This is a genomic window from Desulfobulbus rhabdoformis, from assembly GCF_016919065.1.
GTDB lineage: Bacteria > Desulfobacterota > Desulfobulbia > Desulfobulbales > Desulfobulbaceae > Desulfobulbus > Desulfobulbus rhabdoformis.
On sequence record NZ_JAFFQA010000013.1, the window covers coordinates 57,672 to 115,342 of the forward strand.

Annotated in this window: 50 protein-coding genes (2 of these 50 cut by a window edge); 49 read left to right on the plus strand and 1 reads right to left on the minus strand. The window is 49.3% G+C overall.

Annotated elements, in window-relative coordinates:
- From JWJ90_RS08990 to JWJ90_RS09035, 10 genes are all read left to right on the plus strand, one after another.
- On the plus strand, positions 1–352 hold the 3' portion of the coding sequence (locus JWJ90_RS08990) for a prepilin-type N-terminal cleavage/methylation domain-containing protein (RefSeq protein ID WP_205226885.1). 326 nt of this gene lie to the left of the window's left edge; 352 of the gene's 678 nt are visible here — the last part of the coding sequence; the start codon falls outside the window, past its left edge; it ends in the stop codon at positions 350–352.
- A 12-nt stretch (positions 353–364) separates the two neighbouring features.
- Positions 365–757: a type IV pilus modification PilV family protein gene (locus JWJ90_RS08995; RefSeq protein WP_275889085.1), complete on the plus strand. Its 393-nt coding sequence runs from the start codon at positions 365–367 to the stop codon at positions 755–757.
- Between the two features lie 34 nt (positions 758–791).
- On the plus strand, positions 792–1,397 hold the full coding sequence (locus tag JWJ90_RS09000; protein WP_205226887.1) for a hypothetical protein: 606 nt from the start codon (positions 792–794) through the stop codon (positions 1,395–1,397).
- Between the two features lie 28 nt (positions 1,398–1,425).
- Positions 1,426–11,058, plus strand: a complete 9,633-nt coding sequence (locus JWJ90_RS09005; protein ID WP_205226888.1) for a PilC/PilY family type IV pilus protein — start codon at positions 1,426–1,428, stop codon at positions 11,056–11,058.
- Between the two features lie 30 nt (positions 11,059–11,088).
- Positions 11,089–11,511: a hypothetical protein gene (locus tag JWJ90_RS09010; RefSeq protein WP_205226889.1), complete on the plus strand. Its 423-nt coding sequence runs from the start codon at positions 11,089–11,091 to the stop codon at positions 11,509–11,511.
- A gap of 595 nt (positions 11,512–12,106) precedes the next feature.
- Positions 12,107–12,445: a P-II family nitrogen regulator gene (locus JWJ90_RS09015; protein WP_205226890.1), complete on the plus strand. Its 339-nt coding sequence runs from the start codon at positions 12,107–12,109 to the stop codon at positions 12,443–12,445.
- A 14-nt stretch (positions 12,446–12,459) separates the two neighbouring features.
- A complete protein-coding gene (locus tag JWJ90_RS09020) occupies positions 12,460–13,848 on the plus strand; it encodes an ammonium transporter (RefSeq protein WP_338032308.1) in 1,389 nt (462 codons plus the stop codon).
- A 750-nt stretch (positions 13,849–14,598) separates the two neighbouring features.
- A complete protein-coding gene (locus JWJ90_RS09025; RefSeq protein WP_205226891.1) occupies positions 14,599–14,937 on the plus strand; it encodes a P-II family nitrogen regulator in 339 nt (112 codons plus the stop codon).
- A gap of 40 nt (positions 14,938–14,977) precedes the next feature.
- Entirely contained in the window at positions 14,978–16,306 is a 1,329-nt protein-coding gene (locus JWJ90_RS09030) for an ammonium transporter (RefSeq protein WP_275889086.1), read from the plus strand.
- Between the two features lie 191 nt (positions 16,307–16,497).
- Positions 16,498–16,923 carry a single-stranded DNA-binding protein gene (locus tag JWJ90_RS09035; protein WP_205226892.1) on the plus strand — a complete coding sequence of 142 codons (426 nt, stop codon included), beginning with the start codon at positions 16,498–16,500 and terminating at the stop codon, positions 16,921–16,923.
- Between the two features lie 115 nt (positions 16,924–17,038).
- Here JWJ90_RS09035 and JWJ90_RS09040 read toward each other — a convergent pair whose 3' ends face one another.
- Positions 17,039–18,838, minus strand: coding sequence for a BCCT family transporter (locus JWJ90_RS09040; RefSeq protein ID WP_205226893.1), 1,800 nt, complete (start codon positions 18,836–18,838; stop codon positions 17,039–17,041).
- A gap of 729 nt (positions 18,839–19,567) precedes the next feature.
- Between JWJ90_RS09040 and ppnP the strand changes: the two genes are divergently transcribed.
- The 39 genes from ppnP to JWJ90_RS09235 form a co-directional block, all read left to right on the plus strand.
- Positions 19,568–19,894 (plus strand): pyrimidine/purine nucleoside phosphorylase, encoded by a 327-nt coding sequence (ppnP, locus tag JWJ90_RS09045; RefSeq protein WP_205226894.1) that lies wholly within the window; start codon positions 19,568–19,570, stop codon positions 19,892–19,894.
- 383 nt (positions 19,895–20,277) lie between these two features.
- Positions 20,278–20,637: an NADH-quinone oxidoreductase subunit A gene (locus JWJ90_RS09050; protein ID WP_205226895.1), complete on the plus strand. Its 360-nt coding sequence runs from the start codon at positions 20,278–20,280 to the stop codon at positions 20,635–20,637.
- Complete coding sequence (locus tag JWJ90_RS09055; RefSeq protein ID WP_205226896.1) at positions 20,628–21,140, plus strand: NADH-quinone oxidoreductase subunit B; 513 nt, start codon at positions 20,628–20,630, stop codon at positions 21,138–21,140. Before JWJ90_RS09050 ends, JWJ90_RS09055 begins: the two co-directional genes overlap by 10 nt.
- A 1-nt stretch (position 21,141) precedes the next feature.
- Positions 21,142–22,857: an NADH-quinone oxidoreductase subunit D gene (locus JWJ90_RS09060; protein WP_205226897.1), complete on the plus strand. Its 1,716-nt coding sequence runs from the start codon at positions 21,142–21,144 to the stop codon at positions 22,855–22,857.
- Positions 22,854–23,360: an NADH-quinone oxidoreductase subunit NuoE family protein gene (locus JWJ90_RS09065; RefSeq protein WP_205226898.1), complete on the plus strand. Its 507-nt coding sequence runs from the start codon at positions 22,854–22,856 to the stop codon at positions 23,358–23,360. The genes JWJ90_RS09060 and JWJ90_RS09065 overlap by 4 nt, the downstream gene beginning before the upstream one ends.
- A 14-nt stretch (positions 23,361–23,374) precedes the next feature.
- Positions 23,375–24,646, plus strand: a complete 1,272-nt coding sequence (gene nuoF, locus JWJ90_RS09070) for an NADH-quinone oxidoreductase subunit NuoF (protein ID WP_205226899.1) — start codon at positions 23,375–23,377, stop codon at positions 24,644–24,646.
- A gap of 17 nt (positions 24,647–24,663) precedes the next feature.
- Positions 24,664–26,226 carry an NADH-quinone oxidoreductase subunit G gene (locus JWJ90_RS09075; RefSeq protein WP_205226900.1) on the plus strand — a complete coding sequence of 521 codons (1,563 nt, stop codon included), beginning with the start codon at positions 24,664–24,666 and terminating at the stop codon, positions 26,224–26,226.
- Entirely contained in the window at positions 26,213–27,499 is a 1,287-nt protein-coding gene (locus tag JWJ90_RS09080) for a complex I subunit 1/NuoH family protein (protein ID WP_205226901.1), read from the plus strand. Before JWJ90_RS09075 ends, JWJ90_RS09080 begins: the two co-directional genes overlap by 14 nt.
- A gap of 13 nt (positions 27,500–27,512) precedes the next feature.
- On the plus strand, positions 27,513–28,037 hold the full coding sequence (locus JWJ90_RS09085) for a NuoI/complex I 23 kDa subunit family protein (protein ID WP_205226902.1): 525 nt from the start codon (positions 27,513–27,515) through the stop codon (positions 28,035–28,037).
- A 25-nt stretch (positions 28,038–28,062) separates the two neighbouring features.
- Complete coding sequence (locus tag JWJ90_RS09090) at positions 28,063–28,554, plus strand: NADH-quinone oxidoreductase subunit J family protein (protein ID WP_205226903.1); 492 nt, start codon at positions 28,063–28,065, stop codon at positions 28,552–28,554.
- On the plus strand, positions 28,551–28,847 hold the full coding sequence (gene nuoK / locus JWJ90_RS09095) for an NADH-quinone oxidoreductase subunit NuoK (RefSeq protein WP_205226904.1): 297 nt from the start codon (positions 28,551–28,553) through the stop codon (positions 28,845–28,847). Before JWJ90_RS09090 ends, nuoK begins: the two co-directional genes overlap by 4 nt.
- Before the next feature lie 4 nt (positions 28,848–28,851).
- Entirely contained in the window at positions 28,852–30,765 is a 1,914-nt protein-coding gene (nuoL, locus tag JWJ90_RS09100) for an NADH-quinone oxidoreductase subunit L (RefSeq protein WP_205226905.1), read from the plus strand.
- A 12-nt stretch (positions 30,766–30,777) separates the two neighbouring features.
- Positions 30,778–32,301 (plus strand): complex I subunit 4 family protein, encoded by a 1,524-nt coding sequence (locus JWJ90_RS09105; protein WP_205226906.1) that lies wholly within the window; start codon positions 30,778–30,780, stop codon positions 32,299–32,301.
- A 15-nt stretch (positions 32,302–32,316) separates the two neighbouring features.
- Complete coding sequence (locus JWJ90_RS09110; RefSeq protein WP_205226907.1) at positions 32,317–33,735, plus strand: NADH-quinone oxidoreductase subunit N; 1,419 nt, start codon at positions 32,317–32,319, stop codon at positions 33,733–33,735.
- A 651-nt stretch (positions 33,736–34,386) separates the two neighbouring features.
- Positions 34,387–37,008: an ATP-binding protein gene (locus JWJ90_RS09115; protein WP_205226908.1), complete on the plus strand. Its 2,622-nt coding sequence runs from the start codon at positions 34,387–34,389 to the stop codon at positions 37,006–37,008.
- A 54-nt stretch (positions 37,009–37,062) separates the two neighbouring features.
- The gene (locus JWJ90_RS09120) at positions 37,063–38,688 is read left to right on the plus strand and encodes a hypothetical protein (RefSeq protein ID WP_205226909.1); all 1,626 of its coding nucleotides are present in this window, start codon (positions 37,063–37,065) and stop codon (positions 38,686–38,688) included.
- A 103-nt stretch (positions 38,689–38,791) separates the two neighbouring features.
- Positions 38,792–39,169, plus strand: a complete 378-nt coding sequence (locus JWJ90_RS09125) for a hypothetical protein (protein WP_205226910.1) — start codon at positions 38,792–38,794, stop codon at positions 39,167–39,169.
- Positions 39,166–39,438, plus strand: a complete 273-nt coding sequence (locus JWJ90_RS09130) for an HPr family phosphocarrier protein (RefSeq protein ID WP_205226911.1) — start codon at positions 39,166–39,168, stop codon at positions 39,436–39,438. Before JWJ90_RS09125 ends, JWJ90_RS09130 begins: the two co-directional genes overlap by 4 nt.
- Entirely contained in the window at positions 39,435–41,240 is a 1,806-nt protein-coding gene (ptsP, locus tag JWJ90_RS09135) for a phosphoenolpyruvate--protein phosphotransferase (protein ID WP_205226912.1), read from the plus strand. Before JWJ90_RS09130 ends, ptsP begins: the two co-directional genes overlap by 4 nt.
- The gene (gene thiL, locus JWJ90_RS09140; RefSeq protein ID WP_205226913.1) at positions 41,233–42,258 is read left to right on the plus strand and encodes a thiamine-phosphate kinase; all 1,026 of its coding nucleotides are present in this window, start codon (positions 41,233–41,235) and stop codon (positions 42,256–42,258) included. Before ptsP ends, thiL begins: the two co-directional genes overlap by 8 nt.
- A 60-nt stretch (positions 42,259–42,318) precedes the next feature.
- Complete coding sequence (locus JWJ90_RS09145; RefSeq protein ID WP_205226914.1) at positions 42,319–43,737, plus strand: sigma-54-dependent transcriptional regulator; 1,419 nt, start codon at positions 42,319–42,321, stop codon at positions 43,735–43,737.
- Positions 43,734–44,138 (plus strand): YkgJ family cysteine cluster protein, encoded by a 405-nt coding sequence (locus JWJ90_RS09150; RefSeq protein WP_205226915.1) that lies wholly within the window; start codon positions 43,734–43,736, stop codon positions 44,136–44,138. Before JWJ90_RS09145 ends, JWJ90_RS09150 begins: the two co-directional genes overlap by 4 nt.
- Before the next feature lie 69 nt (positions 44,139–44,207).
- Entirely contained in the window at positions 44,208–44,672 is a 465-nt protein-coding gene (locus tag JWJ90_RS09155) for a hypothetical protein (RefSeq protein WP_240194844.1), read from the plus strand.
- Positions 44,669–46,234: a two-component system sensor histidine kinase NtrB gene (locus JWJ90_RS09160; protein ID WP_205226916.1), complete on the plus strand. Its 1,566-nt coding sequence runs from the start codon at positions 44,669–44,671 to the stop codon at positions 46,232–46,234. The genes JWJ90_RS09155 and JWJ90_RS09160 overlap by 4 nt, the downstream gene beginning before the upstream one ends.
- A 71-nt stretch (positions 46,235–46,305) precedes the next feature.
- Positions 46,306–46,665: a response regulator gene (locus tag JWJ90_RS09165; protein WP_205226917.1), complete on the plus strand. Its 360-nt coding sequence runs from the start codon at positions 46,306–46,308 to the stop codon at positions 46,663–46,665.
- A 73-nt stretch (positions 46,666–46,738) separates the two neighbouring features.
- A complete protein-coding gene (locus JWJ90_RS09170) occupies positions 46,739–48,397 on the plus strand; it encodes a GAF domain-containing protein (RefSeq protein WP_205226918.1) in 1,659 nt (552 codons plus the stop codon).
- A gap of 300 nt (positions 48,398–48,697) precedes the next feature.
- Entirely contained in the window at positions 48,698–49,108 is a 411-nt protein-coding gene (locus tag JWJ90_RS09175) for a PilZ domain-containing protein (RefSeq protein ID WP_205226919.1), read from the plus strand.
- A gap of 118 nt (positions 49,109–49,226) precedes the next feature.
- Positions 49,227–50,021: an MlaE family ABC transporter permease gene (locus JWJ90_RS09180; protein ID WP_240194845.1), complete on the plus strand. Its 795-nt coding sequence runs from the start codon at positions 49,227–49,229 to the stop codon at positions 50,019–50,021.
- A complete protein-coding gene (locus JWJ90_RS09185) occupies positions 50,018–50,803 on the plus strand; it encodes an ABC transporter ATP-binding protein (RefSeq protein WP_205226921.1) in 786 nt (261 codons plus the stop codon). The genes JWJ90_RS09180 and JWJ90_RS09185 overlap by 4 nt, the downstream gene beginning before the upstream one ends.
- Positions 50,804–50,881: 78 nt before the next feature.
- On the plus strand, positions 50,882–51,334 hold the full coding sequence (gene mlaD, locus JWJ90_RS09190) for an outer membrane lipid asymmetry maintenance protein MlaD (RefSeq protein WP_205226922.1): 453 nt from the start codon (positions 50,882–50,884) through the stop codon (positions 51,332–51,334).
- A gap of 62 nt (positions 51,335–51,396) precedes the next feature.
- Entirely contained in the window at positions 51,397–52,122 is a 726-nt protein-coding gene (locus tag JWJ90_RS09195) for an MlaA family lipoprotein (protein WP_205226923.1), read from the plus strand.
- 156 nt (positions 52,123–52,278) lie between these two features.
- Positions 52,279–52,914, plus strand: a complete 636-nt coding sequence (locus JWJ90_RS09200; RefSeq protein ID WP_205226924.1) for an MlaC/ttg2D family ABC transporter substrate-binding protein — start codon at positions 52,279–52,281, stop codon at positions 52,912–52,914.
- A gap of 249 nt (positions 52,915–53,163) precedes the next feature.
- The gene (locus JWJ90_RS09205; RefSeq protein ID WP_205226925.1) at positions 53,164–53,676 is read left to right on the plus strand and encodes a YceD family protein; all 513 of its coding nucleotides are present in this window, start codon (positions 53,164–53,166) and stop codon (positions 53,674–53,676) included.
- A gap of 81 nt (positions 53,677–53,757) precedes the next feature.
- Positions 53,758–53,946 (plus strand): 50S ribosomal protein L32, encoded by a 189-nt coding sequence (rpmF, locus tag JWJ90_RS09210; protein WP_205226926.1) that lies wholly within the window; start codon positions 53,758–53,760, stop codon positions 53,944–53,946.
- A 12-nt stretch (positions 53,947–53,958) separates the two neighbouring features.
- Positions 53,959–54,987 carry a phosphate acyltransferase PlsX gene (plsX, locus tag JWJ90_RS09215; RefSeq protein WP_205226927.1) on the plus strand — a complete coding sequence of 343 codons (1,029 nt, stop codon included), beginning with the start codon at positions 53,959–53,961 and terminating at the stop codon, positions 54,985–54,987.
- 174 nt (positions 54,988–55,161) lie between these two features.
- The gene (locus tag JWJ90_RS09220; RefSeq protein WP_205226928.1) at positions 55,162–55,302 is read left to right on the plus strand and encodes a hypothetical protein; all 141 of its coding nucleotides are present in this window, start codon (positions 55,162–55,164) and stop codon (positions 55,300–55,302) included.
- The gene (locus tag JWJ90_RS09225) at positions 55,295–56,272 is read left to right on the plus strand and encodes a beta-ketoacyl-ACP synthase III (RefSeq protein WP_205226929.1); all 978 of its coding nucleotides are present in this window, start codon (positions 55,295–55,297) and stop codon (positions 56,270–56,272) included. The genes JWJ90_RS09220 and JWJ90_RS09225 overlap by 8 nt, the downstream gene beginning before the upstream one ends.
- Positions 56,273–56,292: 20 nt before the next feature.
- Positions 56,293–57,441 (plus strand): acyl-CoA dehydrogenase family protein, encoded by a 1,149-nt coding sequence (locus tag JWJ90_RS09230; protein WP_338032309.1) that lies wholly within the window; start codon positions 56,293–56,295, stop codon positions 57,439–57,441.
- Between the two features lie 13 nt (positions 57,442–57,454).
- Positions 57,455–57,671, plus strand: partial view of an electron transfer flavoprotein subunit beta/FixA family protein gene (locus tag JWJ90_RS09235; protein ID WP_205226930.1) — the beginning only. 563 nt of this gene lie beyond the right edge of the window; only the first 217 of its 780 coding nucleotides appear in the window; the start codon lies at positions 57,455–57,457; its stop codon lies beyond the right edge, outside the window.

Sequence of the window (57,671 nt, forward strand, 5' to 3'; positions counted from 1 at the left end):
TGGAGATGCCAATGATCCCCGTGAAGATATCAGCTATTACCGAACAAATGATGATTGTGAAGGAGCGGTTGGTGGTGTGATGGCTTCGGGCACGACAACTCCCGGGTGCCTGAGGCGTGATGTTGGGGCAGGGGGGCAGCCACTCATGGCTGGAGTCACAGGTTTTCGCCTTCGTTATTACGATATTAACGGTACGGAGTTGACAGGGGCAGATCTGGCTACGCTTGGTAAACTTGAAAAGATCGATACGGTCCGGGTGATAATTAACGCACAGGTTGAGGAACCTACAAAGGTCAGTGCAGATGCCCAAGAACAACAGTTGGATTTTCGTGTGTTGATAAGAAATGGCTAAAGAGAGGGCATCATGAGGCAATCCAGAAATAAGGTTCAGGGGGAGAAGGGGTTTACTTTAATAGAGGTAACCATGGCCATGGTTATTCTCGGTATTGGTATTATGTCAATTGTGGCGCTGCAGACCCGCGACATGGCGTACAACAACAGTTCGCGAAGACAAACAGAAGCGTATACCTGGGCGATGGATCGTGTGGAACGTTTGCGAGCGATCTCGTATACAGACGCTGATTTGATAGTTAGCGGGACTGCAAAAACCGATAATGAAGGTCCGTACACTGTTCGTTGGTTGGTGAGCGATAACTCTGCAAAGGTTCCAGACACCAAGAAGGTAGATGTGACTGTTTTATGGAATAATAGAACAGTCTCGACGATAGTTATTACCCGCACATTATCATCGATGTAATAGTTTCTTTTTTTGAAGGATGAAGAGGCCGGATATGACAAGATTACTTAATGAAGAGCAAGGGACCGCGATCGTTGCCGCACTGCTCATTCTCCTGTTGCTTACCTTTGTTGCCATTTCGGCTACAGATACGACCATCAATGAAAAGGCCATGCTTCGTAGCGAGGCCCTTTTTGAGCAAAACTTTTCCTTGGCCGAATCCGCAGCGCTGGAAGGGCTACAAAAATTGGCGAGTAAAGATAATGATGATATCGATGATTTAAATCCTAACCTCATATCTTCTACTTCAACCAACAAGGATTTGGTGGTTGGAATAGATAGCGAAGAGATGGCAGATATAGTCGATCTCTTGGATGAAAGTGGGGATGGCGTAATTGACAAAAATGATTTTTATACGGATTCAAATGGGAATGGCAAATTTGACGCAACTGAAAAGCTTGCCAACCCTTCTTTTGAAAAATCTGATATCGGCTCAGAGACCTACCGTTCTGCTATTATGCTCCCTATTGCTGAACAGGAATCCTTAGGCATTACGCAAACAAAGAGTCGTCTTTATCGATTTGATGCCATCGGTCTTTCAGAGGACAACGACGGGAAGTCAGTGATCCTTATTGGCTATAAACGAAGAATTGAGCACTGATATTCTCTCATACATTTCGAGGCCGCTCATGAAGAAATTCCCCACTTTTTATCGTTATCTCGTGTGTGCACTGCTTGCCGCAGGCGTTCAATGTTCTGTTGCTCATGCAGAAATTTACACGATTTCTGTTTCAGATGGGGCTTCGGGAACCACCGTAGCTGAAGGCACCACCTCGCAGGTGGTGACCGTTACTATTTCTCCAGCCGTTATAGCTGGGGATGAGGTCCAGATTTCGTATAAGACAATAGATTCAACAGCAAGAGCAGCCAATGGCGACTATACTGAAATAACCAATGGCAGTCTTACATTTGGTTCGGCTCATGCCAGTGCTCAAGAGATTGATCTGACCACACATGCAGACGGTCTTGTTGAAAACGATGAAAAATTGACAATCAGTGTCTTCAACCCGGTCATTACGTCAGGAACCAGTACCGTTTCTCTGGGGACAGGCGGAGATACAGATATAACAGTGACCAGTAATGACACGGCTGAGGTGACCCTCAATGGCGTCACCACCAGTGGCAATGAAGGGGCTACGCTTTCTTATGAAGTAACACTTAGCTCTCCAGTGGATTCCGATGTAACAGTAAGCTACTCGTTTGCAGGGAGTGGATCAGAAAGCGCTGAAGTGGCTGATCTTCCCAGTGGTGGTTCGGTAATCATTCCTGCCCATATGACAAGCTACCAGATTCCTGTCGTTCTTCCCGATGACGCTATCGTTGAGACATCAGAAGAATTTACAATGCAACTCGATTCTGTCAATTCGACAACATCGGGTGTTTCTCTTGGCAGTCCCCTGAGTGCTACCGGTACTATTCAGGACAACGACACTACTGTTCTTTCCGTTGGTGATGAAAGCGTTGCTGAAGATGGTACAAAACTCGTTTTTTCTGTTACGTCAACCCTTCCGGTCGAATCCCCTGCTAGTGTATCGTTTACGTATGCGACGATGAACGGCACGGCTGTGTCGGGAGATGATTATACCGGTATAGGCGGTACTGGAATAATCTCTGGTGGAATGGTTTGTCTTCTTGAAGTGCCCATCACTGATGACAATATCGTTGAAAAGGAGGAAACACTATCTCTACAACTAAGCAGCCCGAGTAGTAACGCAACCTTTTCCAATAATGTAGCTGTTGGCTCGATTACCGATAACGATTCAGCCGTGGTTGATCTTGTTGGTGTGACCACCAGCGCAGTGGAAGGATCAAACCTCGAATACCGTGTAGATCTGGACCATGAGGCATCCGAAGACGTCACCGTAACGTATACGATAGCAGGAAGCGGCAGTGATGTAGCTGAACCCTCTGATTATAGCAGCAGCGGGAGTGTGACCATAAGTGCAGGCACGCAGAGTGGTGCCCTGTTGATTGGGGTAGTTGACGATGCCATAGTTGAAAATAGCGAGGAACTGACGGTCACGCTGAATGGTGTGAGCAGTGGAGTCAGTGCAGTGAGTCTTGGAACGGGAATCTCCGCCGCTGGCACGCTTGTTGATAACGATGCCGCGGTGGTCGACCTTGTTGGAATGACCACCAGCGCAGTGGAAGGATCAAACCTCGAATACCGTGTAGATCTGGACCATGAGGCATCCGAAGACGTCACCGTAACGTATACGATAGCAGGAAGCGGCAGTGATGTAGCTGAACCCTCTGATTATAGCAGCAGCGGGAGTGTGACCATAAGTGCAGGCACGCAGAGTGGTGCCCTGTTGATTGGGGTAGTTGACGATGCCATAGTTGAAAATAGCGAGGAACTGACGGTCACGCTGAATGGCGTGAGCAGTGGAGTCAGTGCAGTGAGTCTTGGAACGGGAATCTCCGCCGCTGGCACGCTTGTTGATAACGATGCCGCGGTGGTCGACCTTGTTGGAATGACCACCAGCGCAGTGGAAGGATCAAACCTCGAATACCGTGTAGATCTGGACCATGAGGCATCCGAAGACGTCACCGTAACGTATACGATAGCAGGAAGCGGCAGTGATGTAGCTGAACCCTCTGATTATAGCAGCAGCGGGAGTGTGCTTATAAGTGCAGGCACGCAGAGTGGTGCCCTGTTGATTGGGGTAGTTGACGATGCCATAGTTGAAAATAGCGAGGAACTGACGGTCACGCTGAATGGCGTGAGCAGTGGAGTCAGTGCAGTGAGTCTTGGAACGGGAATCTCCGCCGCTGGCACGCTTGTTGATAACGATGCCGCGGTGGTCGACCTTGTCGGAGTGACTACCAGCGCGGTGGAAGGGGCGAGCCTTGAGTACCGTGTAGATCTGGACCATGAGGCATCCGAAGACGTCACCGTAACGTATACGATAGCAGGAAGCGGCAGTGATATAGCCGAGTCCTCCGATTATAACAGTAGCGGCAGTGTGGCCATAGCCGCGGGGGCTACGAGTGCCCCCCTGTTGGTTGGCGTAGTCGACGATGCCATAGTCGAAAACAGTGAAGAGCTGACGGTCACGCTGAATGGCGTGAGTAGTGGAGTCAGTGCAGTGAGTCTTGGCACCGCACTCTCTGCCACTGGCACGATTATCGATAACGATGCCGCCGTAGTCGACCTTGTAGGAGTGACCACCAGTGCGGTGGAAGGATCGAACCTTGAGTACCGTGTAGATCTGGACTACGAGACCTCGGAAGACGTCACCGTAACGTATACGATAGCGGGCAGCGGCAGTGATATAGCCGAACCCTCTGATTATAGCAGCAGCGGGAGTGTGCTCATAAGTGCGGGCACGCAGAGTGGCACCCTGTTGATTGGGGTAGTTGATGATGCCATAGTCGAAAACAGTGAAGAGCTGACGGTCACGCTGAATGGCGTGAGTAGTGGAGTCAGTGCAGTGAGTCTTGGCACCGCACTCTCTGCCACTGGCACGATTATCGATAACGATGCCGCCGTAGTCGACCTTGTAGGAGTGACCACCAGTGCGGTGGAAGGATCGAACCTTGAGTACCGTGTAGATCTGGACTACGAGACCTCGGAAGACGTCACCGTAACGTATACGATAGCGGGCAGCGGCAGTGATATAGCCGAGTCCTCCGATTATAACAGTAGCGGCAGTGTGACCATAGCCGCGGGGGCTACGAGTGCCCCCCTGTTGATTGGGGTAGTCGACGATGCTATAGTTGAAAATAGCGAGGAACTGACGGTCACGCTGAATGGCGTGAGCAGTGGAGTCAGTGCAGTGAGCCTTGGCACGGGAATCTCCGCCACTGGCATGCTTGTGGATAACGATTCGGCAGAAGTTGCTCTCTTCCTCGTTCATGGGAGTGAGGTGGAGGGGAGTGGAGCCGACCTCGAATATCGAATTGATTTAAGCCATGAGGTGTCTGAAGATATTATCGTTACGTATACCATAGCAGGGTATGGCGCCGATGGGGCAGAGCCAGCGGATTATATAAGTAATGGAAGTGTGACCATAAGTGCTGGAGATTTGAGTGCACCTCTGGTCGTCGCTGTAGTTGATGATCCTATCGCTGAGAATACTGAAGGGCTTGTCGTTAAATTAAGTGGAGTAGTTAGCGGACTACCCGTGAATCTTGGCACTTCTATCGGTGCTTACGGTTCAATTGGGGATAACGACTCCTCCGAAGTCACGTTGACCGGTGTCAGTACCAGTGATGTTGAAGGAGCACTCCTGCAATATCAAGTTGTTCTTACCAACGAAGTGTCTGAAGATGTCGTCTTGAATTTTACTCTAGATGGTAGTGGTGCGGATGAAGCCGAGGCAAGTGATTATATAGGGATTAGCAGTGTGACCATCAGCGCAGGTTCCATGAGTAAGTCCTTTCCTGTCAGTCTTGTCCCTGATGCGATTGTTGAGAATACGGAGGAGTTTACAGTAAGGCTTAGCAGTATGAACCCGGTTGGCCCCGCGGTTAGCATTGGGGCAGCGGACTCGGCGGTAGGGACCATTTTGGATGATGATATCGCCGAATTGTCAATAAACGATGTCATCGTCTATGAGGCTGATGGAACCGCCGTCTTTACAGTGAGCTCGGCGAAAGTTGTCTCTCCTACAGCAACGGTTACCTTTGATTACCAGACATCAGATGGTACGGCGACTGCTGGTACCGATTATACCGCGACAATGGGAACGACAGGCATTCATGATGGAAGTTCTATAACCATTACTGTACCTATTCTTGCAGACAACGACACGGTAGAGGCGAACGAAACCTATAATCTGGAGCTCTTGAATCTCTCTGGAGTTCACGCAAGTTTTGTCAAAGACATCGGCGTTGGCACGATTCTGAACGATGATTTTCTCATTACTTTTACTGAGGTCTCGCCCTTTGGCACACTGGTGGAAACAACAAGTCTTGGTGTGATTCCAAGTTCTGGTGATACAAATGCCTTTGTGTACCCCCTCAACAGCAGCCCTGAGTTTCTCGTCACCTCAGCGAATCCCTGTCCGAATGGGTTACCTCATAACGGTAAGGTGCATAGAATTTCCGATGTCCTGATTGACGGAGTCACCGAAGCAGGGGCACCGTTGCAGACAACATATCCCTTTACGATTGCCAATATAACAACAGATCACACGATTGAAGCCCTTTTCACTTCACTGGTGGATTTTACAGTCAATCCCAACGGTCATGTTGAAACGGCCTCGGGAAACGTCCTCGCGGGAACGCCGGATTCGATCGCGATAAAAAGTGGGGGCAGCCTTGAAGTTAAAGCCGTTCCTGATACTGGTTTTCACATATCTCAAGTTTTGGTTGATGGGGTGAATGTCGGTACTCCAGAGACCTATTTATTTGAAAATTGGGTTGATGCCGACGCGACTTATGAAGTGTCCTTTGCGCTTAACTCTTTTGTCCTCAAACCAGTATCAACCTACGAGACAATTTTTAACGACGCTGCGGAGAGTATAGTCGCAACCGAAAAGACAGTTGGTCACGGCCAAAATGGTTCGTTTTATGTCAATCTCAATGATTCTTCCTATGCGATACATGGTGTCTTGGTTGATAATATTTCCTACCCCGTGCCAGCATCGGGAGTGACGGTCAACTATACCGGCTTCAGCTTTATCAACGTTGGAGATGACTACCTTGAAGTCAGGTTTGTCAGCGTGAATGCGAACCACCGCCTGGAAGTGCAGGATTATGACACCAGTCCTATTTCCAATACGCCGCTTGATGCCAAGCTTCGGCCTAAACCTGCATCTCTCATGTTTATACTGGATGATTCAGGCAGTATGGACTGGGAGGTCATCACCGCTGGAAGTAATGGCCTATTTAATGGAGATTACTACGTTTATTCTTATCCCAGTACCGATAGGGCCCGGGTGTATTCCAATAACAGTCTTGAGTATCACAATGATCACGATGAGTGGCGGTCTCAGTTTTTTGGTGTGAATAAGATGTTCTATAACCCGACTGTCAACTATGTTCCCTGGCCGACCTTTACCGGTTCGCCAACCTCTCAACTCCCTGCTGTTGCCAGTGATGGCCTGGCTCATGCCAATATCTACAGGCCGCGCTTACATCCTTGGCACAGTCAGGATTGTACGGATGCAATCAATCTGGCCAACGGGGTGGCATCCGCAAACCTGAACAATTGCGATAACTCCACCCAGGATACCCATACCTTCCCCATGGATGATGTCTTCCTTGAATATGAGGACAATAGTAACGCAATCATTGTTGATAACACGGATAGCGGATTTTCTGGAAATGGAGACTGGGGATCGGCGACTAATGGGGATATGTATGGTTCCAACTATTATTACACCAAAAATGATGGTCAGCCCCATTCTGCTAGCTGGACCTTTACCCCTACTCTGACCCAAACCTATGAACTATTTGTTCGCTGGGTAGACACTGACGCCAGAGAGCATATTCCATATTATATCCATTCAACTAATTTTACTGGCTTAGCTGATACGCTCAATCAGAAGTACAGTGGAGGTCAGTGGAACAGTCTCGGAGATTTTGATTTCATAGCAGGTGAGTCTGTCGTTGTTGAGCTTGTTGATAACTATATTCATAGATCTTCAAGTTGTGCTGATGCTGTTAAAATCGTCCCTGAAGGTGATGGTATACGAATAATTAATGCTCATTATTTTACCTGGGATGATGCTGATAGTGACGGTGAGGTGAGCTACACAGACAGTGATGCAGATGGTCAATTGGATCAATCTGAGACTATATCAGAAGATATTTACCTGGTAAATTTGACGAATCCTATCGAATATTACAAGGTGTTGAACAATGCGCAACCTGTGAGTAGCAGTAACTTACAAATGGTGCCGGCTGCCTCTTTACCCTCTACAGTACAAACTTATGCCAGTCCAACAGCTGCAGATGCCTGGGAGTTGGAGCGACAAAACTGGGCGGACTGGTTCTCCTATTATCGAAAACGTACTCTAGCCGCCACGGGTGCCGTTGCCCATGTAATCGATCAGATGGAGGATGTTGAAGTCGGGATTCGCACAATCAATTACTCCAGCTCGTATGGTATCAGTCAGTCGGTACTGCCGGTTAATGTTGCTGGTGAGGTTGATCAGACAAACGTGCTGCTGGAAAAATTGTATAGTTTTCAGGTTGACAGTTACGGGACTCCTCTGAGAAGAGGGTTAGAATCTGTCGGCAAGTACTATGACGACACCGACTCTGACAATGGAGGGATCGGCACTTCACCATTTCATGCTCAAGAAGATGGTGATGAGTGCAAGCAGGTCTTTGCCGTTCTCATGACAGATGGCTACTGGAATGGTTCCAGCCCAAGTGTGGGCAATGCTGATGGCGATAATGGAATCCCCTATGCGGATAGCTATTACCCAACGCTAGCGGATGTGGCGATGCATTATTTCGAGAAAGATCTGTCGAGTATGGATGATCTCGTGCCCGATGGTATTTTCAACCATCAGCATATGATAACCTACACCGTTTCTTTTGGTGTGTATGGTACACTTAATCCCGCAGATTTTGATCTCATTAAAGGGCCGTATCCCACCTGGCCTAACCCAGGGTGGGGGGATCGTCAGAAGATTGATGATATGTGGCATGCGGCAGTGAATGGTCGTGGTAAATATATGAGCGCATCCAGGCCTGATGAGTTGGTCGATTCACTGCTCGAGATTATGAATGATATCGGTTCTCGGGTGGGGTCAGGTGCCTCGGTCTCAGTGAATGGCGATGAAATGTATGAATCTATCAGTGGCCAGACACGTATGTTCCAGACCACGTACAGTAGTGGTGGTTGGTATGGGGATGTTAAATCCTACAAAGTGGACACAACCACCGGCGAGGTCGTATCCAGTTCCCCGGTCTGGTCCGCAGAAGATCAACTGGCCACTAAACTAACAGCAACTGGTGCCGGTCATGTAAACAGGGTTATTGCGACCTATTCCGGTGCAGCTGGAACTCCGTTTAGGTGGGGTAATTTGACAACCCTGCAGCAGGATCAGCTCTTCCCGTATTTCATAGCATCCACCTCCACCTCATTGACCGGAGAAAATGTGGTCGATTACCTGCGTGGTGACAAAACCTCTGAGACAACAAGCGTCAATGGTGAGTTTCGGGCAAGGGATGCGGGCCACCCCATAGGTGATGTCATCAACTCGCTTGCTCGATTTGAAGATGATGTGTTGTATGTGGGGGCCAATGACGGAATGCTGCATGCCTTTTTGGCGACGGACACCGGTCTTGGAGAAGAAATTTTTGCCTATGTGCCCAACCTTGTTTTTGCTGGCCTGCGAGAGCTGGCTGATCCTGCATACGAGCATTTCTTTTATGTGGATAGTACACCTGATACTCAGAAAATGAGGAACAAAACCTATCTTGTGGCAGGATTGGGTAAAGGTGGCAAGGGCTATTACTGCTTGGATATAACAGGTGTCCTAACCACCGGTACCATCAGGACTTCAACCGTAACAACTGAAACTGATTTGGCCTCAAGGGTGAAATGGGAATATCCAGCAGTACCTGCAACCCTCCTGTCTGGTACGACCTTTACCTTTTCAAACGGTACAGGCTCCGGTGGCAACGATATAATAGCCGATAGTGCCAGTGGTTTTAGCTCGACTCTTTTTAGTGTGGGGCAAACTATTTCCATCGTTGGAGCAAATTATGCCGATGGCCTGAACTGTGGGACCAATGATGGTGAGTATATAATTAAGTACGTGGATCCAGCCGGGGGCTATATCGAAATTGAGGCAGACAGTCTCATTACCGGGTATGGAAATGGTAAGGTTGTAACGATCACGCAGGCGATGAGTGATCCCCATCTTGGTTACTCATTTAGTAAGGCGTATTTCGTTAGAACCAATGATACGACTATTGGCAGTGGTGATTTGCGGGGATGGGCCATAATTTTCGGTAACGGATACGGTTCAGAAAAAGGGACCGCCAGTCTGTATATCGTGAACCCGGAAACGGGAGCGATTATTAAGCGTATTGAGACAGGTGTTGGTCCCTTCAATGGTCTGTCAACGCCCACCGCCACTGATGTTAATAATGACCTTAAGGCAGATTATGTGTACGCCGGTGATCTCCTGGGCAATATGTGGAAATTCGATCTGACGTCGTCTGATTCCAGCCAATGGCAGGTCGCATACTGTGAGGGAGGAAGTTCTACTGACCACTGTAGGGATACGGTGTCAGGTATGATTCCCAAGCCACTCTTTGCAGGATTGACTAATCAGCCAATTACAGGTGCACCTGATATCAAGCGCCATCAGAGCAGGCAGGGGTACATGGTCATCTTTGGCACAGGCAAATATATAGGTGAACCGGATCTTTCCACCATTTATCCGCAGGCCTTGTATGGCATTTGGGACTGGGCTCCAGACTCGCTGGATACGGGGTATAACGGTGTCCGTATTGATGTAGGTGCTTCAGTACCAAAGACGGCAACCTTGTCTAATTGGCCCGAAACGGATGCGCTTGGGAACGAGACGCATACGCTGCTGCGACAAACGGTTCTCACGGAAGGGGCCCTCGATACGGATGGCGATGGTGTGGCGGATAGTTCAGAATATTATCGCGTTATTTCCAATAATCTGGGGAATTGGGCGTTTGACAAGACCAATGCCTTGCCGGCCACCCATAGGTTTTACAATAAAGATATCAATGAAGACGGAAGTATAAATGATGAGGATCTTATTCCAACTGCAAACGTTGGGTGGGTGTTCGATCTGCCTGGTATATTTGATTTACTCGGTGATGGCGTTGATAACGATAAGGATGGCAGTACCGATGAGTCCGGTGAGCGAATTCTTGGCGAACGGGTGGTGAACGACACGCTGATTCGAGACGGAAGGTCGATTATGGTGAGCTTTGGCGTCACCGGGACTCGTTGTAATGCAGGTGCGTATTCTTTTCTTAATGAGCGAGATGCCAACACAGGGGGGATGACCGCATATTCCATATATGACCTGAACGGTGACGGAGAAATCGATGCCGATGATGGTGTAGAATTGCAGGTTAGTTATGATGTCGACGGTGATGGTGATGTCGACGCTGACGATGTTATTACCGCATATCCCTCCGATATCGCCTACGATGGACGCTTGTATAACCCGGCGATTCTTCGGGAAAGTGATGATGCTGACAGAGATCCGGAAGAAAAGAAATATTTCAGCACCTCCCAAAAGAAGATTATCGAGCTAGATGAAAGAGGAGAGCGCCGTGGATTTACCTACTGGCAGCAGGTTGAATAGAGCTGGCAAAATTTTCCATGAGGGGGATGTATGACAGGAGCTTTGAGCCGTTTGTTACTGGTCGCACTCGTTTTCTTGCAAGTATCTGTGTTTCTATCTGAGAAAGTGCATGCTCAGGAGGAAAAAGGGGAGGAGGCCTCGGCCCGAATCTACAATATGTCTCGAGGGTGGGTTGATTCGATAGATAAGAACGCTGTGGTCATAGACGATATGGTGACACCGGTCTCTAAGGTAGAGTTTTTTGATTCAAAGGGGTATTTGAAAAATATTTCCTTACTCAAACAAGGAGAGTATGTCGCTTTTGAGTGGTCTGATACACTCCTGCGCATCTATCAGCTTGAAATGGAGGGTGAACGTCCAGAATCAAGCGTCAAGCGCGATGAGCAAGTTCCGCCGGTGACAGACCCTGGGAAAACAGTCATTCGTCAAGTGGATGGCGTGTGGAAAAATTAGAAGGACATTTGCTGTGCTACGGTACAAACTTGATTCGTATAATTTTTGTGTAAATTTCGAGTTTGCTGGGCATCATTCTTCCCTGAGTCCGTAAGCTTTCAGTTGTTGTCACGGATTCAGGGGACAATTAACAGCCGTTATGTTTTGGGTTTCAGCCCGGACATAACGGCTTTTTTTTTGAGTGCCTGATTCGATAGCATGGGGCCTGAATTGAATTTCCAGTTCATTAATTTGTCATTTTTTTTGATTTTTCATTACAAATATGTTTTATGGGCAGGTGGGGGAGGAGGAGGCTGGCCTTTCCTTTTTGATGTAAATGCTGTGAGATCGGACTGATGGGTGTTTTGGGTTTAGTTGGCATGAGAATTGATAAATCTTGGGTTCAGTGGTTGCAAAAATGTAGAACTTTCTGTCAAATTGGTAAGGCAAGGGGGAGTGGGGCATGATAAGTAACACTTTATAGGCATGGCTGTTTAGTGCCGATGGCAATGCGAGAATTGTGTTCACCGCGTTTGTTGAATTCTGTGAGCCGTGCTGGTGCGAGGCAAGGGGGATGTGGTGAATGGGGAGGATTTTCCGAAATAAGGAGCCATAAATGAAATTTGTAAGTGCGATAATTAAGCCGTTTAAGCTTAATGAGGTTAGAGAGGCGTTAACTGCGCTTGGGGTTAAAGGTGTGACCGTCACGGAGGTGAAGGGGTTTGGGCGCCAGAAGGGGCACACAGAGATGTATCGTGGTGCTGAGTATGTTATCGAGTTTTTGCCTAAACTGAAAATTGAAGTCGCTATTGACGATGATCGTGTCGATGAAGTCGTCGAGGGGATAAAGAAGGCGGCAAATACGGGCAAGATTGGTGATGGTAAAATTTTTGTCTTTGATCTGGAGCATGTGATGCGCATTCGCACGGGCGAGGCTGGCCCGGAAGCGCTTTAATTGGGAGGATTACGGTGAAAAATAAATGTACTCTGGTATTTCTTCTTGTTCTGCTTGGGCTGGCTTTTGCGGTACCGGCCTTTGCTGCTGATCCGGTTCCGGCAAAAGGTGATACCGCCTGGATGATTGTGGCGACTTTGCTGGTCACCTTGATGACGATCCCCGGGTTGGCTCTTTTTTATGGTGGGTTGGTTCGCTCTAAAAATATGCTTTCTGTTCTTATGCAGGTGTTTACTGTTTTTTGCCTGTGCGTCGTTTTGTGGGTACTCTATGGGTATTCCGTTGCCTTTACAGAGGGAAATGCATTTTTTGGGGGATTTTCCAAGATCCTCTTGAAGGGTGTTGGGGTGGAATCTGTTGCAGGTACCTTTAGCAAGGGGGTTGTTATTCCCGAACTGATCTATGTCTTTTTTCAGGCCACCTTTGCCGCTATTACCCCCGCACTGATTGTTGGTGCATTTGCTGAACGCATGAAATTCTCAGCGGTTCTTGCCTTTATTGTTCTTTGGTTCTCGTTTGCCTATCTCCCGGTTGCGCATATGGTATGGTTCTGGGCTGGGCCTGATGCATATACCAGCGCTGCTGCAGCAGAAAAAATGAATGCAACTGCTGGTTTTCTCTTTCAGAAGGGGGCTATCGATTTTGCCGGTGGTACAGTTGTTCACATTAACGCTGCCATTGCCGGTTTGATAGGCGCGTACATGGTTGGTAAACGTGTGGGGTATGGTCGCGAATCCATGGCGCCGCACAGTTTGACCATGACCATGATTGGCGCATGTCTCCTCTGGGTTGGCTGGTTTGGTTTTAACGCTGGCTCCAACCTGGAATCAACCGGGCTTGCCTGTCTTGCTTTTGGTAACACCATGTTGGCGACAGCGGCAGCGGCGCTTTCCTGGACTTTCACCGAGTGGATGTTGAAAGGGAAACCCTCCATGCTGGGCGCGGCATCCGGAGCGGTAGCCGGGCTTGTTGCCGTAACCCCTGCCTGTGGTTGGGTTGGCATTGGTGGCGCCCTTGTCATTGGCCTGGCAGCTGGTGTTGTTTGTCTGTGGGGCGTCAATGGGCTGAAACGGATGCTTGGCGCCGATGATGCGCTTGATGTTTTTGGTGTCCATGGTGTTGGCGGTATTCTTGGCGCGCTGTTGACTGGCATTTTTGCTGATCCCAAACTCGGCGGTGTTGGAATTTGGGATTACGTTACCGATTCTGTCGCTGAATATTCAATTTCCGGTCAGATGATGAGTCAGATTTGGGGAATTGGCACCACTATTATTTGGTCTGCAGTGGTCTCGATAGTTGCCTATAAATTGGTCGATATGACCATTGGTTTGCGAGTCACTGAAGAAGAAGAGAGGGAAGGGTTGGATACGATCAGTCACGGCGAGTCTGCCTATAATAGCTGATACATAGCTGATACGTTAATCTGACTCTGCGTTTGGAGTGTTGGGCCTTTGGGGTGTTCCTCAGAGGCCCTTTTTTATGTCCTGAATCCGTGACGGCAGGTGTACGTTGAACAACGTATTCTGGTAATAAGTCTTTAACAAATTCATGTATTGTCCAGCTTTACCCGCCGCCCTTTGGGGCCTTCATTAGCACGTTACCTCTATGGCCATACAACATGCCGCTAAAGTGAAATTTAAACTACATGTCACATGCAATAAAACTGACGCACGGATGAACGCTCGCGGGTTCAGGTGTACACGTAATCCGTGATGGTCGGGTTGGGGGAAGCTTTGTCTGGATGTTGAGGGGGTATTGAGGGGGCTTCAATTTTGTCGAGAAAGAACAAATATGTCCATTTCCCGGGATTTATTTTGCTGGCTGTATCCGGTTGGCGACAGGTTGAGAGAGGGGGGATTGTTGATTTTGAAGTGGAAGGTTGGTCTATCTTCCTGTTTTGATGGATAAAAAATGTAATTATTAAGAATACTTCAAAAATGTAATAATAAATTATAAATGGTTGCAAAATTGAGTGTATAATTTCAAATTTTACGGACTGCTTGTAATTGCTTGAAACAGCTTTTATCGTAACTAACTAGAATTATAGTGTTTTGTTCGATTGGGTAAATGTTGGCACGCGGAATGCTCTATAAGGCCATTGTCTATGAGTGTTGTCTACGTGCTCTGCACATAATGAATCTGGAGGAAGAAAGATGAAAAAAGTTGAGGCAGTTATCAAGCCGTTCAAGCTTGAAGCTCTCAAGGAGGGCTTGGCGGACTTGGGTATCACTGGCATGACAGTCAGTGAGGTTAAAGGGTTTGGTCGGCAGAAAGGACACACGGAAATTTACCGTGGTGCAGAGTATGTTGTCGAGTTTATCCCTAAAATTAAAGTTGAAATCGTCATTTCCGCAGACCTTGTAGATCAGGTCGTGACTAAGATTATGGAAAGTGTGAAAACCGGCAAGATTGGGGATGGGAAAATTTTCGTTACATCCGTTGACAACATCTATCGTATTCGCACCGGCGAGATTGATAAAGAAGCCATTTGATTATCTTGTACAGAGTTTAAATAATATTGGGGGTAGATCAATGAAAATGAGAAGTGCAATTATTGCGTTACTGGTGCTTGCCTTGCCTGTGGTGGGCTTGGGGGCTGAAGAGGCTGCTCCGACAGTGGCTGGGAACAAAGCTGCGATTGATGGAGTGCAGACAAACTTAAATTATGTATGGACCCTGGTTGCCGCATGCCTCGTCTTTTTTATGCAGGCTGGTTTTGCCATGGTTGAGTCCGGTTTTACTCGCGCTAAAAGCGCTGTCAATATCATGATGAAAAACCTGATGGACTTTTCCATTGGTTCTCTGGCCTTCTGGGCAATTGGTTTTGGTATCATGTTCGGTGTCAATAAAACTGGTTGGTTCGGTACTTCAGACTTTTTCCTTTCTGGCTGGGGTGGCCCTGACTCAGACGCCTGGGTGCTTGCTTTCTGGATGTTCCAGGTCGTGTTTGCCGGTACTGCTGCGACCATTGTTTCGGGTGCCGTGGCTGAGCGGACAAAATTTACCGCGTATTTGATTTATTCTGTCACTATCTGTGCGTTCATCTATCCGGTCTTTGGTTCCTGGGCATGGGGTAGCCTGCTTAACGGTAGCGGTTGGTTAGAAGGTCTTGGTTTTATAGATTTTGCTGGTTCCACAGTTGTTCACTCTGTAGGTGGCTGGTGCGCACTTGCCGGTGCGATTGTTCTTGGGCCGCGTCTTGGTAAGTATGGCCCTAAGGGGGAGGTTCGCGCTATTCCCGGTCACAACATTCCCATGGCAGCTGCCGGTGTTTTTATCCTCTGGCTCGGTTGGTTTGGTTTTAACCCCGGCTCCACCACGACTGGCGACACCTCTATCGCTATGATTTTTGTCACCACTAACCTCTCTGCCGCCGCAGCTGCTGTTTCTGCAATGTTTACCTCCTGGGTAATGTTCAAAAAACCTGATGTAGGTATGAGTCTGAACGGTGCGCTTGCTGGTCTTGTCGGTATCACCGCTGGTTGTGCGAACGTTTCCCCCACCAGTGCAATTATTATCGGTTTGATTTCTGGTATTCTGGTTGTCCTCTCTGTTGTTGCCATCGATAGAATGCATGTCGATGATCCGGTTGGTGCTATCTCTGTTCATGGTGTTTGCGGTGCCTGGGGTACATTGGCAGCCGGGCTGTTTAACATGGAAGGTGTAACCGCTAAAATTATAGGTGTACAGCTTGCCGGTATAGGGGCTGCATTTGTCTGGGCCTTTGGCGTCTCCTTTATTCTCTTTAAGGTCATCGATTCTGTAATCGGAATGCGTGTTTCCGAGGAAGAGGAGATGATAGGTTTGGATATTTCCGAGCATGGTGCCCATGCATACAATGATTTTCAGACTCTGAATTAAATCATAGCATTCATTCTCTCGATTTTTTAAGGCCCTTGGCGTCTCATGCGCCGAGGGCTTTTTGTGTTGGGGTGCATGTGATTGTGGACGAAATCGTAGAACACGTTTTGCATTCCGATGGGAACTCGATTAAGATCTCTTATTTTGAATAAAAACCTGAGACCATCAAGAAGTGATGTCGGAGGAGATGTATGATTAATAAAGCTATTTTGATTGGTAATTTAGGGGCAGACCCGGAAATTCGTTACACGCAGAATGGGACGCCGGTCGCAACCTTTAGGATAGCCACCACAGAGAGAAGGAAGGGGCAGGATGGACAGGTGCAGGAGATGACCGAGTGGCACCGGATTGTTGCCTGGCAACGGCTTGCTGAAATCTGTGGGGAATATCTTTCTAAGGGCTCCAAGGTATATATAGAAGGTCGGATTCAAACTAGAAAATGGACCGATCAGTCGGGTGTGGAGCGCTATACCACTGAAATTAATGCCCGTGAAATGAAAATGCTCTCGCCGCGGAACTCTCCCGGCGGCGGTGGTGAATATGGTGGTAGTGGCTCTGGGTATGGTGGAGATAGCCTGACTGAGCCTCCGCCTGTCGGTGATGATGTCCCATTCTAAGGCGTTTGGTTCTATGGCGAATAAAAAAAGCCCAACCTGTTAAAAAAGGTTGGGCTTTTTGCGTTATGAATCGCCCTGGCCTCGTATGCATCTCGATTATGCCAGGGGGAAAGAACTATTTTTTTGAGGTGCCGTTGCCGTTCATTTCGTTATGTACGTTGATGATGGCTTCGGTGAGTCGATGTTCCTCCTCGACTACTTGCAATTTATTTTCCACCTTTTCTTCGACATAGAGTTCCTGGGAGAGCCCTATGTAGAGCGCGTACACCGCAAGCAGTAGGACTATGGTAAAAGGTAAACCCGTCGTTATTGAGGCTGTTTGCAGGGTCGACAGTCCGCCACCTATCAGCAGGACAGCGGCAACGAGACCTTCCATCACCGCCCAGAATATCCGTTGAGGGATCGGTGAATCAAGTTTTCCACCCGAAGTCAGGTGGTCAACCACAAGGGATCCTGAATCTGAAGAGGTAATGAAAAAGATGGTGACCAGGACAATGCCTACGATGGAGAGGATGGATGTCAGGGGGAAATGTTTAAGCATCTCAAAAAGTGCTGTTGACACATCAGATTTCACTGCGGCGATAATGTCTGCTGTGCCGCTTCCCTGAAGAAACAGTGCAGATCCGCCAAAAACAGACATCCATATGAAAGAGAGCAGGGTGGGAATGATCATGACGCCAAGAATAAATTCACGGACAGTGCGCCCTTTGGAAATGCGAGCGATGAACATGCCGACAAATGGGGACCAGGAGATCCACCAGGCCCAGTAAAAAACTGTCCAGCTTCCCTGCCAGTTTGTCTCTCGGAAAGTTTCGGTCCATAAACTCAGCTGCGCAATATTTTCGAGATAAAAACCGAGGTTTTGGGTAAAGCCGCTCAGAATGTAGACTGTCGGGCCGGCAAAAAGGAGGAAAAGGAGGAACAGTCCGGCAAGCCCCATGTTCCATTCAGAGAGCCGTTTGACACCATTGTCAAGCCCGGCAACAACTGAGAGGGTGGCAAAGGCCGTGATAACGGCGATAAGAATGACCTGGGTTTCAGGGGTAATAGAGATGTTGAAGAGGTAGTTGAGTCCTGCGTTGACCTGTTTTACGCCAAGGCCCAATGAGGTCGCAAGGCCCATAAGTGTTGCCAGCACGGAGAGAACATCAATCAGATTGCCCCAGAACCCGTAAATTCTGTTGCCAAGGATCGGGTAAAAAATTGAACGGATTGTCAGCGGCAGGCCTCGGTTGTAAGAAAAAAAAGCCAGGCCAAGGGCGACAATTGAATAAATGGCCCAAGGGTGCAAGCCCCAGTGAAAATAAGTCACGCCCATAGCAGCCTGTGCCGCTTCAGGTGTGTGCGGGGCGATGCCGCTGAAAAGTGGAGAGGGCGAATCGTAATGATACATGGGTTCGCCAACACTCCAGAACATCAGGCCAATGCCCATCCCCGCACTCAGGAGCATGGCGTACCAGGCAGGGGTTGAGAATTCAGGTTTGGCGTTTTTGCCGCCGATGCAAATATGCCCGTATTTGCTTAGAGCGAAAAAGAGGGCGGCTGCTATAAAAATATTGGCAGAAAGGATGAAAAACCAGCCAAATTTAGAGGATATCCATCCTAACGCTCCGGAACAGAGTGTTGCGGCCTGCTCCTTGAACATCAACGTCAGAATGATAAATACGGTAAGGGTGAGGACTGAGACGATAGTGACTTGCGGGTGGATGTCAAAACCAAGTGCTGTCCAGTTATTCTCGCCGGGCTCTTGTTTTCCGGCTTCGTCAAAGAAAGAGGAGGTCGGGCGAATTTGAAGGCCACGAAAGTTTTCTCGTTCTTTTATGGCTTTTGCTCTGGCTGCCTTTTCAGCCTTTCTTAATTTTTCAGCAAGTTTTCCTTTAGATGTCGATGTTGATCGTGGAGCTTGCGGATCCACTGATTACCTCCCTGTTTGTGTTTGTTTCATACATGAAATTTTGCCTAACCTAACATATTGTGCCTATTTTATCAACCTGGCTCAATGGTCCGGAACGTTTGCCTGTGCACCTGTGTCTTGTTGAAAGGCTTGAGGAAGGGGAAAGGGGTGTCGCTTTATGATGACCAACAGATCAACTAAAGGGCATCTTGAATAATTGCTTTTTCTGCCAATCTCGGCGTCACGCGAAAAATTTTATCCTCGGAATATCTTGTATATGCCTGCGGTAAAATTGTTCGCAATCCTTGATCTTGATTGAAAAATCTAGTTATTCAAGACACCCTAAAGACTAGCCACGTTTTTTAGGGGGCTCGATTAAATCTCCACTTACCCAGAAGTAAGCGAGCTTGAGGGCTTTCTAATAGTAAACTTTGAGGTTAGGCGTTTACAAAACTCTCTCATGTTGTAGATAGGGGGGCGGAAGCCTGTTGGATATGCTTGGATGAATCGACTTGGTTCTGGTTTGTAGGCAGTTCTTTTTTTGCGCGAGTGAGTGATTTCTAAAAATGTGCAAAAGATAATCAGTCCTGAAAGATTTTTCTTTCAGGCTTTTTTTGTGCCCTTGCAGGGGGACTGATGCCGCGACCCTGCTATTCAAGTGGTGGTGGTGTACTGGATGGGTAATTGGGATGGCAGCTTTTTGTGAGTGTCAAATATTTACGTTGTATTGCTTTATGTGGAGTGTTGGCTATGTCTGTTTTTGAACAAGTGAGTGTGGTCCGTGAGGCAAACATCTACTTTGATGGGAAGGTTTCCAGTCGAGAGGTTCGCTTTGCCGATGGAACAAAAAAAACGTTGGGAATCATGTTGCCTGGGGAATATACCTTTTCCACTGGTGCGGCTGAGATTATGGAAATTCTTGCGGGGGAAATGATGGTTTTGCTCCCGGGGGAGACACAGTGGCAGAGCTTTTCGAAGGGGCAGACATTCAACGTGCCAGCGCGTTCCGAGTTTAATCTCAAGATAGCTGGAGTGGTTGATTATTGCTGCTCGTACCTTGAAGGGGAAGCAGGGTGAAGATGGGCAGGTCTGCTTCGGCTGATTGTTCCGTTCAGCAAATTTGATATGTGCAAAACTGTCGTGATGTGCCGGTTTGTGTCGGCTGGATGACATCTTTGGGGTATTGGTCAAACCAATCTTGTCCGTATCTTCTGCCTGGAATCAGTGAGGTAGAAAATGGGGATGAATGGGGAGATAATTTGCACATCATGAACATGTTGGTTTTATAGTGTTTAATTGTTTAAGAAATATCACGGGTTTGTCAAGAAACTATTTTGCTTGACAGATGATATCTCGACCGGTAATGAATAGCCGTTCATTATAGGTTCGTTATACGTAGAATAACCTCCTGTTCGCAGAAGGTTTCATCTGTAATTTCACGTTTAAGGAGAGACTGATCCATGGCAACAGAACTGGTACTTTCGGCAATGGCCTTGCTTGGCATTGCTATCGTGATCCCATTGTTCATGCTGGTAACCACCGTCTTCGGACCGCGTGCCGGAGGCACTGCGAAAAACGAAGCCTACGAGAGTGGTGTGAAGCGCATGATTGGATTAGCGGAGCAGAAATTCAGCGTTAAATACTACATGCTCGCTATCCTGTTTCTCCTATTCGATATAGAGGCGGTGTTCATGTATCCATGGGCCGTGAACGTCCGTGAGTTAGGCTGGTTCGGCTTCACGGAGATGTTCGTGTTCATGGTTCTTCTTCTTACTGGACTTTTTTATATTCTTAAGAAAGGGGTGCTCAATTGGCGTTAGGATTAGAAGCAAGTCTAGGTGATTCGGTACTGACCACCAAGCTCGACGCAGTTGTAAACTGGGGACGTCAGTACTCTCTGTGGCCGTTTGTTTTTGGTACAGCCTGCTGTGCGATTGAATTCATGAGTGCCGCGGCAAGTCAACTTGATATCTCCCGTTGGGGTGCAGAGGTTGTTCGTTTCTCTCCCCGGCAGGCAGATCTGTTACTTGTTTGCGGCACGATCAGTTACAAGCAGGCGCCAATTCTCAAACGAATTTATGAACAGATGCCCGAACCCAAATGGGTTGTAGCAATGGGCGCATGCGCCAGCTCCGGTGGTGTGTACGATAATTACTGTACTGTACAGGGGATCGATACCATTATTCCGGTGGACGTGTATATCTCAGGATGTCCTCCTCGGCCTGAAGCAGTTCTGGATGCATTGATGGATATTCAGGACAAAATCAAGGGTGAAAGTGTGATCAACGATCGCCACAAAGATTTTAAAGGGATTCTTGATTGATATGAATACGACGGCGCTAGAAACAATTCAGGCGGCGTTCCCTGGCGTACCATGCGATTCGACGGTTGAATCGGTGGTGCTCACGGTACAGCCTGACCAACTTGAACAAACACTTTCCAAGCTGAAAAACGATCCGGCCTTGAATTACGGGCTGTTGTTGGACGTGACTGTTGTTGATTATCTGGAATATCCGGATAAACAAGAGGCACGTTTTGCTGTTGTCTATGTTCTTCGCAACTGGGAAAGCAACCTTCTCCTTCACGTTCGCATACCTGTTGCTGATCCGGAAGCCGGTGTGCCCAGCGCAAGCAAATTCTGGGGCTCTGCCATCTGGGGTGAGCGCGAAGCCTATGATCAGTACGGTATTCAGTTTAACGGCCATCCTGATCTTCGTCGCATCCTGAATCATTGGCAGTTTGAGGGGCATCCGCTTCGCAAGGACTATCCCATTGAGAAGGGGCAGATCTGCTACGAGACCGATTCTCTTGAAAAAGAGATCAAGGCACGGCTGGCAGTGAACAAGGTCGATGAGACTGTCATGGAAGACATCAACACCGAGATCATGTATCTCAACCTTGGGCCTTCCCATCCCGCCACCCATGGTGCTATCCGTATCCTGACCGCTCTTGACGGTGAGACTATCCTCGCCAATGTCAACGAGATCGGCTACCTCCATCGCGGCTTTGAGAAAACCGCAGAGAATCGGACCTACAACCAGGTTATTCCTTTAACCGATCGCCTTAACTATTGTTCATCGCTGATGAACAACATTGCCTATGCCAAGGCGGTTGAGTCCTTTCTTGGGGTTGAGATCACCGAGCGCGCCAAGTTCATGCGCGTGATTCTCGGTGAATTCTACCGGATCCTGGATCATCTGGTCTGTCTCGCAGCCAACTTGGTTGATATGGGCGGTTTGACCAACTACTGGTATCTCTACAACCAGAAAGAGGCATCCTACGATTTCATTTCACGCCTCTGCGGTGCCCGTCTGACCAGTTCCTTTACCCGTATCGGCGGTATGTACCGCGATTTCTACGAGGGTTGGGAAGCAGAGATGGAAGCCCAACTCAAAGACATCGAGCAGGGTGTGAATGACTCGCTGGCTCTTGTTCTCAAGAACCGCATTGTCCATGACCGTACCCAGGGCGTTTGTGTGATGCCTGCTGACAAGGCCCTGTCGTATGGCTACACCGGCCCCTGTCTGCGCGCTTCCGGCGTTCCTTTTGATCTGCGCAAAGATAACCCGTATTACTACTACGAGACTTTTGACTTCACTATTCCTGTGGGATCTAAAGGCGACATCTATGATCGCATGATGATCCGCTATGAGGAGATGTTCCAATCCATCTCCATCATTCGCCAGGCCATGAAACAGATCCCCAAAGGACCTGTTACCGTTGATGATGGGCAGGTTGCCCTGCCGGCCAAAGATCAGGTCTACTCGAAGATCGAAGGTCTGGCAAATCACTTCAAGCTGGTCTTTGAAGGCGTTCAGGTTCCCAAGGGCGAGTGGTATGACTCTTATGAGGCTGCCAATGGCGAGCTTGGCTTTTACTTTGTTTCCGACGGCTCCGGCCAACCCTATAAGTGTAAGGTGCGTCCACCGTGCTTCTACATGATGGGTGGTTTCCATGAAATGGTTGAAGGAGAGATGATTGCCGATGCGGTCATCAATCTCGGTAGCATCAACATTATCGGCGGAGAGTTGGACAGATGAGCGATCGATCACAACTGATAGAAACGGGAAAACCGTTCGCTTTTGATGAACAACGAGATGCAGAGTTTGAGCGTCTGGCAACACGGTATCCCACACGGGATTCCTTGATTCTGCCCTCGCTGTGGTTGGTACAGGAGCAGGAAGGATGGATCAGTGCTGAGGCCATGGCATATATCGCCGATCGTATCGGCTGTTTTGCCACCCAGGTCTACGAGGCTGCCACCTTCTATACCATGTACAACCTGCAGCCCAAGGGTGAGTATCACATCTGTGTTTGCCGTACTCTCTCCTGTTACTTGTTGGGCAAACAGGAAATCGTCGATTACCTGCAGAGCGAGTTAGGGATTAAACCTGGCGAGGTCAGCACCGACGGCAAGTATAGCCTGGAAGAGGTTGAGTGTCTTGGGCACTGTGGTTCCGCTCCCGTGGTGCAGATTAATGGAGAGTTCTATGAGTACATGAATGTGGACAAACTCAAAGAACTCTTGGCCACGATGAATTAAGGAGAGCGAACGATATGCAAGTACAAGTACTGAGTGCCAGATTTGATATACCGGACGCCCACAAGATCGAGGTGGCCAAGGAAAACGGCGCTTACTCGACTTTGGAGAAGGTCTTCTCCATGCAGCCTGAAGAGGTCATCGAACTGGTCAAATCCAGTGGACTTCGTGGCCGTGGTGGTGCGGGCTTCCCCACAGGTTTGAAGTGGAGCTTTCTTCCTAAAGATATCGATAAACCGGTCTACCTGGCGGTCAACTCCGATGAGTCGGAGCCGGCAACCTTTAAAGATCGTTATATCCTCGTTAAAGATCCGCACATGCTGATCGAAGGCATCATCATCTGTTGTTATGCCATCAAAAGTAATGCTGCGTACATATATATCCGTGGTGAGTACACCACCCAGGTCAAAGCACTGCAGGCTGCAATCGATGAAGCCTACGAAGCCGGCTATCTGGGGGATACCATAAATGGCCGCGACTACAAGCTGGACATCACTGTTCATCGTGGAGCCGGAGCCTATGTCTGTGGTGAGGAGACCGCCTTGCTCGAGTCTATCGAGGGCAAGAAAGGTCAACCACGTTCGAAACCACCGTTTCCTGCCGTTGAAGGTTTGTACGGCTGCCCCACCATTATCAACAACGTTCAGAGTATCGCCTCTCTGCCTTTTATTCTCACCAACGGTGCCGATGCCTATAAGGCCTATGGCACCGAGAAGAGCCCGGGTACCCATCTCTTTGGTATCTCCGGTCTGGTGAATAAACCGGGCATGTATGAGCTGCCCCTTGGTCTGCCGATTCTTGAAGTCATCGAGAAGGTAGCCGGAGGCGTTCGTGACGGGCATAAACTCAAAGGGATTATTCCCGGTGGGAGTTCTACTCCGGTTATCCTTCCTGATGAGGCCGAGGATCTGACGCTTGATTATGAGTCCATGGCGGCCCACAAAACCATGTTCGGATCCGGTGGTATTGTTGTTTTAGATGACACCGTCGATATGGTCAAACTGGTGGAGAACCTTATCTACTTCTATCACCATGAGTCCTGCGGGCAGTGTACTCCTTGCCGTGAGGGTCTGGGCTGGATGCTCAAGATCGTCAAAAAGATAATTCGCGGTGAGGGAGAGGTTGCCGACATCGACCTGTTGCTTGAGTTGTGCGACAACATTGAAATGAAGACAGTGTGCGTACTTTCAGCGGCATGTACCATGTCGACACGCAGTTACTTGAATAAATTCCGGCATGAATTCGAGGCCTACGTCAACGGTGGAGCCTCCACTCAGACCGCGATGTAACGAGGATAAGGGTTACCATGGCTGATAAGGTAAAACTGTTTGTTAACGGACAGGAAGTAGAAGTTGAATCAGGCAAAAATCTGATCGACGCTATAGGTGCTGTCGGCATTGAGATTCCTCATCTTTGCTATCATCCGGCGCTTGGGGCAGATGGTAACTGCCGTATGTGTCTTGTTGGTATTGAGGATGGGCGTCCACCCATTGTTCCGGCATGTAAAACAAAAGCTGCCGAGGGCATGAAGGTGCTGCTCGATGCGGATCATATCAAAAAAATCCAGCACGATGTTATGGAGCTGGAATTGATCAACCATCCCATCGACTGCCCCATTTGTGACCAGGCAGGTGAATGTAAACTGCAAGATTACTACATGAAGTATGACGGTCAAAAGAGTCGTATGACCGTTAAACCGGTGATGAAAGCCAAGAAATTGGATTTTGGCGCCGGTGTTGTGCACGATCAGGAGCGCTGCATCCTCTGTGCACGTTGTGTTCGTTTCACCCGTCAGATTACCAAAACTGGCGAGCTCGGTATTGTTAACCGCACGGATTATGCTCGGGTTAATATCTTCCCCGGGCGTCCACTGGCTAACCGCTACGCGCTCAATGTGGTTGATCTCTGCCCGGTCGGTGCCATGACCTCCAGTGATTTCCGCTTTAAACAGAGAGCATGGTTCTTGACCAAGAGCCCAAGCATCTGTCAGGGCTGTAGCAAGGGCTGTAACATCTTTATCGATCACAACCGTGAAAAATATAAAGACGATGTGATTTATCGCTATCGTCCACGGCTCAATGAAAAGGTCAACGGCTACTTCATCTGTGATGAAGGCCGCATGACCTATAAGGCAGAAAATGACAATCGGTTGACCACCGGCATTGTAAGCGGCAAGGAAACCGGTTTGAGCGAGGCTGTTGAGGCAACCCGTCGCCTGATTTCTGAGGCCAAAAAGACGGTCTTCCTGGTCTCTCCTAATAATACGCTTGAGCAGATGTATGCTATCAAGGCCTTTGCCGCAGAGGCTGGTGCAGCACTTTCGGGATTTTCCGATGGCTACATTCAAGAAGGTGATGCTGATGGCTACCTGATTCAGGATGACAAATCAGCAAACCGCGCCTCCTTTGAACTGCTTGGCATTGAGGGCTCCAAAGACGGCTTTGATAAAGCGGTAGCCGATGCGGATCTGGTTATCAGCTTCAATAATGACCTGAGCAAATCGCTTGCCGAGGCAGATTTGAACGCTCTGCTTGAGAAAGCGCAGCTGGTTTATATTGGTACTTCACTGGGAACCTGCGCCTCCAAGGCTGCTGTGGCTCTGCCTATTGCTTCCTACAGCGAAGACTGCGGAAGCTTGATTAACATCGACCAGGTTCTGCAGCAGTTTGCTGTTGCTGTTGTTAAAAACGAACCTGCAGCTAATCTCATTGAGGTTGTTCAACAACTTGGTGGCTCGGTTGCTGGTGTGAAAGAGGCACGCGCTGGTCTGATGGAATCTGTTGCCGCTCTGAAAGACGTTAATCTGGAAGAGGTTCCTGAAGAGGGAATTGCATTAACCGATAACGAGGTCTCAAATGTCGCAGCTTGATATCTTACTCATAGTCTCTAGGGTCTGTTTCGGGGCCTTCGTACCTCTCTGTTTCATCGCAGTCTGTGTGTGGATGGAACGTAGAGGGGCTGCGTTTTTTCAGGATCGTTCGGGTCCCAACCGCGCTAACATCTGTGGTTTTCGCGCTGGTGGTCTGGTCCAGAACCTGGCTGACGCAGTCAAACTCATTACCAAGGAAGACATCATTCCAGGACATCTGAAACATAAGTTCTACTTTGTTTTAGCTCCCTGTATCGTTTTCTGTATTGCTATCGCTTCTTTTGCAGCGATTCCTTTTGCCGATGTTATGAAGATCGGTGGCAAGGAATATATCATGCAAACCATTCCAACCGATCTGGGAATCCTCTGGTTCCTGGCGCTAGCCGGTTTTGGTGTCTACGGCATCATCCTGGCTGGTTGGTCTTCTCATAACAAATACGGTGTACTGGGTGGGCTTCGTGCTGCGGCACAGGTTATCAGCTACGAAATCCCCATGGGACTGGCAATTGTCAGCGCTCTGATCGTCTACGGCACCGTCAACTTAACCGGTATTGCTCAGTTCCAGGGGCAGCTGCTTTTTGGCTTCATCCCCATGTGGGGCGTGGTCCTGCAGCCACTTGGCGCCATCATCTTTATCGTCGCCGCCTTTGCCGAGGCCAATCGTACACCTTTTGACCTGGCCGAGGGTGAGAGTGAGCTGGTTGCCGGTTTCCATGTTGAGTACTCCTCAATGAAATTCGGTATGTTCTTCATGGGTGAGTATGTGGCCATGTTCACCAACGCCGCTATCATCGTCACCCTCTACTTCGGTGGGTTCCAGATTCCCTGGCTTGCTACGGAAACGCTCGTTGCCTACGCTCGTCCGCTGACTGTGCTGATGATGCTCGCTGTTCCGGCTTGTGGTTGGATCTTTTGTCTCTGGATGAGCAAAAACAACCGCAGCCATTATGCGCACGAGAGTGATTATCGTGATCGCGAGGTCGCCGTCTATACGAAAATTGTTTGGGGTATCGTTGCAGCGATCGATATCATGCTCTTTGTGTATCTGATCGCCGCTTCCGGTGGAGACGCAGACCGCGTGCTGGTTATGTTCCTCCAGGTCTTCACCTTCCTGATCAAAACTACGATGATGTGTTTTGTCTATGTCTGGGTTCGTTGGACATTACCTCGTTTCCGCTATGATCAGCTGCAGAGGTTAGGCTGGCAAACACTCCTGCCGCTTTCGTTGCTGAATATTTTCATCACAAGTGCAGTAGTCGTTGCATTGAGTTAAGAGAGGATCTGGCATGAGTGGAAAAGTTAAAATAATGGAGCGTAGAGGCAAAGACCTCTACGAACGAGTTTATCTCATCGAGGTTTTTAAAGGGATGGCCACCACCTTTGGTCACTTCTTAAGAAACTTCCTGGATAACTCGAAGCTTTTGGTCAGGCACTATCCGGAGCAGAAACCTGAGATAACCGCCCGATGGAGAGGACGCCACCGTCTGACCAAACATGAAGATGGCAGCATGAAGTGCGTTGCCTGTTTCATGTGTCAGACGAACTGTCCTGCGAAATGTATCATGATTGAAGCTGGCGAGCGTACCGATGGTCGTACCGAAAAGATGCCTGTTCGCTTTGATATTGATCTGCTTGAGTGCATCTACTGCGGTTACTGTGTTGAAGCATGCCCCATGGATGCCATCCGTATGGATACAGGCATATTCTCAGTTACCGGGAATGAGCGGGAATCCTTTGTCATGAAACTGGAGGACCTGCTCGCTACACCAGGTGCATTCTCCGAAGAAGAGTATAAGAAAGGGGGCGCTTGATATCATGTTTGCCGACGGGCTATTTATGTTATTTGCCGTTCTAGCTGTGCTAGGTGCGGCTGGATTGGTGCTGTTTCGTCACCCGATGAACGGAGCTATGAGTTTTGTCATCACGCTGATTTCTTTGGCCGGTCTCTACGCCCTGCTTTCAGCTAAGCTCATCTTCGCCCTGCAGCTGATTGTCTATGCCGGTGCGATTATGTCGCTCATTGTCTTCATCATCATGTTCTTGAATATCCAACCCGAGGATCTGCCCAAAGAAGAGGGTAAACTTCTCAATATTTTGGGAGCGCTGATCATCGTTGCCCCCATTGGATATTTTCTTGTAAAAATCGTCAACCGCCTGCCCAATGCCACAACCGAGCTGCTCGGGAATAACTTTGGCGGCGTAAAACCAGTAGGTCTGCTGCTGTTTAAGGACTGGTTGGTACCGTTTGAGATTGTCTCCATCCTGCTTCTGGTCTCCCTGATGGGTGCACTCTTACTTGCAGGGAAGAAGAAGGAGGTCAGCAAATGATACACAGTTATTTGTATTTAAGTATCATTCTTTTCTGTTTAGGTGTAGTCGGCGTCATTTCACGTCGCAATGTCTTCACCGTCTTCATGTCCATCGAGTTGATGCTCAACTCCGCAAACCTCGCTTTCATTGCCTTTTCACGGGTTCACGAGAGCATGGACGGGCATGTACTTGCGATGATGGTTATGGCCGTAGCTGCTGCTGAAGCCGCCCTGGCTCTTGCTGTGGTTATCTTACTGCATAAACACAAAAGCAAGCTCGACACCAACGTGTTTAGCCTGCTGAAAGGGTGATACCATGGAACATAGTGTAACCTACCTTGGTCTGATACCGCTCTTTCCGTTGATGGGCGCGGTACTCATCGGACTACTGCATGTTTTTACCTGTAACAGAAGAAAGTTACCGGAGATGCTCTATGGCCTTTTGGCCTGTGTGGGGCCGGTGCTCTCTTTTATCATGGCCCTGAAGATCTTCTTTGCACTCAAGGGGATGCCTGCAGATGAGCGTTTTTTGAGCCAGGTTGCCTTTACCTGGTTCTCTGTGGGCGATCTGCATATTAACATGGGTTTTCTGGCCGATCCCTTAAGCAGTCTCATGCTGCTGTTTGTAACCCTGATTGGCTCGTTGATTCATATTTATTCCATCGGCTACATGAAAGGGGATAAGAACTTCGGTAAGTTCTTCTCTTACCTGAACCTCTTCCTCGGCTCTATGCTGATCCTGGTTCTGGGTGACAGCCCTGTGGTCATGTTTGTTGGCTGGGAAGGCGTGGGCCTCTGCTCCTACCTGCTGATCAGCTTCTACTCTGATGGAACCGATAACGTCTTGGCTGGTAACAAGGCCTTCATCGTCAACCGTGTGGGTGACCTTGGTTTTGTTCTGGGTATGTCCTTTCTCTTCTGGGGAATTGGCTCCCACGGTTTTGACTACATGTCTCTGAAAGCAAACGTTCATCACCTGGCACCTGGGGTAGCCTTAGCTACTTGTCTGCTGCTCTTTGTTGGTGCAACCGGTAAATCCGCACAGATTCCGCTGTATGTGTGGTTGCCTGATGCGATGGCCGGTCCTACTCCGGTTTCCGCGCTCATCCATGCCGCAACCATGGTCACCGCCGGCGTCTACATGGTTGCCCGCTTCAGCTTTCTCTACGCACACGTAGAACTCGCAGGCACCATCGTTGCCTGGGTTGGTATTCTCACCGCTCTTCTGGCTGCCATTTTTGGTATGTTCCAGGAGGACATCAAAAAAGTGCTGGCCTACTCAACTGTATCCCAGCTTGGCTACATGTTCGCCGGTGTAGGTGTTGCAGCCTACTCCGCTGGTATCTTCCACGTATTCACCCACGCTTTCTTTAAAGCACTGCTCTTCCTTGGGGCGGGTTCTGTTATCTGCGCTCTGCATCATGAGCAGAACATCTGGAAAATGGGCGGTCTGAAAAAGAAAATGCCCAAAACCTATATCACCATGCTGATCGGTGCCCTGGCCCTTTCCGGTTGTCCGCCTTTCAGTGGTTTCTTTTCCAAAGACGAGATCCTCTACAGTGCCCTTGCAAGCGGTCACTTTGGAATCTGGGCGGTTGGTGTACTGGTAGCCGGTATGACCGCGTACTACACCTTCCGTATGATGTTTGTTGTTTTCCACGGCGAGCCCCGTGACCAGCATGCCTATGACCATGCCCAGGAATCACCTGCTGTCATGACGGTTCCGCTGATCATCCTGGCTGTCGGCGCGCTCTTTGCTGGTTTTCTGAACCTGCCGGCCATCTTTGGTGGCGACCAGATGGTTTCTCACTGGCTCGCTCCCAGCGTGACTGAACATCATCCCCACACCGGTCTCTTTGTTGAGATCATCGCCATCGGCGCCAGTGTGGTTGCTTTTCTTATCGGTATCAAGGCTGCCTACTCCCGTTTTGGCAAAGGTGCCGAGGAGCCGAATTTCTCTGGCTTCGCCGATTTCGCTTATCACAAGTTCTACGTTGATGAGTTGTATGACGCTGTCATTGTTCAGCCCTACAAACGTGTTGGTGCTGCAATCTGGAAAACCATTGAACCCAACGTCACTGATGCTCCGGTGAAGAGCGTAAGTACGCTGTATATGTTGCTTGGTTCCGCATTCAAGATCTTACAGGTCGGTTATGTTCGGGTCTACGCAATCTATATGATCATCGGCCTGAGTGTCATGAGTTTGTTCCTCTCTCAAACGCTGAACTGATAAGGTGAACAAATGTTTGAACATGTCCTTTCTTTTATAATCTTCTTGCCCATCGTGGCCGGGTTGCTGCTTCTGGCAACCCCGGCAAACAGGACGGTTGCACGGTTCACGGGGACGGCTATTTCCCTGGCCGCTCTCGTTCTCAGTCTGGATTTGTACACAAAATTTCAGGCCACCGGGCATCTTGAATTCATTGAAAACATTCCCTGGGTAGAGTCCCTGGGCATCAACTACTCCTTGGGTGTGGACGGCATCAGCCTGTTCATACTCATGGCTACCTCGGTCCTGCTGCCGATGGTGTACTTCATCTTCTCCACCAAGGAGAAGGGGTACTACGCCAACCTGCTGCTGGTGCAGGGAGCCATGACCGGTGCCATCTGTGCCACCGATATGGTTCTGTTCTACATTTTCTGGGAGGTCATGCTGCTGCCTGTCTTCTTCATGCTCGGCCTCTATGGCGGCGAGAAAAGACTGCCTGCCACCCTTAAAATTACCCTGTACACCATCGCCGGTTCGCTGTTGATGCTGGCTGCCATTATTTACTTGGGCGTTAGCTATCACGCACAGTTTGGTGAGTGGTCCTTTGCCATGGATAAGATGGCAAACCTCAATCTCGAAGGTCGCGTTGCCGCATTGGCCTTCTTCGGTTTCATGATTGCCTTTGCAATCAAAATTCCGCTGTTCCCGTTTCACACCTGGTTGCCCGATGCTTATACCGAGGCACCGACTGCAACCACCTTTGTGCTTTCGGCTGTTATGGCCAAGATTGGTGTCTACGGTGTTGTTCGTTTTGTCCTTCCTGTCTTTGACATGGAATTTGCCCGCTACGCCATCCTGCTCGCCTACCTGGGAGTGATTGGCATGATGTACTGCGGTATTGCCGCTATTGCTCAAAAAGACTTCAAACGGATGCTGGCCTTCTCCTCTGCCTCCCATATGGGCATTATCGCCTTGGGTGTGTTCTGTATGAACGTTCAGGCGCTGACCGGCTCCATCTACCAGATTGTTGCCCATGCAACCTCCACCGGTGTGCTTTTCCTCTTTGCCGGTGTGCTTGAGCAACGGACCCAGACTCGCTCTATTGCGGATCTTGGTGGCATTGCTGCCAAAGCCCCGGTTTTTGCTCTGTACTTTGCTATCGCCATGCTGGCTTCCGTTGGTCTGCCTGGAACCAGTGGCTTTATCGGTGAGTTCATGATCATCCTTGGAGCGATCAAGTTCAACACCATGGTTGGTGTGCTGGCAGGAACCACCCTTATTGTTGGTGTCTGCTACATGCTGTGGATGTTCCAGCGTGTATTTTACGAAAATCCCACTCCTCAGTCTGAAGGCTTCAAAGATCTGAGCCTGGTTGAAGGCTTGACCTTCCTCCCGGTTATAGTCTTGATTATTGCCATGGGTATCTTTCCCAATACTTTCTTGAAAAAGATCACCCCGTCTACGGAGTTGGTATTTTCACAGAGTGAACCTGCAGCTGTGCACACAGCCGCAGTAACACCTGTCCAGGTTCCTGGGCTTAACCTAGAAAAGAACTAAGGCCGGATGACCATCATGACAAACGATTTAATGTTACTCTTACCATTGATTATAGTGGGCGTGGGGGCAATAGCGTTGATGCTTGCCTCCGCCTATAAAATCATAAACAATACCAGCGCCGCTCTTGGGAGCGCGCTGGTCTTCGCGGTCGCCTTTCTGGTTCAGCTGTCATTTTGCCTTAAAGGTAATGCTGTTCTCTTTTCCGATACCTTTAACGGCATTCTGGTCGCCAATACCTTTTCCAAAGGCGCAGGGCTCGTCATTCTGGCCTGCGGACTCTTTACCTCTTTGAGTTCTCAGACCTATTTTAAACAAAATGATTTCTGCAGCCCAGAGTATTACTCTCTGACTGTTTTTGCAGCCTCTGGTATGCTCCTGCTGACCATGACCCAGGAACTGATCTCTGCCTTTGTCGCCCTTGAGATCATGTCCTTGGCGATTTATATCCTGGTTGGCTACAACCGCAAAAATGTGGTTGCTGCTGAAGCCGTGTTGAAGTATCTCATGCTTGGAGCCTTTGCCGGTGCCTTCCTGACCATGGGAACAGCCTTTGTCTATGGGCAGACTGGGACTACTCAGTTCGCTAAGATTGGACAGTACATTGCGGCCAACGGTTTTACCCAATCACCGGCTATCATCGGTGGCGCTTTCTTTATTCTGGTCGCCTTTCTCTTTAAGGCTGCAGCCTTCCCGTTCCATGCCTGGGTTATTGATGTCTATGACGGTGCTTCCATGCCGATCACCGGGTACATGGCAACCGGGCTGAAAACCGCAATCTTTGCCGTTTTCGCAAACTTCCTGGTGGCTGATGCGCAACTGCATGCAGGTTGGATTACCTTCCTCTTCTATGTTTCAGTACTCACCATGTTTGCCGGAAACCTGATTGCCATTGGTCAGTATTCTCTCAAACGTATGCTCGCCGCCTCAGGTATCGTGCACTCAGGTTACCTGTTGATCGCGCTTGTCGCAGTTTCCACTGAAGCCTTCAGCGGTGCAGTTATTGCCTACTACCTGGCTGCCTATGCCGCTGGTACACTGGGCATCTTTTCTGCCCTGAGCTACTTGAGTGGTAAAGATGAAAAACGGGTGACCTTTGATGATTTCAAAGGTTTGGCCAAGGTTCGTCCCTACTCAGCAGCCGCGATCAGCATCTTTCTGCTGTCCATGGCGGGTATTCCGCCGACGGCTGGCTTCATGGGTAAGTTTTATATTATTACCAGCGCCATTGACGCAGGTCAGGTCACCCTGGCTGTTCTGGGTATCATTTCCAGTGTGATCTCCATGTGGTACTACCTGCGCCTGATCATCAACATGTATTTTTATGAGGCCGAGGAATCGTTTGCTGATACAGTTCCCTCAAGTCTCGCCTCTGCCTGTACCTTTGCTCTTGCTTTTTGTGTGTTTGCCATCAGTCTGTATCCGCTGGCCATTTGATCTCGCAAGTTAATCAGAGCATGCTGTAAACAAAGGGTCCGGAAATTTTTTTCCGGACCCTTTCTGTTTTTCCCTGAATCCGTGAGCATTCATCCGTGCGTCAGTTTCGTTGTTTGTGGCATGCCGATTAAAGTACACTTTATCGGCTTGTTACCAACAATGAAGGTGGCGTGCTGATGGATGCCCCAAAAGGCGGCGGGTGAAACTGAACAATACATGAATTTGTTTAAAAATCTTCGCCCCTTTAAAGGGATACGTTGTTCAGTGCCATCCGCCGTCACGGATTCAGGTTTTTCCTCTTCTCTTTTTCCCCAGGTTCTGTCGCGGTTTTTTCTTACCGCTTGACAGGACGTCCTCATAAGGTCAGTATACCGAGCAATCCCACTGTAACCGATCACGGGGTACCGAATCTGCGGCGTTATCGGCCTGTTTACTCACAGGCGTACGCTGCACAGGTCGATGCCTAGCATCTTCGGTACCCCGTAATCGATGACAGGCGTGATGGTTGTCGATATTTTCGGGACGTCTCCTGTGATTGGTTACGTTCCACTTGATATTTGATGGTCGCTTCATTCTCCCTTTGCATGCGAGGTATTTTTGACTGAGCCGACTCCCTTTTCAACGGATTGCTCTTCTGGCAGCTTTTCGAAGGTGACGTCATTACTGCGATTTTTGGGTACCCCTCCTTCACTTCAACCCCGTTCTGTACAGCGCAGGCTTGTTGTTATCGCCCTTGCTACTTTTGGGGCCGTTCTCACCATCACCTATGGGGGGGATCAGCTCAATATTTTTTTTAACCGCGTTCAGCAAAAATCCATCTCCACCAAGCTGTCCTATGAGCTGAATACTTTTATTATTGATCGGTTTAAGCACGCCGTCCATAGCCTTACCGAATATGGCGAGGTCATTGACGCCTGTGGGACCACTACCAAGCCTGATAACTCGCAACTGCAGCGTGTACTCAATACGGCGCAGGGAGCGCTTGACGTTGCCTATATTTACATCATGAACACTGACGGTCTGGTTATCGGGTGTTCAACAGGGACCAGGGGGAGTAGTTTAACTGGGGAGCAATACCGCTTTCGTCCCTATTTTACCCAAGCACTTGCCGGAGATGCCTGTTTTTATCCTGCAGTCGGAGTGACAACCAATAAAAAGGGGTTTTACTTCAGCGCTCCTGTATATGGTGGTGGGCGGGAACAGCCGATAGGAGTCCTCGTCGTAAAGACCAGAAGCGAATTTATCGATACCTTTTTTACCGGCCCCAAGGACAGCGTAGAAGCCTTGCTGGTTTCTCAAGAGGGGGCTATTTTCGCCTCAACCCTGCATGAGTGGAACTTTAAACGAAGCTGGCCCATAGACCAGCAACAATACCAGGCTTTACTTCATTCACGTCAGTTTGGTGATAACGCGCTTGACCCTCTCCCTGTATCTTTACGAAGCAATCTTATATTCTATAACAATATTCGGTACTGCGTCTACTCCCATCCCCTGACGTCAGATGGATGGACCATTACCACGCTTATGCCCGTACCCTTTCCCTGGGCAGTTATCCTGCTGTTTAATTCTGCGGCTCTTTCCATAGGTGTGCTTTGCGGACTTTTAGTGATTCATGCACACAACGAGGAAGAACTCACCGATCAGGTTCGTGCTGGTCAACATGCCAGCTGGCAGGCTGAAAGGCTTCGCCGAAATTCGATGCTTGAGTTGGAATCTATTTTCAGCGCCAGCCTTGTTGGAATTGTTCTGGTGCGAGACGGTGGGATTGTTAACGTCAATAATCGCATGACCGAGATATTTGGTTTTAGTCGTAAAGAAATTCTGGAAAACGATATTCGCCAGTTTTTTGCCAGCCGGGGATCTTTTCGTCAGTTTGTCACCTTGCATCTCCCTCGTCTTACTCAGGGAACGGTCGAACAGGTGGAATACACCTTACGGAAAAAAGATGGATCGCTTATTCCATGCACTTTAAGTGGAAAAGCTATTAATTCCGATGACCTCAGTCATGGGACTGTTTGGGTTATTGAGGATATTTCCCGAAGAAAATCTGTGGAACAGGAGCTGAAGCGGGCAAGAGAGGCAGCAGAGGCGGCAAATATTGCCAAGGGGGAATTTTTGGCTAATATGAGTCATGAAATCAGAACGCCCATGAATGGGATTATCGGGCTTTCAAATATTTTGCTCCGCGAACCCCTGGGCCATCAACAACGAGAGCAGCTGTCATTGATAAATCGCTCTGCCCTTCGTTTGATGACTATTATTAATGATATTCTTGATTTTTCCAAGCTTGAAGCCGGACGCTATGACCTGGAAGTGCAACCGCTCTCGCTTAAACATCTTTTGCAGGAAGTGCTTGGCCCTTTGGAAGTTACGGCTCGCCGCAAAAATATCATCTTGGAGTCTCAGATTGCCCCTGAAGTTCCTTGTAGTGTATTTGCTGATCAGACCAAATTGATGCAGGTGCTGACTAACCTTGTTGATAACAGTCTAAAATTCACCAAACACGGTAAAGTAGGTGTGTACGTCCGTACTTGCACCGTAAGCGTAGAGGGAAAGGAGGGGGTCCTTTTTGAAGTGGCCGATACCGGACTGGGGATTGCCCCTGAGTATCAGGAGAAGGTATTTGAATCTTTTACCCAAGCCGATACTTCCCATTCTAGAAATTTTGGCGGTACAGGCCTCGGATTGTCGATTACCAAAGGGTTGGTTGAACTCATGGAGGGAACAATCTGGTTTGAAAGTCAACTCAATAAGGGGACGCGGTTTTTCTTTTGCGTTCCTTTACAAAGAGACACCCGGCTGGTGCCAGATGGACCTACGCCTCTTGAGTCATTTTCTGGGCCTTTAGAGTACTCTGCCCATGGAGAGGGGCAGCGCATTTTGGTGGCCGAGGACGAGTACATCAACAAAATCCTTATTCGTACATTGCTTCAACAAGCAGGATACCATGTTACGGTGGTGACAAATGGAAAAGAAGCTGTCGAGGCCTGGCGCGGAGGCATTTTTGATTGTATCCTGATGGATATTCAGATGCCTGAAATGGATGGATACGAGGCGGTAGATCGAATCCGTCAGTCGGAGCCGCCAGGGGAGCATATTCCTATCATTGCCATGACAGCCCATGCGCTGCGCAGTAATCGAAAAAAATGTCTTGATGCCGGAATGGATGAATATGTATCCAAACCCATAGACGGGCAGGCCGTCCTCAATTTACTTCGTGATTATCTGCAAAAAACAGAAAAGAGCTCAGACTCCTTAAATACACAAACATAGCGTATGCTCAATAGAATCATTTTACTTGTCCTGTGTTGTGGAGTTTTTCTTTCAGTGTGTTATCGCCTCGTCGATCATCACCAGAGTGATATTACTCTTATTGATCTCCTTCCTCAAGAAACTGCGTTGGTCATAGAGAGTAAAAGTATTGTCACAGCGTACAATCAGCTTCAGCAGGGGCTGCTTGGCAAGGTGTTGTCGAGGGCAGACTTTCCTTCCATTCTGCACCGTTTTCCTCTGACAGATAAACAGCAAGAGCAGATATTGGCAAAATGCAACGCATTCTTGGAGCTCAAGACCAAGGAAAATGTATTGACCAATCTGCCCCCCGATTCTCTTATTGCACTCATTCCCCAAAGAACATCAGAGCAGATTACTTTTGAGCAAATTGGCAATCGACTCGTCTTTATAGGGCGTCTGTCACCAAAGGATACCCCAGAAGGTTTTTTTGCCCGTGGTTTTGGCCCTATTCTTCGAGAAGATCATGGAGAATTTCAAGGGGTGATCCTCACTCGTCTGCATTTTGAAAAGGGTGCCTCTCTTTCTTATTTCACCCATGCCGGAGTGCTGGCCTGGGCATTTGAAGAGTCGGTACTCCACCCCTGCATTTATCAGCTCCTGCAGGATCTCATACCCATCCGCGCAGGTGTAACCAAACACAGTGGGTATTTGCAGTTAAAGAAACTTGCTGCACGTAAGACCCAGATTTTTATATATATGCGTTTACATAAGCTTCGTAGCCTCTTTCCCTGTTTAAGAGAAATGAGTTCGCCTGCGGCTTTCCCCTGTGCTCATGAAATTGCCCTGTATGGAAACCAGGCAAAAAAGGGGATGCGTTATTCCCTGGTTGCGCTTGCAGACCAAACCGATATTGCTGCTTTTAAACGTCAACACCATCTCGACGATGCAGTGACCAATGCGCCCATTGGTCGGCTTTCCGAAAACACCTCCTTCGCCCTCTGGACCAATTGGTTCAAACCTCAAAAATTTTGGTCACATCTCAGGCAGATTAACTTTGCCCCCATTCAGGTCTTTCTAAAATGGTGGGCCAAAGATTTACAAAAGGTAGGTGGGGTCACGGTACCGGAGTTTCTTGCCCTTATAGGGAACGACGTTTCCCTGGACATTGAGCAAATGGAATCCAGGGGACAATACCCAAGATCCCTGGTTTCCATATCTTTGGCCATCAAAGACGCGCAGCAGGTTGGCCGTGTCCTTGACCAGTTGACACAAACCCTCCACAGGGAGAATGTGCTTGCTCAGGGCGTCAAGATCGTTCAGTTTCTCATGGCCGATGGATTGCTGAAACCTGCCTATGGGGTGGGGAAACATCGTCTTTTTCTTGCTGACAGTGCAGAGTTGATCAAGAGGATGTACAACAAAATTTCTCAGGCTGGACAGCATGGCCGGCCCAGTCCTGGCTTTTATGGACAGCGAAGCAACTTTTTTCTTTTTCTCCGAACAGGAGATATGGTTGAGTGGGTATTCCCGGTCGTTGAGACGATACGCCACGACTTTGGCCAGCATTACGGCAACAGCTTTGATGATTGGTTTATTTTTCACCCCCTTGTACAGTCGATTTTGCTGGATCTTACAGATATCGAAACGACTCGAATACGTGGCTTTATCGGCGATAAAGAACTCTTTTTTGAGCTGGGCTACACCCTAAAAAAACAATAGAAGGCAAACGCGGGTGCTAGCCACCAGCGCAACGACTGGCCAAAGTTGTCTTGAAAAAGATACCGAGTATGCATTTTTTTGATAAGCCTAGAGGAACGGAAGTATGGAACAGATGGTTGCAGAACTGAAGAAAATTTTACCTTTCAAATCGACCACGGTTGAGGGCGACACTGTCGTTATTGCGTCAAAAAATCCAGAAATGTTGGTCTATGGACGTGTCGGGTCCATAGAGCGCGACACAACCCGAAAAGATGAGTGGTGGCACGTCACCCTGCATCTGCTCTCGATCCCCATGCAGACTGTCGTTTGGACCCTGCGAACTCCTCAATTTTCAGGCGAAATTTTTACGATGGGTGGTGAGGGCCGTTTTATCCAGGCCGTGTCTTTTGATGAAGATGCAAACAAAGCCAAGACACCAGGGCCGCCTCAATCAAAGAAAGAATCAAAGCCACATCCCTCTGGGCTGCGTATCGTTAAATGAAACAACTCGGCGGTTGGATAACAGTTGGCAATGAGCGTGGTGTTCATAGCCGCATTGCCACCGGCCTTGCCGAAATTGCAGCAAAGTATCAGGTGCGACTGCACCTGAGCCTGAAAGAAGAGACCGCTGACTGTTCCATGATCCTGGATGTGCTTGCCCTCGGCTGTGTTCAGGGCGATCAGCTCCAGGTTATGGTTGAGGGTGATGCAGCCCGCCGGGCTCTAGAAAGCGTAGAGGCACTGTTAACGGCCAAGGAAGATCCTAAATGACACAGAAACGGATGCACGCCAAAATGCCGGAAAAAATTCCACGGAAGCTGCGCGGAACAGGAGTTTCTCCAGGACTGGTCATTGCTCGTGTCGTTGTTCTTAAACGGCAAAACTGGCAGGCAGGCTGGTATCAGTTGCCTCCTGGACATATAGACGGTGAGGTGCATCGATTTAAACTGGCCATTGTGGGGGCAGAGGCAGAGCTGCATCAGTTACGGGAGAAAATGGCCGGTGATCTCACCGAGGCTCTCTCGATTATCGATTCCCACCTGCTGATGCTCAAAGATCCTATGATTGTGCAGCGGACCGAGGCGATAATCCGTGAGCACAACGTCAATGCCGAGTGGGCCCTTGGACAGGCGCTTACTGAAATCAAGGCCCGCTTTGACAAAATACAGGATAGCTACATTAGAGAACGGTATGTGGATATCAAACATGTGGCCGAGCGTGTTTTTGATTTTATGACTGGGCAACAGAGCTCAGAGCAGCCCGAAAATCAAGAGCCCAGCATTTTGGTGGCTAATGATTTTTCTCCGGAAGATACCCTGCGGATGCAGTCCGGCAATGTCTGTGGATTTCTCACCGAAAAAGGCGGCCTGACCTCGCATACCGCTATTATCGCCCGCTCTCTGCATATCCCTGCTGTGGTGGGCCTGGAACAGATAACCTCCATTGTGCGCGATGGGGATAGGGTCATTCTCGATGGCGCCTCCGGCCAGGTTATTATTGGGCCCACAGCCGAGGAAATTGAGGACCTCCAGGAAAATATTCAAAGGAAGCATGCCTTTAACGATGCGCTCGATGAGTATATTCCCTTAAGTGCTATAAGTCTTGATGGTGTCCCCCTGCGTTTGAGTGCCAACATTGAGATGTGCGAGGAACTCGATGCAGTACAGAAGTATCGTTCTGAAGGGATTGGGCTTTTTCGTAGTGAATTCGGATATTTTTCCAAGGCTTCTCTCCCCTCTGAAGAGATGCTCTTTTCCACCTATAAAAAGTTATTGGAAACCATGCATCCTTTTCCGGTGACGGTTCGGACCTTGGATGTCGGGGGCGATAAGGTGCTCAATGGTTGTCCTGGTACTACCGCCTGGCTTGACCGGGAACGTAACCCGGCATTGGGCCTTCGCTCCATTCGGTTTTCGCTTTTTGAGCAGGATCTCTTTCGAGCACAGCTCAGAGCCCTGCTGCGGGCATCGGTCCATGGGCATCTGCGGATTCTGTTGCCCCTTGTTTCAGCACTGTCTGAACTGCGGGAGGCCAAGGAGCTGATAGGCGAGGTCATGGACGAACTGCGCTCCAAGGGAATCGGGTATGCGGAAAATGTTGAGATCGGCATGATGGTGGAGGTGCCAAGTGCTGTGGTCATGGCTGATCTCTTTGCGCGGGAAGTTGATTTTTTTGCTATCGGTACCAATGATCTGATTCAGTATTCCCTGGCCATCGATAGGGGCAATCAGTATGTGGCCCATCTCTATGAGCCCTTCCATCCGGCCGTCTTGCGCATGATTTATCAAACAGTGCAGGCGGCGATCAATGGCAATATTCCCGTCTCGCTGTGTGGAGAGATGGCAGGGGATCCTCTCTGTGCCCCTATACTCATTGGTTTTGGTGTCGACGAGCTTTCCATGCGTCCGTCGCTAATCCCTCTGGTCAAGCGGTTGTTGCGCCATTCCAGTTATGAGGATCTGCGTCAGCTCAGTGGCCAGGTTCTGCGCTGTGAGGACAGCGAGGATATACGGGCCGTTTTACTCCGCACCTACGACCAGTTTTACCCACGGGAGTTTCTTGATTATGAATGAGCGGGAGATAATCGAGCATATTGCATCCCTTGGCCGTCTGGAGTCAAACAGTGATCTGGTCAAGGGCATAGGCGATGACTGTGCCGTCGTCAGACGCGATGACCAGCGTGCCTGGCTTCTGACCCTGGATACCCTGATCGAATCGGTTCATTTTGACTGCAGTTTTCACCCTGCCTATAAGCTTGGACGGAAAGTTGTTTCGGTGAATGTCAGCGATATAGGGGCCATGGGGGGCACCCCTCTTTTCGCCCTTTTGTCAGTAGGCATGCCGCCAGACTTTGATCAGGAGTGGTTTTGTCAGTTCTCTTCAGGAATTACTGATGCCTGTTATGAATACGGGGTTCTTTTGATTGGCGGCGATACGGTGAAAAGCCCCCAGGGACTCAATTTTTCCCTGACTCTTATTGGTGAGGCCCGCCTTGATGAGGTTATCTACCGTAGTACTGCCCAGCTTGGCGATACGGTCTGGGTGAGTGGGCCACTTGGCTGGGCAGCTGCCGGGCTGGAGCTCTTGCAGCAGGGTAAAGGCGAATTGGGAGGTGAGTTGGAACCCCTCTTTGAAAAACACCGCAATCCCAGGGCGAGAGTCAGTTTTGGCGCCAGTTTAGGGCGCAGTGGCCTGATCCACGCGATGATGGATCTCTCTGATGGTCTGGCCACGGACCTTGCCCATCTATGTAAGGCTTCGGGGGTTGGTGCGGTCTTTGATGCAGAGCTGTTACCCGGAAAATCTTTACTTTGTCAGGCAACTCAACATATCAAAAAAGACCCGGTGGATTGGGCTATACGCGGTGGAGAGGACTTTGAACTGCTCTTTACCGCCTCCTCGGAAAGTGAGTCTCAACTGCTCGCAATGGCGCAAGAGTTTGATCTCAGGGCCACGCCAGTTGGTCGCATCACCCAGGATCTGGGCGTTCGTATGCGGCGCAGAGCTGCAAACGGTCGTCTTGTAGAGGAACCTGTTTCCTACACAGGATTTGATCATTTTCAAGAACCGGGCAAAAGGGATGGAAAGTAAGTATTTTCACTGGGGGCAGGTGATTACTAATCCATTGACTTTCCCTGGAGAATTGATGCAATGAGTGCTCCTGGCACTGTGTTGATAGTCGATGATGAACGTGATATGCGTAATCTTCTGGCCAAAGTTCTGGCCAAGAAGGCGAACTGCGAGGTCATGACCTGTAACTCGGCGGAGGAAGCTCTGGAGCAAGTGCAGCTTGAACCTCCAGATGCGGTGCTCACAGATATAAAAATGCCGGGAATGGATGGCTTAAGTTTTCTTCAACACCTGCAATCCATTGATCCCTCACTGACCACCATTGTCATGACCGGCTACGGCACCATTGAGATGGCTGTACAGGCACTGAAGGAAGGGGCCTATGATTTTGTCGAGAAGCCTTTTGATAATGAGCGAATTTTGCGTACCGTGCGACGGGCGCTTGAGCGGACGAAACTGCTGCGGGAAAATGTTCAGTTGCAGCATCAGTTATGTGACCAGGGCGTACGCCATGGCTTTGTCGGTCGTTCCAATCGACTGACCCGGACTCTGGAACTGCTGCACCGCGTCGCCCAGTCCAATGTGACCGTGTTGATACGGGGGGAGTCTGGTACGGGCAAGGAACTGGCCGCGAAGGCCCTGCACGCCATGTCGCCCCGTGGAAAACGCGACATGATTACGGTTAACTGTCCTGCGCTTCCCGAACACATCCTGGAGAGCGAACTCTTTGGTTACCGCAAAGGGGCTTTTACTGGGGCGGATCGCGACAAGAAAGGTCTTTTTGTGGAGGCGGATGGTTCGACCTTGCTGTTAGACGAGGTGGCTGATATTCCTGTCAGCGTACAGACAAAACTGCTGCGGGTACTGCAGGAAAAAGAGGTCCAGCCGCTGGGGCAAAATAAAACCTTTGGCGTCAATGTCCGGGTCATCGCCTCGACGAATCAAGATCTGGAGGCTAAGATTCGTCAGGGGCAATTTCGAGAGGATCTCTTTTACCGTCTCAATGTGATGACTGTGACCATGCCGAGTTTGTCGACTATGGTCAGCGATATTCCCCTGTTGTCTCAGCATTTCCTCGATCGTTTTTGCGAGGAGCATGACCGAGGGGAGCTCGAATTCAGTGAAAAGGCTCTGCAGGAACTGGTTCGACATCACTGGCAAGGCAATGTGCGCCAGCTGCAAAATGTGATCAGCCGCGCAGTACTTTTGAGTCCCGGGCCATTTATTGAGGTTGATGATTTATGGGAAGAGGAGGGAGGGGATCTCTCCATGGACGAATCGGTTCCGTGTCCTTTTGCCGAACAGGAACTCTTTGAACTCCCCTATAAAAAGGCGAAAAACCGTCTCGTCGAGGAGTTCAGCAGTCGCTACCTGAGTGAGGCCCTGGAAGCTGCTGCGGGCAATGTGACTGTTGCTGCACGTCGATGCGGCATGGAACGCCAGGCCTTTCAACGTTTATTACGGAAGTTTCACATCGACGCTGGGAGTTTTCGCGGATGAGCAAGAAGAGGAATCCCTATGTGTTATCTGGAAACAAATCCTTCTGCAACTTCTGTCCTGGGTACTGCTGCTACCGATTACCAGGCTCATCGTTGCTCCTGACCAACGATGATATCAACCGTATCGCACGCTATTTGCAGGTCAGTGACGGGGAGGTCCGAGGAAAATACATTGAACATAGAAATACCTTCCGCACCAGAGAAGACGGATCCTGTATTTTTCTTGCTCAGGGAAAAATGTGCAAACGATGTTTGATCCATGAGGCGAGACCCAAGCAATGTAGGGAATTTCCCTATGATAGGCCCTGCCCGTATCTGGAAAATGAGGGATTGATGGAAATTATTCAACCCCGCATTGAAGAGAGCTTATGGGCACCGGTGGCCCAGGTATCATCGTATTAGAGAACTGCACGCTCTTGCTCGCTGCAGGTATACGCCCCAGGCAGAGGTCTGAAGAAGATGAGGAAATTCTTGCTGCATCCTTTCTGGCTCATGGTGGTCCCGCTTATGCTGTTCAATCCGGGGGAGGCCTGTGCTCTGCAGGTACACGGTGAACCCGAGGGGCTCTACGTCCACCAAATTGCGCATCTTCATTACATCTTTGCGTTGGGCTATTTTTATTGGGATATCAGGCGAACCTCCTTTACCGGGCGTGGATGGGGGTATCTGCAGATGTTCTGCCTGCTCATGACCTGCTGGAATCTCATGGCCTTTATAGGTCACATCGCTGGTGCCTATCTGCATCCCACTTCTCTGGTACAAAAAGATCATTACCTGACCACTCTTCTCCTGGAACCGTTTACCCTGACCAAATACATTTATTATGTGACCAAGCTCGATCACCTGATCTATGTGCCTGCGATGTTTTGTCTTTTTATTGGTCTCCGCTCATTTTACCACTCGGTGGCCCAAGAAGACCTGGGAGGACAACGATGAACGGTTTACCCATGCTGCCGACCATCGTTGTGGATGTGTCCGGCTCGGTGCTTAATATCATCTTCTCCTCGCTTTCCCTCTGGTATGCTTTCCGCCTGACCCGCCTCAGGCCTGATAACTTTCTTTGGGGGTACCTCTTCTATGTCACTCTGGCCATTACCGCCTTTGCACTGTCCAGAGCGGTTGGCCATCTGGCGAAGGAGATTTTTTATATAACCGGCAATATTAATCTCTGGCACGATATTGCCCCGTACTCAGGTGGGATTAACACCTTTTGCATGATCTCTGTGGCAGCGGTCATGATTTTTTATCACAAGGGAGTGCAGGCCTATGAGGCCATTGAGCAGGAAGCTGCCAAACTCAAGCAATCGAAGATCCGGCTGACCAAAACAGCCAATGAACTCAAAGAGTTGAATCTGAATTTGGAGGACAAGGTAGAGGAACGAACTGCTGAGTTATCCGAATCGGAAAAGAAGTTTCGCCATCTCTTTACCGCTTCCAAAGATATGGTTTTTTTTACGGATAAACATAATAGAATCCTTGATATCAACGCTTCGGGCCTGGAAATGTTAGGCTATGCAAGTGATGACAGGCCATCTCTCGGGTTGGAGGACCTCTTTCGCAACGAGGGGGCCGTACGGGCGTATGGTCGAAGTTTGGTCATGTATGGCTATATTCAGGATTTGGAAGCTGAGTTTAAAAAACAGGACGGGACCACCGTGTATGTCCTGATCTCTGCTACCGCACTGTATGACGAGTACTCCCAGGTGATTGGTTCGGAGTGCATTGCCAAGGATCTCACTCGCCTCAAAACCATGATGGAACAGCTTGTCTCATCCGAAAAAATGGCCTCGGTGGGGCAAATGGCAGCTGGAATTGCCCATGAGATCAATACGCCCCTTGGCATTATTCTTGGGTATGCCCAGCTGATGATGGACGACTTTGAGCCCGATTCGGAGACGTATCAAAATCTTGAGGTAATTGAGCGTCAGACCCAGGCCAGCCGTAAGATCGTGGCTGATCTGTTGAAGTATTCCCGCCAGTCCGGAAGCGCTCGCGAGAGTGTGAATGTCAATGAGATTTTTACCGATGCCGTTGCCATTACAGAGCATAGCCTCAATCTGAGCCATATCAAGGTCTATTTGCACTGTGCCGAGGAACTGCCCGTGGTCATCGGTGATCCGGAAAAACTCCGGCAGGTGGTGGTCAACCTGATCAACAATGCTCACCACGCAATGGACGGTTTGGAGCGTGGTGAGTTGCATCTGCAAACCCGCTATGCAAAAAATGAAGGCAAGGTGATTGCCGAGGTTCGCGATACGGGGCATGGAATTGAGGACAAGATCAAAGCAAAAATTTTTGATCCTTTTTTTACGACAAAGCCCGTGGGCAAGGGGACTGGACTTGGCCTCTCTGTTTCCTATGGAATAATTCAAGAGCATGGGGGGACGATCGAGATTGACAGCCCCGTGCATGAAGCTGATGGTACCGTAGTTCAGGGAACCCTTTTTCGCCTTGTCTTACCGGTTGCCCAGGAAACCAGCGCCATCAAAGAGGAGTAGGGAAATGGCCAATGGTGCTGGTCCCGGAACAATGCAGGGGCACTGTGGAACAATGACCCAGGAGGTTCGTTATGGCAGAAATTCTCATTTTGGATGATGTGCTTGATGCCACAGTTCTTGTTGGAAAAATACTGAAGAAAAAAGGGCACATCCCTCACACCTTTACCGAGGAGGATGAGGCCATCGCCTATGCCAGGTCGCATCCGATTGATCTGGCAATTTTAGACATTAAACTCAAGAAGATGAGCGGTATTGAAGTGTTGGCCATGCTCAAAGAGCAGAATGCCAACATGCGAGCCATCATGCTCACTGGGTACCCCACCATGGAAACCGCGCGGGAAGCCATTGGCCTTGGAGCCGATGAATACTGTGTCAAGCCCATTGACCGGGCTGAACTCGAGGAGAAAGTGGAACAGGTCCTGGCCCTGTAAATGGAGAGCTACGTTTGAGAGACGAGCATCCCCCACTTTGCAAAGACATGACTCCCCATAACCGGATACTCCTATGCAGCAGTCACGCGAACAACGGTTTTTAGATATATTTCAAAAGGTAACGCGCCTTACCTCCACGGTGTATGACCATCAGGAGGTCATGGATACCATTGCCGAGGCTCTTCCACCGTTGCTTGCAATAGATGCCTGCACCATACGCCTGCATGATTCCTCCATTGGCAGCTTTGTTCTTGGCGCTGCCCATGGTGTCTCCATGGAGTACCTCTCCCGCGAGGTGATTGATACCGAAGAGACCCTGAACATGGTCCGCTCTGGTCATCCGGTCTATTCCACCCATGTGGATGAAGACCAATATCTGCCCTTTCATGAAGAAGCCAGCCGTGAAGGCATCAAAAGTGTACTGACCCTGCCCATTGCCTACCAGGACGAACTCATTGGCATCATGCGGCTGCTGACTCGGAATGAACGGAGTTTCTCTCCCGAAGAAATCTCCTTTACCATGGCTCTTGCAGAGCAGGTGGGGATTGCACTGTCCCATGGCCGGATGTTTGATGAGATGGCCGCCCAACTACGTTTTCTCCATGAAATTCAAGAGGTCTCAGCACTGGTCAACTCCACGCTTGATCTCGCCGCCGTGCTTAACGGCTTGGTTGAACGCGTCACCCGGACCATGCGGGCCAAGGGATGCACCCTGCGTCTGCTTGACCCTGAATCCGGTCATCTTGCTCTTGCCGCTGCCCACGGGGTTTCCCGGGCCTACTTGCAGCGGGGGGAGGTGGAGCAGGAACGGAATATACAGCTGGTGCTCGCCGGGGAGCCGGTGGCAATTTATGATGTCAGCCACGATAGCCGCATCGAGTATCATCAGCAGATGGCAGATGAGGGGATCGTCTCTTTGCTCGCCGTGCCGGTGAAAGTCAATAAAGGTGTCATCGGGGTGATGCGCATCTTAACCGATGCACCCCGGGTATTCACGGAGACCGAGGTCCGTTTTGCCGTGACCCTGGCCGAGGTGGGGGGCGCAGCCTTGCGCAATGCCCGCAACTATAAGCAAATCTCCGACCTGGTTGGTCAGATACAGGAACATGAACAGTTTCTTGGGGATATCCTCAATAATCTGCGGCACCAACTCCTGGTGTTAAACCGTGACCGCCGACTGGTCCTGGCGAACCAGGCTTTTCTTGACACCCTGGGAGTGAGCGAGGAAGAAGTCATCGGCATGCATTACTTTGATCTCTGTCCCCCCAAGGGAGATAGAGAAACCTGCCCGGTGAATCAGGTTCTGGAGGGACGTGAGATGGTTCCCTTTGTGCAGGAGGTTCATGTTGGCGATAGGCCCCGTTGGTTTGAACGTTCGGCCTCACCTATTCATGATGAAAAAGGTCAAGTTGAATATGTTGTCGAAATTATACGGGACATATCAACGGAACAGATGCTTGAAGAGGAAAAGCTGCAAAGCAGTAAACTCCAGGGGATTGTCGAACTGGCTGGTACGGTTGCCCATGAGATCAACAGCCCCCTCTTTGCGGCCCTGGGGACAGCTCAGCTTTTAGCCGAAGAACAGGAGGAGACCGAACTCGGAGAAGAACTTGCTGTCATCATACGAAATTTAAAAAACATCGGCGAATTGACAGAAAAGATGACCTCGATGACGGGGTTTTCCCGTCGTGAATATGTCGGGGCACGAAAAATTTTATCCTTAAAAAAATAGTTGTTGTTGCCCCCCGGTTTTCAGGGAGATGTCTGTCGCTTGAGGTTGTAAAAAAACATGCGCTCCTGTCATGATTGTGCAAACGGTCAGTGACTTGAAACGGGCGGAAGGTGACAGAGAAAATGTGTCAGTAAATTATTTTTGAAAACAGGGAGCTGCTGGCAATGGGAGTTTCGCCGATTTTTATCTGATCCCAATATTTTGGCTTGACTTCTTCGGGCAATTACTGCTTGCCATTCCTGCCGATCAGTGCAATAGTAAAACAATAGTTGAAATTCAATTCCCCAATGGTTTTGCGATATGGGTATAGCCGGTTCAACAATTTACCATCACGACAAGAGACGTTTTGCCCGGGTACGTTTTGAGCGCACGATCAAACTCTATGCTGATGACTCAACCGGTAGGCAGTATAATGCCAAAAATTTGAGTTTGGGCGGTATGTTTCTTGAGGGTGGAGAAGAGTATGCAGTCGGTCAGGACTGCCGTATTGAACTGCACGAGACCGGCCACCGCTCAAGCATGATTTATAAAATTTGTGGGAAAATTGTCCATACCGAAAGCAGGGGAATGGGAATCGAATTTACCGGCATGGAAGATCACAGCCTCATGTATCTGCAGACCATGGTTCTCTATTCCTCCGATGATCCAGTCGCCGCCGCAGAAAATTTCGACGATGTCATGGCCCAGACAGGCTCTTCTTCCACCTGCTGAAAACTTCTGTAAACCTCGACCACAAGCCAGGAATAGAGTTTTCCCAAAACCTGTTTTCCTGGTTCGTTCACTTCCATCTTTCTGTTAAATCCACATGTCTCAGACAAATAGTGAATCAATGGCCCCACTGCGCTGGGTCGGTGCCTTAGGCGCACACACTCTCTATGTTCTCGGCGATTTAGGGCGTATGGGCGTTTTTCTTTTCTGGGCTGTTCTTGGTGTATTCAAAAGGCCATTTCGTTTTAAAGAGTTGCTTAAACAGCTGAGTTTTATCGGTGGCGGTTCAATGACGCTCATCTTCTTCACTGCCCTTTCCTCGGGTATGGTCCTCGGGCTTCAGGGGTACTACTCGCTGCATAAGTTTGGTGCCGAAGGGATGCTTGGTTCAGCGGTCTCTTTGACGCTGATCATGGAACTCGGCCCGGTGCTCACCGCGCTCATGGTTGCAGGACGTGCCGGCTCAGCCATGTGTGCAGAGATCGGCATCATGCGCATCTCGGAGCAGATTGATGCCCTTGAATGCATGGCCATTGACCCCTTTCGGTATTTTATCTCTCCGAAATTTCTCGCTGCTCTTCTTTCCCTTCCTCTGTTGACGGCATTTTTTGATGTAATTGGTATCTTAGGAGGATATATAGCCGGGGTACACCTGATGGGGGTGAATTCTGGTGCCTATTTTTCAGGTATGGAGCAGAGTGTCACCAATCACGACATTCAGTTGGGCGTGATTAAATCGTTTATTTTTGGTTGGCTGGTTGTCTGGATCTGCACAGGACGGGGGTATCTGGTACAAAAAATACGGGGTGCCGGATTCGGTGCCGAGAGTGTGAGCAAGGTCACTACCCAAGCGGTAGTTCTGTCTTCTATCTCGGTCCTGGTGTTTGATTACCTCTTGACAGCGGTGTTGCTATGACCCTAACTCTGCATGAAGAGGCCGTAATTCGTTTTGTCGATGTTTGTGTCAGCTTTGCAGGGCGAATGCAAGAGAATATTGTGCTTGACCAGGCAAACTTCACCGTGCCCAAGGGAAAAACCACTGTTATTGCCGGAGGGTCCGGTCAAGGGAAAAGTGTTATTCTTAAGCTCATTCTAGGACTTTTACGGCCCAACTCGGGGCAGGTTCTAGTGGGTGAAAAAAATATAGCGACCATGGGGTACGCCCAGCTACAGGAACAACGCATGCGCTTTGGTGTCTTGTTTCAGGGGTCAGCTCTTTTTGATTCTCTTACAGTCTTTGAAAATATTGCCCTGCCGCTTCGAGAGCGTACGAGCATGCGCAATGAGGAAATTGTCGCAAAGGTGCAAACGACACTTAAGCAGTTAGAGCTCGGTGGACATGAGGATAAATATCCAGCCCAACTCAGTGGCGGCATGAAAAAAAGGGTGGGGCTTGCTCGTGCCCTGCAACTTGATCCGGAGATTGTTCTCTTTGATGAGCCGACAACCGGGCTTGATCCGGTCATGACGAGAGAGATTTACGAACTCTTTACCCAAACCCAGCAGCGTCTTGGCTACACCGCGGTTATTGTCAGTCATGATATCCCGCAAATTTTTTCACTTGCAGATCAGATAATTTTGCTCAATAAGGGAGAGTTAGACGTGTTTACCAATCCGTCGCAAATCCCGTTATCCTCAAAAACGAAGATTCGAGAATTTGCCCGTTTGGTGCTCGGATATGAGGAGACAAAAGGCTGAATGGAAAGGTGTCTAAGCTATCCCAGGCAAAGACAACACGTGTAACACTTTTGAGTATGCTCTAAAAGGAGGGGAACCATGCACAATTCGCGCATAGAGGTTTTTGTCGGTTTATTTTTAGTTGTCGGCTTCCTCGCTCTTGGTTGGTTAGCCCTGCAGCTTGGAGAGGTACCCTGGATAACCGGTGCCAAATCCTATATCATAAAGGCTGAATTCAACAATATCGCCGGAGTGAAAGAGGGCGCCGATGTTCAGATTGCTGGAGTCACCGTGGGAAATGTGCAGGCATTAAGCCTCAACAAAGACAGGCGTGCCGTTGTCAGCATGCAACTTGACAATGGTATCACTTTACCCATAGACTCCATAGCATCGGTGAAATCTCAGGGAATCATCGGGGACAAATACATCCAAATCACCCTTGGCGGTGACGAGGTCGTCTATAAGCCTGGAGAGGTCATTTGGGACACGGAATCATCGGTCGATCTGGAATCTTTAATCTCTAAATTTGCGTTTGGTCAGGTGGGGAAATGATAAAAACGACTTTATCATCACTGTGGATTTCTCAAGTAATGAGAGGGGGGAGGCTTGCTCTCGTGGCTGTTCTTTTGCTGAACGCGACTCCGGTGCTGGCCGTAGATCTGCTCGATGATGCGAGTTATGAATCGGTTCCAGGGGAAATGGTGGCTGATCCGATAGAACCTTTGAACCGGGCTTTTTTTGCCTTTAACGATACTTTCTATCTTTGGGTTCTCGATCCGGTGGCCAGCGGTTACTCCATGATCCTCCCTGAGGATATCCGCGGTTGCGTTGATAACTTCTTCTACAACCTGGCTGAACCTGTACGGGCTGTCAATTGCCTTTTACAGGGGCGTATTAGCGATAGTGGTATTGTGCTGACACGTTTTGTTATTAACTCAGTCTTTGGTGTGTTTGGTCTGGCTGATGCGGCTGCACATGAGTTTAAGCTCGATCCTGTGCACGCCGCCTTTGGGGAGACCCTTGCTGTTTGGGGCGTTGGAGATGGTCTGTATCTGGTTGTCCCGTTTTTTGGGCCGTCAACTGCCCGTGACTTTCTCGGTGTCGGCGTTGACACCTTCGCTATGACGACCTATTATCCCTGGCGTGACGATGATATGACTTTGGTTTCCCTGGCGATTGCTCAAAGGGTGAATACAACATCGCTGCATCTGGGTGAATATCAGGATATGAAATCGATGAGCTTTGATCCCTATATTGCCTTTCGAAGCGGTTATTTTCAGATGCGCAGTAAGCGTCGTCAACACGGCCAGCCAGTCGATGAGGCTCAGCTTGGCAACTGAGCAGAATGATACCTGAATCCGTGACGGCGGATTGACGCTGATGATGCTTACGGATTCAGGTGATATATCGCTCGTTATTAGGCTCCTGACGCACCGACGAAAAGTCTACGGGTTTCAGGAACAACTTCACGCACTTTTTTGTTTTTAGGTAGGTACATGCTGTTCTCAACCATTAAAAAAGCTCTGTTTTTTTTCACATTTTTTCTCTTTGCCTGCAATCTTCCTGGTGGTGAGAAGGCCTTTGCTTCACCTGATCCCACCGAGCAGTTTAAGCCTTTTTTGGAAAAAGTCGTTGGTAACCTTGCTGATCCTGCCTTGAAGAAACTTTCCAAAAAAGAACAGGCGGCGCACATGATCAAGGTCGTCAAGGAGCGATTTGATTTCACCGAGATGAGCAAGCGTGTGCTCAATCCAAAATGGCGGGAGCTCTCTGCGCAGGAACAAAATGAATTCCAAGATCTTTTTACCCAGTTGCTGCAGTTTGTCTATGTTGGCAAAATAGAGGATTATTCCGGTCAAAAGGTACAGTTTACCCAGCAGCGGATGCGGGGCCCACGGGCAGAGGTGCAGACAGAACTTGTTGATGCCAATCGGAGTATTGCCATCTCCTATCTCCTAAAGTTGGAAAATGGTCAATGGATGGCCTATGATGTCGTGGTGGAAGGTATGAGCCTGGTGCGTAATTACCGGGAAGAGTTTATTAAAATCATTACCAATGACGGATATTCTCAGCTCGTTAAGCAGATTCAAAGTAAAGTTAATGAGTTAGAGAAACAATACACCGAAAAATAAATTCTGAAACAATCATTCGAGACGATGGTTGCTGGACCCCTTTGGCCATTTTCGTGAAGAGTACGGAAATGGCCAGATTTAGTTTAACTCTCTAAAATTGCAGTAATCTCCTCGAAACAGCCAAGATTTCAGGGTGCCTAAAATATTTATCTTTCCTGTTAATTCTTCTTTTCTCTTGGCGAAAGTGTATTTTTTTTGTATAATTCTCCGTTTCAGCGGAGAAAAGTGCGTCTTGCGGAGGGGTTAGATATGTTAGTTCGGTTCAACGAGATTTCACCGCATGGCAGCACATTTGTCCTCAACGAGATTCGAGAGCTTGCAGAGCAGCAGGATTTTATCCTTGATGGTCCTGTTACCGCTGAGTGCACCCTGAAGAGAAATGGGGAATCCAAGGTGGTCCTGCAGGGGCGAATTGAACTGACGGTGCAAATCGCCTGTGATCGATGCCTTCGTCTTTATTCTGTCGAAGTTTGCACAGAGTTTCAGCAATTGTTTGCCCTTGATTCTGACGAAGCCTGGCAGGTGAAAGATGTTGAATCCATGCCAGCTGATCTCGAAACAGAGATCCTTGATGAACCTGTCATAGATCTTGACGATACCCTGCGCCAGCAGGTATATCTTGCGCTCCCTGTAAAAAAACTGTGCGTCACCGGATGCGCAGGGCTTTGTCTGCAATGTGGGGCCAATTTGAATGAAACAACGTGCACGTGTGAAAAGGTTGTTGATTCGCCTTTTGCTGTTCTTGCACAATTGAAGAAATAGAAGAGTACTTTAAGTTATTTATCCCTCAGAGTGCAAGCCTGTTGTCAGGCTTGTGAGGAAGAAGCATACGGAGGAAAGACCATGGCTTTACCTAAAAGAAGACATTCCTATTCCAGAACCCGCCAGCGTCGTGCTCATGATGCCTTGAGCAAGCCCAGCATTGGCAATTGCCCTGAGTGTGGCGAGCCCAAAATGCCCCATCGCCTCTGCGGTGCCTGCGGTATGTACAGAGGGAAATCTGTTTTCCGTCTTGAGGAAGAGCTGGATTAATAAGGCAGAGTTGTGAGAATAGCCCTTGACGCCATGGGTGGCGACCTAGGGCCAGAAATGGCGATTCAGGGGGCGCTTGCTGCTGTTGGCGGCAATCCGGATCTCCGTGTCATTCTGGTCGGACCATCTGATCGGCTTGATGCCCAGCTCGCTGAGCTTGGTAACGGCCAGGATGATGTGCTGCAGAGAATATCAGTGCAGCATGCCTCTGAAGTAATTACCATGCACGACTCGCCAGTAGAGGCGGTGCGCAAAAAGAAAGAAGCGACAATCGTCGTTGGCTTTGATCTGGTTAAGCGTAAGGAAGCCGATGCTGTGGTTTCGGCGGGAAATTCCGGTGCGACGATGGCTGCGGCCATTCGTAAGCTGGGACGTTTGCCAGGGATCGCCCGGCCGGGAATAGCAAGTTTTTTTCCCACGGTAAAAAAGCCGGTCATGCTGATGGATATTGGTGCCAATGTGGACTGTCGTCCCCAGCACCTCTACCAGTTTGCTGTTATGGCCTCTTCCTGCGTCCGCTTGCTGCAGCAAAATCCTACTCCTCGGATAGGCCTGCTTAGTAACGGCGAGGAGGTCACCAAAGGAAACGGACTGGTCAAGGAAGCTCATGCACTGCTTGGTCGTAGCCACCTGAACTTCATCGGCAACGTTGAGGGGCGGGATGTGTATCGAGGCGATGTCGACGTTGTGGTCTGTGACGGATTTGTCGGAAATATTTCTCTGAAAATCAGCGAAGGGCTGGCAGAGGCCGCCATGATGATGCTCAAGAGGGAAATATTGAAGAAGTGGCGTTACAAGCTGGGATACCTGTTGATACGTGGAGCCTTTTCCGGGTTCAAAAAACAGGTGGACTACGCCGAGTATGGTGGCGCTCCACTGCTTGGGATCAACGGGACCGGTATTATCTGTCATGGCGCCTCCAATGCCATCGCTCTTCGAAATGCAATAGAGGTTGCATCCGATATGGTTCGCAACCAGGTGAACGAGGCAATAATCGCCAATCTTGATGGTTTCGAAAAAGGTCAAAATCCCGAAATTTAGGCACTATACAATCAAGGGGTTCTGTGGATCGGAACGTCGTTCTCGAGGCTTTTTAGAGAATGACAAATTTGGCGAATGCTGATGGCTTCGCAGGCGGTCGTTCGATACGTCGTTCTTGCAACATAACAGTATCCTTTTCTGCGATACGCCGTTCTTTGGTCTCTAGGTGAAACAATGCCTGGAGATAATCAGATTCTTAAAACTAAAATAAGCACCTCCACCCATGGAGGTTTGTCGGTCTGTGCCGGAGTTTATCTGCAAGTTCTGGTGAAAAAAGGCTGGCGGCCTATCGAGAAAAAGGTTGTTCATGAGTAAAGCTGTAATTTTAGGCACGGGATCCTGCCTACCCAAAAGAGTTGTAACTAATGCCGAACTCGAGCAGATGGTTGACACCTCAGACGAGTGGGTCACAACCCGTACCGGTATCAAAAATCGTCACATCGCTGGGGAAGGCGAACTCAACTATCAGCTGGCGGCGAAAGCTGCTCGTCGTGCCCTGGCCGTAACCGGTATTGAACCACAAGAAATAGATCTGATCATTGTGGCCACATTGTCGCCTCATATGATTATGCCTTCTACCGCCTGTTTTGTTCAGGCAGAAATAGGTGCAGTAAACGCGTTTGCCTATGATATTAACGCAGCCTGCGCTGGGTTTACCTACGGACTTGATCTGGCAAGCCAGTACATTCAAAATCGTCCGAACATGAAAATTCTCCTCATTGGCTCGGAGACACTTTCTGCCCGAGTCAACTGGGAGGATCGTAACACCTGCGTCCTTTTTGGCGATGGGGCAGGGGCCGTGATCCTTGGAAGTTCCTCCGATGATCGCGGTGTAATGGGCAGTCGCCTGCATTCAGATGGGAACTCCTGGCATATGCTGTGTATGGACAGCCCGGAAAGCCAGAATCCCGATCTGCGTTATGATGATTATGTGGGTCCGCTGATTCGTATGAACGGCAGTGAGATTTTTAAGCAGGCCGTTCGCATGATGGAAGATGCGGTGAACACCCTTTTGCGCGAGCAGGGGGTCACAATGGATGAGATCAGTATTCTCATTCCCCATCAGGCTAATATTCGTATCCTCAAAAAACTGCGGGAGCGTTTAGGACTGCCTGAAGAAAGGGTGTTTATTAACCTGAGCAAGTATGGCAATACGTCAGCGGCCAGTATTCCCATTGCCTTGGACGAAGCCCATCGTCAGGGGCGGCTGCAGCGTGGCGATCTTGTGTTACTGTGTACTTTCGGCGGTGGCCTCACCTGGGGCTCTCTGCTTTTGCGCTGGTAGAAGACGTAAGGAGAGTATTTGTGGATTATTTTTTCACTGAAGAGCAACAGATGATCATTGATACCGCTCGTGAGATTACCAACGAGAAGATCATCCCGGTACGAGCGGAATTAGACGAAAAAAATCAGTTTCCCCGTGAAATCCTTGAGGACATGGCCAAGGCTGATATGTTCAGCATTTTTGTTCCGGAAGAGTATGGAGGATTTGGTGGGGGCTGTTTCGAAATCGTTCTTGCAATGGAAGAACTTGCCCGTGGTTGTGTTGGCGTGGCGACAAGCTATGCTGCCAGCGCACTTGGGATTTTTCCCGTGCTGATTGCCGGTAGTGAAGAACAGAAACAAAAATATATGCCCCAGATTGCCTCTGGAAAACGCTGGGCCGCCTTTGGCCTGACCGAGGCAAATGCGGGCAGCGATGCCTCCGGCATTCGCACTACCGCCGTTCTTGACGGTGATGAGTGGGTTCTCAACGGTACCAAACAGTGGATCACCAACGGTGGTGAGTCGGAAATTTATACCATTATAGCTATGACCGACCCCAACAAAGGAGCCCGTGGCGCCTCCATCTTTATTGTCGAAGACGGTGATCCTGGTTTTTCATACGGAAAAAAAGAAGACAAGATGGGCATTCGCTCCTCTTCAACCCGTGAGCTGATTTTAAAAGACTGTCGCATTCCCAAGGATCGCCTGGTTGGCCGTCGCGGAACCGGATTTATCACGGTTATGAAAACCCTGGATATGTCCCGCCCTGGTATTGCTTCCCTTGGTGTGGGCCTGGCGCAGGCTGCCCTTGATGAGGCGGTTATTTATGCCAAACAACGCAATCAGTTCGGTAAGCCGATTATCTCCTTCCAGGCTGTGCAGCACATGCTTGCCGACATGGCCATTCAGGTCGAAGCCGCCCGCGCTCTGGTTTATGGTGCTGCCAAGCACATTGACGCGCATCCCAAGGATATGTCCAAGGTCTCTTCCATGTGTAAGGTCTATGCAACTGATGTTGCCATGAAAGTGACCACGGATGCAGTTCAGGTCCTTGGCGGCTACGGCTACATGAAAGAGTACCCGGTTGAGAAGATGATGCGCGATGCCAAAATCCTTCAGATTTATGAGGGAACCAACCAGATTCAGCGCAATGTAGTTGGCCAGGAACTCAACAAAGAATATTCCTAAGAGGCATTCCCGCATGCAGATCATTGTTTGCGTCAAACAGGTTCCAGATGCCAAGGATGTTCGCCTGGATCCAAAGACAAATACCCTGGCCCGCGAAGGTGTAGAGTCGATCATGAACCCCTATGATCGTCACGCTCTGGAAGAGGCTGTGGCCATCAAAGAACAGGTGGGCGGTGCGGTCACCGTTCTCACCATGGGGCCTCCCCAGGCTGAAGCCGTGTTGCGTGAGG

Excerpts from the sequence above, each read along its gene's own strand:
- nuoL (WP_205226905.1), top strand. The coding sequence starts at position 28,852 with ATGGAACATAGTGTAACCTACCTTGGTCTGATACCGCTCTTTCCGTTG.
- JWJ90_RS09035 (WP_205226892.1), top strand. The coding sequence starts at position 16,498 with ATGATTAATAAAGCTATTTTGATTGGTAATTTAGGGGCAGACCCGGAA.
- ppnP (WP_205226894.1), top strand. The coding sequence starts at position 19,568 with ATGTCTGTTTTTGAACAAGTGAGTGTGGTCCGTGAGGCAAACATCTAC.
- JWJ90_RS09000 (WP_205226887.1), top strand. The coding sequence starts at position 792 with ATGACAAGATTACTTAATGAAGAGCAAGGGACCGCGATCGTTGCCGCA.
- JWJ90_RS09165 (WP_205226917.1), top strand. The coding sequence starts at position 46,306 with ATGGCAGAAATTCTCATTTTGGATGATGTGCTTGATGCCACAGTTCTT.
- JWJ90_RS09085 (WP_205226902.1), top strand. The coding sequence starts at position 27,513 with ATGAGTGGAAAAGTTAAAATAATGGAGCGTAGAGGCAAAGACCTCTAC.
- rpmF (WP_205226926.1), top strand. The coding sequence starts at position 53,758 with ATGGCTTTACCTAAAAGAAGACATTCCTATTCCAGAACCCGCCAGCGT.
- JWJ90_RS09225 (WP_205226929.1), top strand. The coding sequence starts at position 55,295 with ATGAGTAAAGCTGTAATTTTAGGCACGGGATCCTGCCTACCCAAAAGA.
- ptsP (WP_205226912.1), top strand. The coding sequence starts at position 39,435 with ATGACACAGAAACGGATGCACGCCAAAATGCCGGAAAAAATTCCACGG.
- JWJ90_RS09015 (WP_205226890.1), top strand. The coding sequence starts at position 12,107 with ATGAAATTTGTAAGTGCGATAATTAAGCCGTTTAAGCTTAATGAGGTT.
- JWJ90_RS09090 (WP_205226903.1), top strand. The coding sequence starts at position 28,063 with ATGTTATTTGCCGTTCTAGCTGTGCTAGGTGCGGCTGGATTGGTGCTG.
- JWJ90_RS09025 (WP_205226891.1), top strand. The coding sequence starts at position 14,599 with ATGAAAAAAGTTGAGGCAGTTATCAAGCCGTTCAAGCTTGAAGCTCTC.
- nuoF (WP_205226899.1), top strand. The coding sequence starts at position 23,375 with ATGCAAGTACAAGTACTGAGTGCCAGATTTGATATACCGGACGCCCAC.
- nuoK (WP_205226904.1), top strand. The coding sequence starts at position 28,551 with ATGATACACAGTTATTTGTATTTAAGTATCATTCTTTTCTGTTTAGGT.
- JWJ90_RS09030 (WP_275889086.1), top strand. The coding sequence starts at position 14,978 with ATGAAAATGAGAAGTGCAATTATTGCGTTACTGGTGCTTGCCTTGCCT.
- JWJ90_RS09065 (WP_205226898.1), top strand. The coding sequence starts at position 22,854 with ATGAGCGATCGATCACAACTGATAGAAACGGGAAAACCGTTCGCTTTT.
- thiL (WP_205226913.1), top strand. The coding sequence starts at position 41,233 with ATGAATGAGCGGGAGATAATCGAGCATATTGCATCCCTTGGCCGTCTG.
- JWJ90_RS09130 (WP_205226911.1), top strand. The coding sequence starts at position 39,166 with ATGAAACAACTCGGCGGTTGGATAACAGTTGGCAATGAGCGTGGTGTT.
- JWJ90_RS09010 (WP_205226889.1), top strand. The coding sequence starts at position 11,089 with ATGACAGGAGCTTTGAGCCGTTTGTTACTGGTCGCACTCGTTTTCTTG.
- JWJ90_RS09005 (WP_205226888.1), top strand. The coding sequence starts at position 1,426 with ATGAAGAAATTCCCCACTTTTTATCGTTATCTCGTGTGTGCACTGCTT.
- JWJ90_RS09105 (WP_205226906.1), top strand. The coding sequence starts at position 30,778 with ATGTTTGAACATGTCCTTTCTTTTATAATCTTCTTGCCCATCGTGGCC.
- JWJ90_RS09220 (WP_205226928.1), top strand. The coding sequence starts at position 55,162 with ATGCCTGGAGATAATCAGATTCTTAAAACTAAAATAAGCACCTCCACC.
- JWJ90_RS09180 (WP_240194845.1), top strand. The coding sequence starts at position 49,227 with ATGGCCCCACTGCGCTGGGTCGGTGCCTTAGGCGCACACACTCTCTAT.
- JWJ90_RS09205 (WP_205226925.1), top strand. The coding sequence starts at position 53,164 with ATGTTAGTTCGGTTCAACGAGATTTCACCGCATGGCAGCACATTTGTC.
- JWJ90_RS08995 (WP_275889085.1), top strand. The coding sequence starts at position 365 with ATGAGGCAATCCAGAAATAAGGTTCAGGGGGAGAAGGGGTTTACTTTA.
- mlaD (WP_205226922.1), top strand. The coding sequence starts at position 50,882 with ATGCACAATTCGCGCATAGAGGTTTTTGTCGGTTTATTTTTAGTTGTC.
- JWJ90_RS09200 (WP_205226924.1), top strand. The coding sequence starts at position 52,279 with ATGCTGTTCTCAACCATTAAAAAAGCTCTGTTTTTTTTCACATTTTTT.
- JWJ90_RS09160 (WP_205226916.1), top strand. The coding sequence starts at position 44,669 with ATGAACGGTTTACCCATGCTGCCGACCATCGTTGTGGATGTGTCCGGC.
- JWJ90_RS09185 (WP_205226921.1), top strand. The coding sequence starts at position 50,018 with ATGACCCTAACTCTGCATGAAGAGGCCGTAATTCGTTTTGTCGATGTT.
- JWJ90_RS09170 (WP_205226918.1), top strand. The coding sequence starts at position 46,739 with ATGCAGCAGTCACGCGAACAACGGTTTTTAGATATATTTCAAAAGGTA.
- JWJ90_RS09060 (WP_205226897.1), top strand. The coding sequence starts at position 21,142 with ATGAATACGACGGCGCTAGAAACAATTCAGGCGGCGTTCCCTGGCGTA.
- JWJ90_RS09050 (WP_205226895.1), top strand. The coding sequence starts at position 20,278 with ATGGCAACAGAACTGGTACTTTCGGCAATGGCCTTGCTTGGCATTGCT.
- JWJ90_RS09145 (WP_205226914.1), top strand. The coding sequence starts at position 42,319 with ATGAGTGCTCCTGGCACTGTGTTGATAGTCGATGATGAACGTGATATG.
- JWJ90_RS09175 (WP_205226919.1), top strand. The coding sequence starts at position 48,698 with ATGGGTATAGCCGGTTCAACAATTTACCATCACGACAAGAGACGTTTT.
- JWJ90_RS09080 (WP_205226901.1), top strand. The coding sequence starts at position 26,213 with ATGTCGCAGCTTGATATCTTACTCATAGTCTCTAGGGTCTGTTTCGGG.
- JWJ90_RS09150 (WP_205226915.1), top strand. The coding sequence starts at position 43,734 with ATGAGCAAGAAGAGGAATCCCTATGTGTTATCTGGAAACAAATCCTTC.
- JWJ90_RS09075 (WP_205226900.1), top strand. The coding sequence starts at position 24,664 with ATGGCTGATAAGGTAAAACTGTTTGTTAACGGACAGGAAGTAGAAGTT.
- JWJ90_RS09110 (WP_205226907.1), top strand. The coding sequence starts at position 32,317 with ATGACAAACGATTTAATGTTACTCTTACCATTGATTATAGTGGGCGTG.
- JWJ90_RS09125 (WP_205226910.1), top strand. The coding sequence starts at position 38,792 with ATGGAACAGATGGTTGCAGAACTGAAGAAAATTTTACCTTTCAAATCG.